Raw genomic sequence first — 55826 nt, 5'->3', positions numbered from 1 at the left:
TGCTGCGGTTTGCGCTGGAAATTGGCGCGCCAGCTGGCCAGATCGGCAAATTCGCCGACGCTGCTGGCCACGATCACATCGCCGCTGACCAGACCGTTGGCTGCGGCACGACCGCCGCGCTTGACCTCGCTGACCATGACGCCGGTAATCCCGGACTGGCGCAGCGACTCGGGCAGATCCACGAAGATGGCGCCGCCCAGACGTGGGTCGAGCATGTCGCCGGTGACCGCGCGATCCTGCTCTTTCAAGGTGGCGGTGAGCTTGAGCGGTTTACCGTCGCGACGAATCTCCAGCCGCACCGCACTACCCACCGCCTGCAGACCTTCATAGTTGTGCAGCGCCTCTGCGCTGTCCACGCGTTGGTCGTTGGCGGCCACCACGACATCGCCCGGCTGTACGCCTGCAGCGGCGGCAGCGGACCCTGGCAGCACGCGCGTCACCAGGGCGCCGCGCAACGAATCCACGCCCAGGCCCTGCAGCATCTGCTGGGTGAGGTTCTGGGTCTCCAGTCCCAGCGTGCCGCGCACCACCACGCCCTTGGTCACCAATTGCTCCACCACATTGCGCGCCAGGTTGGACGGAATCGCCAAGCCCAGGCCGATATTGCCGGCCATGCTGCCTTGTGGATTGAAGCTGGCGGTATTGATGCCCACCAGCTGGCCCTGCAGATTGACCAGCGCGCCGCCGGAATTGCCCGGATTGATCGAGGCATCGGTCTGGATGAAGTTCTGATAGCCCAGTCCGCGAATACCGCTGCGGCCCACCGCCGAGACGATGCCGGAGGTGACCGTCTGGGTGAAGCCGAACGGGTTGCCGATCGCCACCACGAAGTCGCCCACGCGCAGCGCATTGCTGTCGGCCAGTTTGATGTCGGTAAGGTTATCGGCCTTGATGCGGATCAGCGCGATATCGGTATCGGCATCGGAACCGATGAAATCGGCCTTGACCGTGCGCCCGTCGCCGAGCGTGACCTGCACATCGTCGGCATTTTCGATGACGTGGTGATTGGTCAGTACATAGCCTTTTTGCGCATCGATGATCACGCCCGAACCCAGCGACTCGTTGATGCGGTCCTGCGGCACCTGCGGAAACAGCCGGCGCAGGATCGGGTCGTTGAAGAACGGGTTGCGCACGCGCACCACCTGCTTGGTATTGACGCTCACCACTGCCGGCATTGCCTGTTGCAGCATCGGCGCCAGCGACGGCACCGGTTGCCCGGCGACGGCAGCCGGCAACGCGGCGGCTGCGGGCAAGGTAAAGGCGGTGGCGGCACCGGCCGGTGTGGCCTCGGCGCGGTTGTCCATCCAGGCATTGATGCCGGTGGCGGCAAATCCGCCGAAGGCAGCGGCCAGGGAAAGGGTCAGCAAGGTGGGCAGCGGGCGCATGCAACGGGTCCGGGTTACACGGTGGAAGAGGAATAGGGCGTCTGACTGCGTAAATCAAGCTGAACGAGAGTGCCAGCGGACAATTTAACGCTTGGTGAAAGCGCCGCCGATCCCTTCCCGTCGCTGCGTTGACAGTCGCTTGAGCCCGGCGTAGCGTCCGCTTGATCCGATGCCTGTTCAGCATACGCATGCCGCTGCGCATCGCCCGCGTTTTCAGCACTGGTGCCCTTAAGGAGGGTCTATGAGCAACGGCAATGGTGTAACGGCAACCCTGTCCGACGCTGTCGATAGCGTCAAGAGCAGCGCCACCGAACTGGGCGAGCCCATCGCCAGCACCACCGGCGACGCGGTGGCCAGCGTGCAGGACGCGGCCGGCACGGCGGTGGCACAGGTCAAGACCCGCGTCGCCAAGGCGCGCAAGGCCGTGGTCAAGATCGAACGGCGCGTCGTCGAAAAGGCTGGCGATGCAGCCACCACGGTCAAGCGCAGCGTGGCCAAGACCAAGCGCTCGCTGGTGTCGAGCAAGGAGGCCGCCAAGGACAAGTTGACCGCCACCAAGGACGCCGCCAAGCAGAAGCTCGCATCCACCAAGGATGCAGCCAAGCAGAAGCTGAGCAGCACCACCGATGCCGCTAAAAAGAAGCTGGCCGACACCAAGGCCAGCACCAAGCAGAAGCTGGAAACCGCCAAGGCCAATGCCAAGGCCGAAGCGGCAACGCTGAGTGCCAAGACCGCTGCCAAGAGCGCAGCGCGCAAGAGCGCGGTGGCCACGCTGGGCGCGCGCGCGGCAGCAAAGAAGGCTGCCGCCAAGTCGGCCCCGGTCAAGAAGCCGGTCGCCAAGGCCATCGTCAAGCCCGCCGCCAAGAAGGCACCGGTGGCCAAGCAGACCGCCACCAGACAGGTCGCAGTGAAAGAGGCCCCGCCCAAGAAGGCGGTGACCAAGACCACCCTGAAGAAAGCCGCCAAGGTCACCAAGACCCCGGCCACGCGCGCAGTGGCCAAGACCACCGCTGCCCGCAAGGCCGTCGGCAAGAAAGTGGCCAAACGCGTGACGCGCTGATACTGCAGCACCAAGATGGCATTGCACGCTGGCAAGGCGTCGGCAGTGCAAACTGACAAAGGCCGCCGCTGTTCGTACAGCGGCGGCCTTTGTCGTAGTTTGGTCGTCAACGAGGCGATCGCTTTCTTGTTGCGCTCATGTGATCGGCCACGTGATTGGATCTGACATCTGAATCAGATTGGGCATCTCGTCCGTATCAATTGCCAGATGCGGGATATGGAGCCCCTCTCCCCACGGAGTGAGAAGGCACGGCCTGCGCGCCGTGGCGCGCGTGCCTTGGAGCGCCCGTGCCGCAAGCGAGAGTTGGCGTGAGGCGCCGGCCAAGCCCGCGTGTCGTTCCGGAGCCGCGAGGCTTCGCCCGCACCCTCATCCGCCCCTGCGGGGCACCTTCTCCCGGTGGGAGAAGAAAACTAGAAGCCATCGCTTCCGATAATCCGATTCCCGATTCCCGATTCCCGATTCCCAGCTACTTCATACCCTCGACCAACTGCTCGGCGCCCTTGCGAATACCTGCCTTTGCCGCGTCGTAGGCACCCAGGCTGGCCTTGATGTTCATTGCGCTCGGATACTGTTTTTCGACATAGGCGGCGAGCAGGCGGTTGCTCTGCGCGTCGAAGATTTCCACCGCGTAGCTGGCCGAGCCGGAGAATGCGCCCTCCTTGCCGCGTGCGGCCTGCACCGCGTTATAGGAACCGCCGCCCAGATCCACCTTCATGAAAGTGCCCAGCACTCGCTTGCTGGGTTTGGCACCGGTCAGGCTGATGCGCACGCGCAAGGTGTCGCGATCGGCCACCGTGGCGCGCTGCCAACGCCGCCCGATCGCATTGCCGAATTGCTGCTGCATGTAATCGGCCAGCATGCGTTTGTCCTGCTCGGGAACGTCTTCGAACTGCGCGTCCGGACCGCGATAGATGGTGACCGGCTCGACCAGTGCGGCGCGGTAGCGCGTCCAATCCACCTCGCTCTGATAGGCGTACGGCATGCGGTCACCACGGCTGCCATCATGCGGGCGCAGATAGCTCGAAGACGGCAACTGACTGTAGGGCATCGGGCGCGTACTGGCACAACCGATCAGCGTCACGCCGACAATCAGCAGCGCGCAGCAACGGACAGGGAAATGGGGCGACATGGGCAAATACCTGGAAAGTGGAGCAGATGGGGGCAATCGCGCGCGACCGAGGCCGCGCGCTCAATGCATCAGATAACTGGCCACCGCCAGCGCGGACACCATCGCGGCGGCAGTGAGCAACGCACCGCTTTTGGCCAACTGCCGCAGCCGGCGCGCCTGACGTGCGCTGCGGATGTCAGGCAGCCCGCTCCAGATGTCGCGATTGCGCGTGCCGGTGCGGCCACAGCGGAAGTCCAGTAGGGGCACGTCGGCCACAGGAGCAGGGGCAACGCTGTCGTTGGCAGCCGTAGGTGGTGCCAGCAGCAAAACGGCGGCGGAGGGAGGAAGCGGGATGGAACGGATCGAGTGAAACATCACCATGCATCCTGGATGCGTGCGGTGAGTGCACTGTAGGCAGCGGATGTTGGAAACTTATTGGGTTGGGCGATGGACGATTGCCGCGCGCCGTGTGCGTTCAGCCGGTGTGGCGCATGCCCTCGTTGGCGAACACCACGCGCACGCACAGGCCGCCGCCCTCGTGGCCTTCGCAGGTTTCGATGGTGGCTTGGTGCAGGCGCGCGATACCGGCAACCAGCGACAGCCCGATCCCGCTGCCCTGCACCTGGCTGCCGGCAATCCGGTAGAAACGTTCGAAGATGGACGCGTGGGCACTTTCCGGCACGCCGGGGCCGTCATCGCTGACCTGGACGAACGGATGCAGCGCATCGGCGCGCAGGCAATAGCCGCAACTCACTTCCACCATGCCGTAGGGCCGACCATAGCGGATGGCGTTGTCGACCAGATTGCGGATCAGGATGCCCACCGCATCCACATCGCAACGCAGCAGGCACGGCGATGCCTCCACCTGCAGATTGATGTGGCGGGCATCGGCCTGCACGCTGAATTCGTCCAGCACATGCGAGATCAGTTCGCCCATGTCCATCTGCTGGTACGTCGCCGAACTGATGCCTGCATCCAGCCGCGCCAGATCCAGCAGTTGCTCGGCCAGGCGGTTGCTGCGGCGCGCGGTTTCCAGCAGCTGCTGCAGCGCCGCGTCTTTGGCTTCCAGCGTAGGTGCGCGCAGCGCGACCTCGGCGTAGGCATGCAGCGCGGACAGCGGCGTGCGCAGTTCATGCGCGGCGTCAGCCACGAAATCGCGTTCGGCCTGCACGGTTTTTTCCACGCGGGCCAGCAGGGAATTGAAGGAGCCGATCAGCGGACGAATCTCGTCCGGCACCTGCGCCAGCGGCACCGGTTCGGTCTCCAGCCCGGTGCGTTGCGCGATGGCGCCGGAAATGGCGCGCAGCGGTGCGAGCGAGGTGCGTACCGCCCACCACACCAGCACACCCAGGACGCCCAGTTGCAAGGTGTTGAGCACCATCGCAATCAAGGTCTGCTTGAAACTCATCCGCGAGGAGACATTGCCGATCGGGGTATGCACGTCGACCGCAGCCGGCGGTTCCGGTGGCGTATCGAAGCGGTGCTCCAGCGCGTCGGGCAAGGCGCTGATCAGCTGGTCGCCGAACATGTTGAGCTCCTGCTCGAACACGCTGTGCTGGCCCTGGGTGACCAGGGCGACCAGGATCCACAGGGAGGTGGACCAGCTCAACAACACGATCGCGGCCAGCGCCGCCAGCATGCGCGCCTGCAGCGATTTCATTCGGGCGCCTTGCCGACCATGTAGCCCTGGCCATACACCGTGGAGATCAGCTCATCGCCCAGCTTGCGTCTCAGCTGGTGCACGTACACCGCAATCATGTTGCTGCCGCCTTCGGACGGACCGCCGTAGACGCCTTCTTCCAGTTGATCCTTGGTGACCACACGCCCAGCGCGCTCCATCAGTGCCAGCAGCAGGCGATATTCGTGCGAGCTCAATGCCACCCACTTGCCGTCCCGGGTGACCTTGCGGTTGCTCGGGTCCACGCAGACATCGCCCTGCGCGAGCAACGGCACCACGCGGCCCTGGCTGCGTCGGGTGATCGCACGCAATCGCGCCATCAGCTCGTCAAACTGGAACGGCTTGACCAGGTAGTCGTCGGCGCCGGCATCCAGGCCGCGGATGCGGTCGGTCAGCTGGCCGCGCGCAGTCAACGCGATCACCGGCGTGGCGTCGTAATGGCCGCGCATGAAGCGGATCACCGTCAGCCCGGACTCGCCCGGAAGGCCGATATCCAGCAGTACTGCGGTGTAGCGGTGGTCCACCAGCACGGTCTTGGCGGCGTTGGCGCTGCCGACGTGGTCGATAGTCCAAGACTGCTGGCGGACGCCATCGCAGATCGCGTTGGCCAGCATGGTGTCGTCTTCGACAAGCAGCAGGTGCATAGGTGTTCCGCCGGGCTCAGGGCCAGTCCGAGATCCGCAGCACTGTCGGAGATGGTCGTTAGGCAAATATTAGTGCATGGCCCGACAGTCCGTTGCAGCGCCGCTCATCGCGCAGGGTCCAGCCAGGCGGCGCACACGCTAGCGCTGCAGGATGGCGCGCAACGCCGCTTCCAGGCGGACGTACTGAAAGCGGAAGCCGGCATCCAGGGCGCGTTGCGGCAGCACGCGCTGGCTGATCAGCAGCAGCTCGGCCATTTCGCCGAAACCCAGGCGCAGCAGGCGGGCTGGTAGCGCCAGCAGCGCCGGGCGATGCAGCACGTGGGCCAGGGTGCGCGCGAACTCGGTATTGGTGACCGGGGTCGGCGCGGTGGCGTTGTAGGCACCGGCTTGGCCCTGTTCCAGCAACCACAGCAGCAACGCCACCATGTCGGCCCGATGGATCCAGCTCATCCAGTGCCGGCCATCGCCGAACGGGCCGCCGCCGCCAAAGCGAAACGCCGGCAGCATACGGGCCAGGGCGCCGCCGTCGCGATCGAGCACGATGCCGGTGCGGACCCAACTCACGCGCGGGCCGAGCGCGGCGATCCTGGTCGCTTCGGCCTCCCAGTCACGGCACAACTGTGCAGAGAAATCGTCGCCGGCGCGGTCTGCCTCGGTCAGGATGCTGTCGCCACGCTCGCCGTAATAGCCCACCGCCGAGCCGGAAATCAGCACCGACGGGCGCTGTTCGGCCGGCTGCTGCGCGATCCAGGCGTGCAGCTGGCCGGTCATGCCCAAGCGCGACGCGCGGAAGCGCTGCTTGCGCGCATCGGTCCAGCGGCCGGCAGCCAGCGGCTCGCCCGCCAGATTGATGACCGCATCGGCCTGCACGCCGTCCAGCGTGTCCACCACAGTCATGCCGGGCAGGCGACGCGCTGCGCGCCGCAGGTCGCGGGTCAGCACGCAGACCTGGTGCCCGGCCTGCACGAGTGCCGGACACAAGGCCTGGCCGATGAAGCCGGTGCCACCGGTGATGAGCAACTGCATGGGCATTCCTGCGCAGAATCGATGCGGCACGATAGGCCAGCGCCGCCTGCTGCGAAGTGAAGTCACTACTGCACGTGCTGTGTTGGCCGCGTGTGGCAACAGGATGGCGAACGGACGTAGGGCGCGCCGGACCGACAAGCCCCAAACGCAAACGCGCCGGGCAGGCCGGCGCGTCGGATGGGTGCCGATGCAACAGGCTCAGCGCGAGGAGGATACCGCGTGGGCACGCTCGAAGTGCGCCGACACCACGCGCCGGCTTTCTTCCAGATGCTGTTTGACCGGCGCGCTTTCGGCGGCGGGCAGCAGTTCGGCATCGATGATCTTGATGGTGTCGCCGTGATCGCTGACCATCGTGCGCAGGAAGGCATTGCGGTATGCGTCCTTGCCATCGGGCAAGGTCAATGTCTTTGCCAATGCATCCACTGCCGCCTTGCCCTTGGCGCGCATTGCATCGGCACGGGGGCTGCCGGTGGCACCCAGCGCCTTGCTCTTTTCCAGGTCGGCTTCGTGGTCGTGCAGCAACTGCTTGGCAAACGTGTCGGTCGCACCGCCAAGATCCTGCGCAATGGCTTGCTTGGCCAGCGCGATTTCGTTTTCATCCAGCGCCGCCAGCACGCCGAGCACGGCGGCGTCGCCCTTGGCCAATTCGGCCGCACCGGTTCCGCTAACCGGTGCGGCAGTGGGCTTGGGCGATACTGCTGGCGCAGTACGCGATGCATCGCCGCCGGGTCGATCGCAAGCGGTAAGGGAAAGCACGGCAAGGAGCGATGTCGCGACAAGAAGGGATTTCATGGAGATCCTAAAAAATGCGGCCAACGTAGCCGACAGTGGAATGCAAAGGAGCCGCTACGCGGCTCCGGTGATGCGAGGATCGGCGCCTACCGATCAAGCCATCTGCGGCTGGATGACAGGGCCAAGGCCAAACGGCCTGGTCGGCGCGCGCGCCGTGTCCTGTGCGGTGCGGCACACACGCGCCATGCGTGCAGTGCGCTCGCGAATCAGCGCATGTTCGCTGGTCGGGGCACTGCCCAGCAGGCTGGCAATATGGAAGCCAAGGATGTCCTCCGCGCGGTCGCCTTGGTCGCTGACGATGTGCGGAACCAGCCGCTCCAATCGCTCCAGCTCCTGCTGCACTTGATACGGGGTTTTCATGGTGCTCTCCAATAAGTAACGGTCCTGCTCGATATTTGCCTGCTCAGCTATTACGTGTACCCAGCCGCTGCCAGCAATCGGTGGCCAATTGCTCGTAGTTGGACTGTGTGCTCGATGAGATGAAGTGATGCTCCAGGCGGTCGCGAAACAGGCGCAAACGTTCCTGATCGCTCGACCGCGGCGCCTGCAGGTAGATGTCGCAGGCCATTTTCACCACCGGAGACAATTCGCTGAACTTGCCTGCACCCAGGTTGCCCTGCGCGTGTCGCGCCTGCCAATGCGCGATCTCGGCTTGTACATCGATGACGGATGGGTCTCTGCTCATGACTTCGCGTAGTCCGGGTTAAACAATTTGACATGCAGGGTAACTGTGGCTGTGTCAACGAATGATCATCGAACCCGACCATTCAACGAACGGTCGCAGTGTGCGCTTAACTGGTCAGCTTGCGGCTGCGCCTCTACACACTGTGTATGCACTCCACGGCGCGCGCAGGAGGGCTTCGATCGAATCCGCATCGATATGTTGAGCAGCGGTCAGCAATCGATTGCATTACCCGAACCACCGGCAATTCAGGCCTATGCGTTGCCAGTGCGGACCAGCGGATGGCTGCGTTGAAGCTGGAGAAGCATGCGTGCAACGCCGCAATTTACGGAAGATTCTGAATCGTTCCACACCCGTGTAACGTCTGATGCTTAGGATGCGGGATGACGTTATGGAGATGAGTACTCAGGATGCAGGACAGCGAAATCCGTCGTAAGGCGCAACCCGCAAGCGGTACCCCCGAAGCACGCGTGTGGTGGCATGCCCTGGTCGAACTACGTGGGGGACGTGTCGCCATCAGTTTGATCGTCGTCCTCGTGATTGTGTTTGCGTTCTATTTGACGCTGAAATAAGCCGTTTTTTTTCGGTGCCGGCGTGACGCCTTATGGCACCCACAGGCGTCTCGGCTGTTTGGGCAAGCCGGCAACGGCACGCGGCTTGATGCTGCGAGGGGAGGCGCGATGGCCTACAAGCAGTACTGCCGAGTCGTGGGGCACGTCACTCGGCCGCTGCCCGAGCACGGCCACGAGCGTGTCACGCACGCCTGGGTCTGCGGCGAAATTGCACGGTTGCTAGACGTGCACGGGGCGGGCCAAGCCAGTGATCGTACCGCCACAAGGCATGCTGGTGCGGGGGCCGTGTTTCATGTGCCCGATGAGACCTTAACGACGGAACAGGCGCATGGACTGGGTATCGACGATGCTGCGGACGTGCTGGGAGGCATCGTGCCGCATGCCTTCCTGGCAACAAAGGTGATCGGCCATCCGCTGATTGCCGACCACGCAACCACCATCGCCGGTTGGAACCAGACGCTTGCCACCGCGCTGAAGCCGGCCACATTGGCCGGCTATACGGTGTTTTCGCGCATGGATGCCCTGCATGCGTTGGAGATCCTGCTACCCGATGGCGGCGTGCGACTCAAGTTGCCGACCGGCGTTGGGGGCAATGGTCAATGGCGTATCGCCGGCGCAGCGCAACTCGCACAGCTGCTGGACAGCCTGCCGGAGGACTACCTGGGGACGCATGGCGCGGTACTGGAGCGCAACATCCTGCGACCCGTGACACACAGCGTGGGTGAGCTATGCGTCGCCGGCATTCAGATCGCCTACTACGGGACGCAATGCAACGTGCGCAATGCGCAGGATGAACAGGTCTACGGCGGCTCATCGCTGCATGTGTATCGCGGATCGCTCGAGGCACTGGCCATGACTGCATTGCCGTCCCTGCAACAGCGCGTGATCGAGCAAGCCTGCAGATACGATCGATTCATCACCGCCGCCTATCCTGAAGTACACATCTCGCGGCGCAATTACGATGTGGTCAGTGGCAGCGATGGGCAGGTCGGTTCGGTCTGCGGGGTGCTGGAGCAATCCTGGCGCGTTGGCGGCGCGACACCGGCCGAGCTCGCCGCGATCTCCAGCTTTCAGGATGACGCCAACCTGCAATGGGTGCGTGCATCCACGCATGAGATCTATCAGGGCGAACCGCCCGCGGATGCGCAGATCTACTACCGTGCAGAGCGCGCCGGGCCGGGTCCGCGCTTCAAATACAGGAGGGTATCCACCACCTAATGGAAGCCAAACTTTCCAGCATCCAGATTCCGGTCGACCGGGACGAACTCAGCGGTACCTTGCTGACGCCCACCGGCATTCCGGCAGTGTTGTTCGTGCACGGCTGGGGCGGCAACCAACACCACAGCCTGGTGCGCGCGCGCGAAGCGGTGGGCTTGGGCTGCATCTGCATGACCTTCGATCTGCGCGGTCACGAAGGCTACGCATCGATGCGCCGGAGCGTGACACGCGCGCAGAACCTGGACGACATCAAGGCCGCCTACGATCAGCTTGCCGGCCTGCCGTATGTCGATCCGCAGTCGATCGCAGTGGTCGGGCTCAGTTACGGCGGCTACCTGTCGGCATTGCTGACGCGCGAACGTCCGGTGGAATGGCTGGCGTTGCGCTCGCCCGCGCTCTACAAGGACGAGCACTGGGATCGCCCCAAGGTGAGCCTCAACGCGGATCCGGAACTGATGGACTATCGGCAACGCGTACTGACCCCCGACGACAACATCGCCCTGGCCGCCTGTGCCGATTACAGGGGCGATGTGCTGTTGGTGGAGGCGCAACACGATGTGATCGTGCCGCATCCGGTATTGCGCAACTACGCCGATGCCTTCGTCAGTGCGCGTTCGCTGAGTGCGCGTGTGATTGCCGGTGCCGATCACGCATTGAGCGTCAAGGAGCACCAGCAGGAGTACACGCGCATGCTGATCGACTGGCTGACCGAGATGGTGGTGGGTCGGCGTATCGCCCTGGCCAAGGAAGTGGTGGCTGCGCGCAAGCAGAGGCTCAAGCAGCAACAGGGCGATATGACGTCGGCGCCGGGGCAGAATGCACGCGAATTCCGTGGCGATATCCGTGCAGTGGAAAACAGCTCCAGCTGAGTCGTGTGCACACTGCGCCGCAGTGTGTCTGGCGCTGCTTTCGACAAAAAATAACGGGCCCATCGGCCCGTTATTTTTCTTAAACCTCAGAGTGGCTTGCGCCAGGCTATTGCACTCTAGACGCGCGGGTCGGTCGGGTTGCGCCGCGCGGTCTCGTCGTGACGCTCGGAATCGAACGCCTCGCGTACCGCATGCTTGGCCTTTTCCCAGCTCAGACGCGAGTTGGACTTGAAACGGTCCCAGCCATCGCCCAAGTCACGCTCCAGATGGTCGTCCCACTGGCGGCCGGCATGTAGCTGACGTGCCTGCATGCCATAACGGTAGGCGGGGCGATAGTCGTCGTAGGAATACTCGGCATCACGATAGTCCGCGCTGTCGAAGCGGCCTTCATAGTGCGTGTCGCCCTCGCGGTAGACGCTGTGCGTGCGATCAGCGCGCTCCCAGGCGTCGCGGGCGGCGAGTCGCGCCTCGTCCCACTCCAGCCGCGATTCGCCGCGATTGCGTGGCCATTCGCCGGCCAGGGTCGCTTCGGTTTCCTCCCAGGTGCTGGTCGGACGCGTTTCGCGCGCCTGCAGGCCAAAACCGTAGACGGTGGCGTAATCGCGATCGTAATCGGTGCCTTGCTTGTAGTAAGGACGGTTCTGATGTTCCTGGCGCCAGTATTCGGCCTCCACGGTCGGGTCCAGCCGCTCGGCCACGCCCTTGCCGGCTGCAGCGCCTGCCACTACGCCAACGGCAGCACCGATCAAGGTGCCCAGCGGACCGAACACGGTGCCGGCCAGTGCGCCCGCGGCAGCGCCGCCTGCGATACCACCTACACCCACACCCACCGGATGCGAACCGGGTGCACCGGAGATCGGGTCACGATTCAGATCCTGCGCTTCGGCCTTGCGTTCCTGCTTGTCGAGAGGGGTGTCGTGGTTGCTCATGTCGTCTCCGGGGTAGCTGTAGGTGCGTCTGTCGAGCAGATCGCGAACGTGGCGCCACCTTGGCCAGACAGGAGTGAAACGCGTGTGCTTGGATGTGAGTGTCGTCGCGACAAGACTGAACTGTGCATGCGCCGTCATAGATGAGGCTGCTGGTGCCAGCGTGCAAAGACGCGCGCGAGCAAGGGCGTACGACAGGTCGCTGGATTGGCCAGTGGCATTACGTCACTGGCGCCATGGAGAGTGGCTACCAGCCCATCAGCCGGTAACACCAAGATTGTTTTCTACAACGCTAGGCTCTTGAACGGCACTACGGACAACGGCTGCAAGGTTATGGACGCACTCACAGTGCTTGCATGCGACTTGATCCCTGCGCTGGCAGCAAGACCGCATCGCGCAACGACCGAACATCACCGATGAAAGCGCAACAGACAGGTCGCTTCCGAGGTCAAGCCATCGTTACCCGCCGTGCGTGCCCAACGTGCGTGCGCCGGTCAGTATCATGCGCAGCATCTGCGAGATCTGCTCGATCAACTCGGGGTCTTTTTCCGGCGGCGAGTCCATCGCCACCGCGCCCATCGCAAACACCAGCCGGGTGATCGCCTTGGACACCAGCGCCGGTGCATGCAGCTTGGCGTTGTCGGCGGCGGCCAGGCGGATCAGGTCCACCCGCAGCTCGTCTTCGAAATAGCTGAGTTCGCGCTCCACTGCCTGCTTGAACGCATCCGAGCCCACCGCCCCCTCGCGCAGCAGCACGTGCAGCAATTTGTCGTCGGCGCGCAGCTGTTCCATGAAGGCTTCGACCGACACGCGGATGACGCTGCGGTCGGTGGAGGTGGCGCGCTGGCGGGCCTGGCCGATGATGGTACGCAACGAACGCCCGGCCAGATCGATCAAGGCCACCGCCAGCTCGTCCATGTCGCGGAACTGGCGATAGAAGCTGTTCGGCGCGATGCCGGCTTCGCGTGCCACTTCACGCAGGCTCAGCGTGGACAGGCTGCGGTGCGGTCCGATCAGCGACAGCGCCGCAGCGATCAGATCCTCGCGTGAAATCGCCGGCTTGCGTGACGGCGGCGCGTCGTGGGAAGGCAGTGCGATGGAGGTCATGGGACGGCAGCCGGGCGTGGGCCTGAATCATAGCCCCTCTGGTCGATATACAACTGTATACACGGCTGTGCATGCATGCGTATAGTGCGATCCATGAACCTGGCATCTCCTCCCAAGTCCAAGTCACCGTTGCCGACACGTCTGGCGCGCCGGCTGGTGTCGCCGCAGTTGTTCGATTTCTGGGCGACCCGGCTCAATCCCTTGTGGACGCTGGAACGGCCGATGGCCCGCCTGGTCGCGCGTACGGCGGCCAGCAGCAATGCGGTGACCCTGGTGTTGCGGCCCAATGGCCACTGGCGGGGCCTGCAGGCCGGTCAGCACGTCAGCCTGGGCGTGGAGATCGAAGGCCGCCGCCTGCTCCGCAGCTACAGCCCGACCGTGCTGGCCGATGGCCGCCTGGCGATTACCGTCAAGGCGATCGAAGGTGGGCTGGTCAGCCGCTACCTTGCCGGCGCTGCGCCGATCGGAACGGTGGTGTCGCTGGATCCGGCCTTCGGCGACATGCTGTTGCCGACCGCCCCGACGCCGCTGTTGCTGCTGGCTGCCGGCTCGGGCATCACCCCGATGCGCGCGTTGCTGCAGGCCGCCGCGCAAGCCGGCATGCCGATGGACGTGGACCTGCTGTACTGGGTGCGCCAGCGCGACGAAGCCTGCTTCGTCGATGAATTCGAGGCAATGGCCGCCGCATATCCGCGCTTGCGCGTACGGTTGCTGGCCACCCGCGAAGGCACCGCGCCGGCTGCACGCATCGATACCTATCCGTTGGAGCAGATCGCCGATCTTTCCGCCCGTCACGTCATGGTCTGCGGCCCGGGCGGTTTCGTGCAGGCTGCGCGTGCGCGCCTGCAGGGCCGCGTGGCCGCGTTCCAGGCCGAAGCCTTCAGCGTGCCGACGCTGGAAGACGGCGAAGCCGGTGACGTGCAGGTCCAGCTGTCACGCAGCGGCCGTACGCTCAGCCTGCCGCGCGGCCAGTCGCTGCTTGAAGGGCTGGAAGCGCAAGGCCTGCGTCCGAAACACGGCTGCCGCATGGGCATTTGCAATAGCTGCGCCTGCGCGCGCCAGTCCGGGACCACACGCCACCTGTTGACCGGTGAGCGCAGCAACGAACCCACCGCACAGGTCCGCCTGTGCATCAGTGCCCCGAGCACTGACCTGATCCTGGATCTGTAAGGAATCTTCATGAGCCGAGTCCACAACCGTGCCCTGTCCGCTGCCGAACTGCAGTCCTTCGGCGACGAACTCGATGCCATCCGCGCCCGCGTCCAGGCCCAGGTCGGCGCCGCCGACGCGCGTTACATCCGCCGCATCGTGGCGGCGGTGCGCTGGACCGGCGTGGCCGGTCGCGCGCTGCTGTTCCTGGGCGCCTTCGTGCACAGCGTGCTGATCCCGGCGTGGATCGCCGGCGTGGTGCTGCTGACCCTGTCCAAGATCCTGGAGAACATGGAGCTGGGCCACAACGTCATGCACGGCCAGTACGACTGGATGGGTGACCCGCAGCTCAACGGCAACACCTACGAGTGGGACATCGTCGCCACCGGCGACAACTGGCGCAAGACGCACAACTTCAAGCACCACACCTACACCAACGTGCGCGGCATGGACGACGACATCGGCTACGGCCTGCTGCGCATCTTCCCCGAGCAGCGCTGGCGCCCGTTCTACCTGCTACAGCCGTTCGTGGCGGTGTTCTTCGCGCTGCTGTTCGAGTGGGGCGTGGCGATCCAGGACCTGCGCCTGGGCCGCTGGTTCGCCGGCAAGATGAAGGCGGCCGAATTGCGCGCCTCGTTCCTGCCGGTCGGCCGCAAGATGGGCCGCCAGATGCTCAAGGACTACATCGTGTTCCCGCTGCTTGCCGGCCCCTTCTTCCTGACCGTGCTGCTGGGCAACCTGGCCGCCAACGTGCTGCGCAGCATCTGGACCTTCGTGATCATCTTCTGCGGCCACTTCACCGCCGATGCGGAAGTGTTCCCGAAGGAGTCGATCCGCAACGAGTCGCGCGGCCACTGGTATCTGCGTCAGCTGCGGGGTTCCTCGAACCTCACCGGCGGCAAGCTGATGAACGTGCTGTCGGGCAATCTGAGCCACCAGATCGAGCATCACTTCTACCCGGACCTGCCGGCCAATCGCTACGCGCAGATTGCGGTCGAGGTGAAGCAGATCTGTGCGCGTTACGGCCAGCACTACAACACCGGCTCGCTGCCGCGCCAGTTCGGCCAGGTGATGTGGCGGATCGTGCGGCACGCGTTCCCGAGCCGGCCCAAGCCGGTACGCCGACAACGCGAAGGCGCCCTGCAGAGCGCCTGATCGAAAGGGCCGCCATTGGCGGCCTTTTTTTGGGGTGCAGTCAGTCCCTGCCGGATCGCCACACGAGATTGCGCCTTGCCGGGTGCTCAGCATCGGTGCTTGCGGCAGGGGGGAACTCAAAGCGGTAGCGCCAGCTCGGGCAACACGCTTTCGGGCAATTTGAGCTTGCGTGCGGGTGAGATCAGCACCTGCGCTGCGATTCGAGAATGCCGTGCGCGCACAACGTTTATTACGGTGCCCGGATCGTCGTGGCTGTTGGTCGACTGCGCGTTCTGACAGCCCCGGTCAGCAGGGTGCCGTACTGGCGCTGGTCATTGCGCGGCGCCGCGCATCAGCGCGTGGTAGGCGATGAAGCCGGTAGCCGGCAGCGCGCGCGAGAACAGCCAGCCCTGGGCCAGATCCACGCCGTGTGCACGCAGATAGTCCAGTTGCTCCTGTCGTTCCACGCCTTCGGCAATGGTGCGTAACTGCAGCGTCTTGGCCATGTCGATGATGTGCGAGGTCACCGCGCTGGTGGCCGAGTGGGTGCCGATGGTGTCCACGAAGGACTTGTCGATCTTCAGCGCATCCAGGGGCAACCCCTGCAGGTACTGCAGGCTCGAATAGCCCGTGCCAAAGTCGTCGATTGACACCGTGTGGCCGGCACCGCGCAGGTGGATGATGGTGGCGCGTGCCGCTTCGATGTCCATCAGGCTGCGTTCGGTCGCTTCCACCCACAACTGCCCGCTGTCCACGCTGGTGCCGTGCAGCGCCTGGGCAAGCACGGTCTGCACACGGCCGCTCTTGATGTCTTCGGCGGAGACATTGATAGCCACGTGCAGGGAGGGTTCGGTCGCCAGGGTCGGGCCGAGGTCGCGGATGACTTCAGCCACCACCAGATCGGTGATCGGCAGGATCAAGCCGCTTTCTTCGGCCAGCGGAATGAAGGCATCGGGCGGGATAAGCACGCCATCGGGTTGCTGCCAGCGCACCAGCGCCTCGGCACCGACGCAGGCGCCGGTGTCGAGTGCGATGATCGGCTGGTAATGCACGACGAACTCATTGCGCTGGACTGCAATTTCAAGCCGTGCCAGCGGCGACAATCGCCGCCGCGATATCCAGATCACCAGGCTGACCAACAGCAGGGCCAGCGCAGTGCCGACCGGTACCACTTGCAGCCGTGCGGCCGCCAGCGGCCCGCGTAGATACGCTATGGGCTCGGTGACGACCGCGGCCCAGTCGCCGCGGCGGTCGCGGCCGGACAGTGCTTGGGCATCTGCGCCGGTGCCGGATGCATCGGCCGGCGGTGCGATCAGCAACTGCTCGGCGGCGGTGCCGGTACTGCTCAGTATCTGTCCGTCCGGCGTGCCGATCGCCAACTGCAGGCCGGGCGGCAGGTTGATGTCGGTCAGTGTGTCCGGATTGATCAGGACGTTGTAGTCCCGCAGCTGCAAGGCCATCAGCAGATGCTGCGGATTGGCCAGCGGGCGCAGCCGGGTGGTGACGGCAATGCCGCGCTTGACCACGAAATCGGCCGTGGTGTGTGCAACGGCCTCCGGTGATGGCCCCCACGAGGTGCAGCGCAACCGGCCCTGCTGGATGTATCCCAGTTCGACGATGTAATGACTGGCCAGCACCAGTGCGCGCATCTGCGCCAGATGCGATGGGGAGCAGGGCGGCAGCTGCGATGCGGCCATGCTCAATAGCGCGCCATGCGCCTCGTCGAAGGCGGTATCGGTGCGCCGGATCGACAGTGCCGCGAGCTGCGCGAGTTTGCTTTCCTCGCGGTCCAGCGCCAGCCGCCATGCCAAGTAGTAGGACAGGCTGATCGGAAGTGCTGCGCATAGCAGCACAAGCAATACGGTCACACTGATGATGCGTTGACGCTTCACCTCACCACCCGCATCTGCGTGGAGGCGAGCTTACGCACAACAGCCCGAGCAGCGCATCGCTGGCGCGCAGCGCCCTATGAACGGCGCGGCGCACCTGCGCCGCATCCGGAGGTGCCGCGCGAAGACGGTTGAGACAGTGACGGTGGACGGGTGAGGTTGCACGACGCGAATGTACGACAGACACATGGGTTGCGCGCGTCCGGGGAGCGAAGCGGATGTGATTTTCTGCAGATGACAGTGGCGGGGACGTGGCAATCGGCCTCGTCAATGGATTCACGCGCCCGCACAAGGCGGCGCGCTAGGGTCGGGCCGTCTGTGCTCCCACGCGGGAGCCGCGGCGCCACCCGGCTCCGTGCAAGGCACTCTCCCTGGAGGAATCACCATGACAACGCAGAAAGAACGCGTCGGCGGCACCGATGCAGTGCCGATCTTCAAGATGCAGGAAACCACCCGCGATGGCGAGCTGACCAAGTATGTGGTCGGGGACACCGGGGTCGCCTTCGACAGCCTGGAGGGCGCGCAGGCTGCGGCCAAGGATCTGGGCGCTCTCAACGGTTGAGTCGGCCTGCAATCCGGTCGCCAGTCCTCCACTACCAGATAGGCCAGGGCTGGTCGTCGAGGGCGCGATGCCCTCACCGCCTGCGGGACACGCCGCGCATCGTCCGTGGAAGCTCCGTGGCGGCATCCATGCCGTAAAAGGTCCGGCAACTGGTAAGGCGCCGCACCAGCAAGTTGTCGGCTGCCCACCATTGCAGGACCTTGTGCGGCATGGATGCCGCACAAGGTCCTGCAAGGACGTACTTGCGCCGTGTCCCGCGACGGTAGGCGGGCGGCAAGGGCACTGCGACCAAGCCACAGCTCAGCCGCTCTAGCGTTGGTCTAGCTCTACAGCTGATCGATCGTTGCAACCAGTTCCCTAGAGATACAAGACCTTCGCTGGTCGAAGGTGCGGGTCCTCGCCGGAGTGGTGCAGCCTGCCTCGTCGGCTCGGCACAAAAATCAGGGAAGTGGCTGCTCCGTCAGTCGCCCGGTGTGCGGGGTGTGGATCAACGGGGCCAGATCGAAGCCCTGTTCGCGCGCATGCGCCAGATAGGCCTGGGTGATGTTTTCGTCCAGCTGCGGCAGCCTTGCCAGCAGCCACAGGTACTTTCGGTCGGGGCCGCCGACCAGCGCGGCGGTGTAGTCCGCATCGATGCGCATCACCCAGTAATCGCCTTTGGTGAAAGGAATCCAGCGCAGGCCTTCGGGCAGGAAGGTGACCTCCAGTCGCGCGTTGCTGTCATCGATGGCGCGCGCCTGCCCGATTGCTTCTTTGAACTCGCCCTCGGCGGCCAGGCAGCGGTTCTGTACCCGCACCGTGCCATCGTCCTGCAGCGAATAGTGCGCCGACACATCAGTGCAATCGGCATCTTCGAAGCGAATCGGCAGCCGTGCGATTTCGTACCAGGTGCCCAGATAGCGATTCAGGTCCAGGGATGGGACGGTGACTAGGTTGGGAAGTCGGCTCATGGCGGCCTCTGCGCAGTGGTGTGGCGGACGTTGTACGTGCATCGCCATGAAATGGATGTTGCGACGCTGAAGAGAGCGTGTGGACGTACTGGCAAAAATGCTGTGCTGCCCGATAGCGGCAAGCGCACGCGTTTTGCCGCCAAGCCAGTAGCGGACAGCCGGCGATGGATGAAGCGGGTGACCGCACGGTGTCCCGAACTCCTTAGCGTCCTAACGGAACGGCGCGGCATCGTTGTACGGCGGACGAATGCCATCGCGTCGACGCGCTTGGATCAGGCGCTGCTATGCCGCGCTTGCCGTACCCATGGCACGATCCAGTTTGCGGTAGCCGATGGCCTCGGTCAGATGCCCGGTGGCAATGGCTGCACTGTCGTCGAGATCGGCAATGGTGCGGGCCACGCGCAGGATGCGATGCATCGAGCGCGCGGACAGTTGCAGGTGTTCGATGGCGCGTTCCAGCAGCACCTGATCACCGCCCTGCAGGCGACAGTGGTGATCGGTCTGAGCCTGATCCAGTTGTGCATTGGGTGCACCGGCACGCGCGAGTTGCCGGTGGCGTGCGGCGACTACGCGCGTACGCATGCTGACGCTGTTTTCGCCGACTTCACCGCTGCGCAAGGCTTGCGGGGGCAGTCGCGGTACTTCGACATGCAGATCGATCCGGTCCAGCAACGGGCCGGAGATGCGGCTGCGATAGCGGCGGATGCTGTCGCTGCTGCAGCGGCAACGCCCGCTGCCATCGCCGGCCCATCCGCACGGGCATGGGTTCATGGCAGCAACCAGCTGGAAGCGTGCCGGGAAATCCAGGCTGCGCGCTGCGCGCGAGATCGTCACCAGGCCCGACTCCAAGGGCTCGCGCAACACTTCCAAGGTCTGCCGCTGCCACTCTGGGAGCTCGTCCAGGAACAGTACGCCGTTGTGGGCCAGCGAGATCTCGCCGGGGCGTGGATGCGTACCTCCACCGACCAAGGCGACCGCACTGGCGGTGTGATGCGGGGCTCGGTAGGGCCGCTGTCGCCAGCGTGCCAGATCCAGCCCGCGGCCGCTGACCGAGGTAATGGCAGCGGTTTCCAGTGCCTCGGCTTCGCTGGATTCCGGCAACAGGCCGGGCAGGCGAGAGGCCAGCAGGGTCTTGCCGCAGCCCGGGCTGCCGACCAACAACAAATGGTGAGCACCGGCGGCGGCGATCTCCAATGCGCGACGTGCGTGCGGCTGGCCACGGACATCGGCCATGTCCGGCAGCGCACGCGCGCCGAGCGCCGGGATCGCCATTTCGGCAGCAGGCGCGCGTTGGCTGCCATTGAGCGCGGCGCAGACTTCCAGCAGCGTACGCGCGGTGAAGGCTTCGACGTGTCCGGCGATGGCCGCTTCGGCGCCATTGGCCAGCGGTACGATCAGCCGTCGCCCGGCTTGCGCGGCAGCCAGGGCGGCCGGCAACACGCCATCGACGCCGCGCAACTCGCCGGTCAGTGCAAGCTCGCCGAGAAATTCGTAATCGGCCAGGGTTTGGCGATCGATCTGCCCGCTGGCGGCCAGGATGCCGAGGGCGATCGGCAGGTCGAAGCGGCCGCCTTCCTTCGGCAAGTCGGCCGGGGCCAGGTTGATGGTGATGCGCCGGGCGGGAAATTCGAATTGTGCGCACAGCAGCGCCGCACGCACGCGTTCGCGCGATTCGCGCACCGCGGCCTCGGGCAGGCCCACGATCTGGGTGGAGGGAAGCCCGCCGGAGAGATGCACTTCCACCCGAACCTCAGGCGCATGCACCCCCACGCGGGCACGGCTGTGCACCAGCGCCAGACTCATGGTGGAAGGCCCTGATCAGGGAGTGACAGGTGGCGCTGCGGGCGGCGTCGCGGGCGCGCGGGCTTCCAGCGCGGCCACGGCCTGTTCCAGCGCGTCGAGTTTTTCGCGCGTGCGCAGCAGCACCGCGCGCTGCACGTCGAACTCTTCGCGGGTGACCAGGTCCAGCTTGCCCAGGCCGGCCTGCAGCGCGCCCTTGAAGGTGCTTTGCAATTCTTCGCGCGATTGGCGCAGGCCCGGCGGCACCAGGTCGCTGAGGCGGCGGGCGAGGTCGTCGAGCTGGTTGAAATCGATCATGAGTGTTCTCCGCAGGTCCGTAGGGAGCCTAATGCAGGCCGGGACACGCGGGACATCGGCAAGGCAGTCGGCAGGCGGTAAGGATAGTCCCATTCGGCTGTCGGCCGCGGCGACGGCAGTACGCTGCGGGGTGAGTGTTACGGCCTTCCACGGTATGCTGCGCGCCCTGTCATGCCCCTGGATCTGCACCGATGAAAATGATCATGGCCATCGTCAAACCGTTCAAGCTCGACGATGTGCGCGAAGCGCTCGCCGGCTGCGGGGTGGCTGGCATCACGGTGACCGAGGTCAAGGGCTTCGGGCGCCAGAAGGGGCATACCGAGCTGTATCGCGGTGCGGAATACGTGGTCGATTTCCTGCCCAAGGTGAAGATCGAAGTGGCGGTGACCGACGACCAGGCCGAGCGCGTGGTCGAAGCCATCGTGACCGCGGCCGGGACCGGAAAGATCGGCGACGGCAAGGTGTTCGTCTACGACCTGGGCAGTGTGGTGCGGATCCGTACCGGCGAGTTGGACAGCGACGCGCTGTAAGGCGTCAGCGGGCAGCGCCTTCGGTCGACATTGCGCCGTTGGTGCCTGGGCGATCGGCCGATTGCTGAGATGTCGCAGCTATCGCACAAGCCATCGGAAGATTGCCGCGACGCGGCGCCATGGCGTCCACAGTTGCATCGTCGGTCACTCGCCACTCGTGGGCAGGCGGCATCTGGCTGTCGATGCGTCTGCGAAACGGTGCGCCGGAGCTCAACTTCATCCGAGCAGCTGGTCCGCTACAGGACCCGAGCGGTGCCACGCCACGCAGCGCGCTCATACCATTTCAATACCGAAGATCGGATCCGCCACCTGAGGCAGCGTTGGCATTCACGTGATGCCCGTGATCCAGCTCCTAGCTGGCGGTTTGGTTCAAAATCTTTCGAGACCGGTCCTGCTTGTCCCCACGGGACGACTTGCCTACTCTATCACCTAATACCATTTCAATACCGGAGTTAGGGGATGAAGCGACGCGATAGGAAATCGGGCTTGCGCCCGCTCTCGCTCTGGCTGGCAGCGGGCCTGGCAGCGGCGACAGTCCCCGCACTGGCGCAGCCGGTCACCCAGCCGGCGATCTTCCCCGCGCCGGTTTCGATCACGCTGGAGGGCGGCACCGTCACGCTGGGTCAGTCAGTGGTGCTGGTAGCGGCGCCGGGTGCGGATCCGGAATCGGTCGCGCTGGTACGCCGCATCCTCGGTACGGCCGGCGTCACCAGGATCGCCACCGCAGCGCGTCTGCCGGCAACACTCGACCGGCCGCACATCGTGCTCGGCACCGGCGAGGCGGCAGTGGTGCGCGATGCGCTGAGCCGCAGCAAGGCGGTGCAGGACACCCACAAGGAGGGCTATACGCTCGCCAGCGTGGCACTCGGCACCGGCAGCCTGATCACGCTAGCCGGTCACGACAACGACGGGCTGTTCCATGCGGCGCAGACGCTGCGCCAGCTGGTCGAGCGCCCGGCCATTCCGACCCTGGCGATCCAGGATCATCCGGCGATGCCGATCCGCGGCACCATCGAAGGCTTCTACGGCGCGCCATGGTCGATGGCCGACCGCAGCAAGCACATCGAGTTTCTCGCCCGCAGCAAGGCCAATACCTTCATCTACAGCCCCAAGGACGACCCGTACGCACGCGACCGCTGGCGCGACGCATATCCGGCCGCGACGCTGAAGGCGCTGGGCAAGCTGGCGGCCACCGCCAAGCGCAACCATGTCGACTTCGTCTATGCGATTTCGCCGGGGCCGACGGTGTGCTTCTCCGATCCGGCCGACGCCAAGGCGCTGCTGCGCAAGTTCGATGCCTTCCGCGCGCTGGGTGTGCGCAGCTTCTACGTGGCGCTGGACGATATCGAATACACCAAGTGGAACTGCGAGCGCGACAAGGCCACCTTCGGCGATTCCGGTGCGCAGGCGGCCGGTATCGCGCAGTCGCATCTGCTCAACCTGGTGCAGGCCGATCTGGTCGCCCGCCACGATGCAGCCTCGGAACTGATCATGGTGCCGACCGAGTATTACGACGCCAAGGAAAGCCCGTACAAGCAAGCGCTGCGCAAACATCTGGACCCGAAGATCGTGGTGCAGTGGACCGGCACCGACGTGGTGCCGCCAGCCATTTCCATTCCCGATGCACGCGCGGCGACCAAGGCGTTCGGCCGCAAGACGCTGCTGTGGGACAACTACCCGGTCAACGATTTCGAAACCTCGGCCGGGCGCCTGCTGATGGCGCCGTATGCGCGGCGCGAGGCCGGCCTGTCGGCGGAGTTGTCCGGCATCGTCTCCAACCCGATGAATCAGGAAGTGCCCAGCCGGGTCGCAGTGATGGGGCTGACCGCCTTCGCCTGGAACGACACCGGCTACGACGCCGAGCGCACCTGGCATGCGGCCGCACGCGACCTGGCCGGTGGCGACGCGCAGTTGACCGCCGCGCTGCTGACCTTCTTCGATACCCAGCATCTGGCGCCCACCTTCGGCAGCCAGCCGTGGCAGGAACAGGCGCCGCGGCTGAAGGCCGTGCTCGACCAGGTGCGCGAGACGATTGCGCTGGGCGATGCGGCAGCGCGCAGCCAGGCCATCGCCGAGCTTGCGCGTACGGCCGATGCATTCGCGGCCGCGCCGCAGACCATTCGCGCAGGCGTGGCCGACAAGGGCTTTGCGGAGCAATCGCGGCCCTGGCTGGAGGCGATGGAAGGCTGGGGCCGCGCGCTGCAGCAGACCGCGGCCGGCCTGGATGCCGCCAATCGCGGTGACGCGCAGGCGTCAATTGCGTTTGCCGATGCCAAGCGGATCGCCGCCGCCGCCGCAGCGATTACCTCGATTCCCGGCGCCACGCGCTTCGGTGGCCCGGTCAAGATCGCCGATGGCGTGCTGGACCGCTTCGTCGCCGACGCGCCGCAACTGATCGCCTACCGCGAGCCGGCGGCAGCCAAAGCGGCAAGCGCGCATTGAGGAACCGGGGCGGCGACCGGACGACGGGCTAGCCGCCTGGAGGGCGCCGCCGGTGCGCGGCATCGGCATGTACCCCTGTCCACTGCTGTTCCTCCGCGCCGTTGCGCGGCACCCTGGCGACTGCTCGCCAGGGCGATCGGCGCACCGTTGGCGTGGCATCGAGATGGTCAGGCTTGCAGCCCGGCGGGTGTGGCCTGTGGCCCACGACGCCGGATCAGCATGCGGGACGCAGATCGATATGCGTTGTTGCGCAGATGCCGGCGCTGGTGCTGGATGCAGGGCGCGGTTGCACGTCACCGGCCAGGCATCACGGCGGGTGCGCGCTGCCTCGGCGGCGGGTCTGCGGCCTGCCGGTCAGCGGGCTTCAGTTGGCACTGGTTGGCTGCGCATCGCGCTTGAGGTGCCGATACAGCCGCTTCCAGCTGCCGCGGATGGTGCGTACCCAGCGCGGCTCGGCGCTGCGTGCGGCCTCGTGGGCGGTCGGCGCGATCCCGGCCAGACGCTGGCGCATCTTCTGGAAATTGGCCACGTCGCTGCGCTGCAGTTGACGCGCCAGCAGGCCGCGCCGCAACCAGCGCGGGAAGCGCCAGGCCGAGGTGAAGTCGATCAATACCGGCACGCCGGCACTGATCACCACATTGGTGCCGTGCAGATCGTTGTGGGTGATGCCGACGGCGTGCAGGCGGCGCAGCGCCTGCTGCAGCTGCTGGAACACCTCCTGGCCGACCACCGCGCTGGCGCTGAGGGTGTCGCCCGGAATGAACTCCATGCCCAGCGCCAGCCCGCCCAGCGTGCCGAGCAGGGCCGGCGCATGCCGCCAGCCGTGCAGCCGAGCCAGCATCTTGGCCTCGTGCCGCACCATCAGCCGCGCGATCGGCGCCAGCAGCGTACGGCGGTAGCGGCTGTAGTCCTTGACCACCGCCAGTTGCCCATCCAGATGCGCGCGATAGACGTTGGGCTCGAGCAACCGGGTGCCCTGCTTGAGCAGCACGGGCGTGACGATTTGCAGGCTGGAGGTGTCCAGCGGCTGGTAATGCATGACAAGTCTCCGGACCTTGGCGGCGCGGAGCGATCACGCGTCTGGCAGGGTTCACGATGATCGCGAGGGATCGGTCCGGCGGATTTTAGAACTTGCGAGTACTGAAATTACATTTGTTTAACAAATGAAATGTTCCGGACATGGAACAGCCTTGCTATTCAAGCGGTTGAAGCACTCGGGTTTTGCAAAATCACCGGATCGGACGGCATGCGGGAGCGCTCTGCCGATGCACTGGACGGCCACACGCGGCACCACGGCCGCGGTGCGATCTCGCTCGATCGCAATGGGAGCTGGCGATCGGCTCGCGGCGGATCGGTAGTGGCGGAACATGTCGAAGCTCACCCCGGCAGAGTGCGGTTGGACATGCGTGTCGCCGCTTCTTGACAGGCAATGAGACTCCAGACACTGTGCGCGCTGCGGTCAGGGGGCTGCATCACGCGCGCGTCGCGCACATCCACGCCGGTGTGCCACGGCCGGTGCCTTGGGCATTGCAGTGATGCGGGGACGCCCCCGGAGAGATGACAGCAACTGCGCCACTTCCAGACGCCGTCGGGTTCGCCCGCGCGCGCACGGATGCGGGAACGATGGGGGACCACTCATGGGGAATACGATGAAAAGGACTGCAATACTGCTATTGGCCTGCACGGCGCTTGGCGTCACGGCACAGGCTTCAGCGCAATCGCTGTCGCGCGGCTGGGACAGCTACCGGCAGCAGCAAAAGCAGCCGCAGGCCGGTACGCAGGAGGCCCCTGCGCCGGCAGCGCCGCAGTCGCGTCCGTCGCAAGCCGGCGGCGCGCCGACCGCCGTCGGTGGAAGCGGACGTGCAGGTGTGGTCGACCAGACCGGCGGATTTGCCACCGTCACGGCGCAGACGCCTGCGGTAGATGCGCCGCCTGCGCCGGCGTACGCAGCAGCGCCAGTACCAGCAACGGGCACTGCGCGGACCGAGCAATCGCGTATCGACAGCGGCGCGTTTATCAGCGTGCAGCGTGGTAGGGGCGAGGTGTTCAGTGGCTACAAGCAGGACATGCTTGGCCTCAGTGCCGGCTATCGCTGGCGTGCCGGCTCGGTGACGTTGATCGGGCTCGAGGGATCGGTTGGGCGCCTGGACCGCGGAGACTCGACCGACGATGTCTTTATTCCAGCAGTGAAGTTTGGTGGCATCGGCGGTACGGCCCGCTTCAACTTTGGTGACACTCCACTGTTTGCTGTGGTGCGTATTGGCTCATGGTATGCGGAGGTCGCAGAAATGAGTGATGAAATCTACGGTGGCTACGCGAGCCTCGGCCTGGGCGTCGATATCGGCAAGCACGCGAGTGTGAGCGCGATGTACACCAACTACATTTACGCCAACGATTACTATGACTACGCCGAAGACACCACCATCAATCGTGCCGAAGTACTGAACGCGGCACTCGAAGTCCGCTTCTAATGTAAGCGAACGATCCAGGAACGGCGGGCGGCAGCGTCCGCCCTTCTGCGTCAGATGTAGTTCAACAGCGACTTGGCAGACGGCAATTCTGTTTGAGGCCGCACCTTGTAGCCGCGCCGCATACGGTCATTGGCGTTGCACGGGCATCCATGCGGGTTGTTGTAGTGTCACGGTCAACGCATTGACTCAGCCGTTGGCGAGGGCAGATGGACGCATTGGCGCAGTTTTTGACGGACGAGCAGGACCCAACGGCAGTGGGCAGGATCCTGCCCAAGGTCACCGAGTTGCTGACTCGCGACGAGCAGGTCGAGTACATCGCCGTGCAGAAGAAGATGGTGATGAACCTGTCACCTGACGCGGTGGTGCTGACCAACCGCAGGTTCATTGTGGTCTACCCGAAACTGTTCGGCATGACGTTTCGCGATTTCCCCTGGCGCGAGGTGCTCGATGTGCACATGAGCGAACAGATGCTCGGGGCCACCATCATGTGCCGCACCACGCAGGGCGCGTACGCATCCATCGATAGCCTTCCAAAAAAGCAGGCGCGGCGCGTGTATGCCTATGCGCAGCAGGTGGAAGAATCCGCCTACGAAAAACGCCAGCAGCTGGAATTCGACAAGTTGCGCGCGTCGGCCGGCGGTGTGGTGGTGCACGCTCCTGCAGCGCAGGGTGCGGTGCCTTCGGCTCCGCCGATCGCGGTGGCCGTCACCGATGATCCGATGCAGGTGCTGAGCAAGCTCAAGCAGCTATTGGATGCGGGTTTGGTCACGCAGGAAGAATTCGACGCCAAAAAAGCCGAGGTGTTGGCACGGCTGTAAGGCTGCTGACAGATTCAGCAGGTAGCCGTCAGCTGGCGGGGATTGCGCGGCCCAAGAATGCCTGACAAGACGTAGCGAGCAGTCGTAAGCCGTGCGGACGGTGCGCCTAGAGCCGGAGCGTACGGCGTCGTGCATGCCGATTCCGAGCACCGGCCGTGCCAAGCGGTGCACGCAGTGGATCGGGAAGTCGCTTCAAGCGGCGGTCTGCGGTGCTCTGCGCTTGCCGCAGCATGCGCGCAGACCGCTACGCCGGTCGTGGGGTGCCAGGCTACGGCAGTTAAGACCGGCACGTGATCGTCGTCGGGCGGGCGCAGTCGCTGCGCGGAGGCGCTTGCCGCATGGACATGGCGGCTGCTCCGCGCCTGTCATGTCCATCTGGCGACCGTTCACCTTGTGCCGCTGGCAGTCTTACTCGCCCAGCGCCTTGGCCACGAACGGCGGCGCGACCAGCACGCCGGTGTGCAGGTGGGCGGTGTAGTACAGCGTCTCGAAGCCCTTGGCCTGCGCGGCGTCCTGGCGGAAGGCGAACTCGGCGTTGGCCTGCTTGCTGGCCATGGTCACGCTCCACCAGCCGGTGGGGTAGCACGGCTGCGGGAAGGGCAGGGTCTTGAACGACTGGAAGCCGGCCTTGCCCATTTCGGTGCGCATTTCCTTGATCAGTTCCAGCAGCGCCAGCGGCGACTCAGACTGCTGCACCAGGATGCCGTCGTCCTTCAATGCCTTGAAGCAGCTTTCGTAGAAGGCCTTGTTGAACAGCCCTTCGGCCGGGCCGACCGGGTCGGTGGAGTCGACGATCACAATATCCACGCTGCCGGCCGGGCAGTTGGCCATGTAGGCCACGCCGTCGTCGAACAGCAGCTCGGCACGCGCATCGTGGTTGGAATCGCACAGCTCGGGGAAGTACTTCTCCGACATGCGGGTGACCTGCTCGTCGATGTCGCACTGGGTGGCGCTTTCCACGCCCGGGTGCTTGAGCACCTCGCGCAGGGTGCCGCAGTCGCCGCCGCCGATGATCACCACGCGCTTGGGCGCGGCATGGGTGAACAGCGCCGGGTGGCTGATCATCTCGTGATAGAAGAAATTGTCGCGGCTGGTCAGCATCACCGCGCCGTCGATCAGCATCAGCTTGCCCCAGTCGGTGGTCTGGTAGATTTCGATCTTCTGGAACGGGGACTGCACCTCGTCCAGCTTGCCGCTGATGCGGAAGCCGATCGCCGAGCCGGTGGGCTGGAAGTGTTCGATGTACCAGTTGTCGTTGGCGCTCATGCAAAGTCCTAAAAGATGGGGGCTGTTCCTTCTCCCACGCGGGAGAAGGTGGCGCTTGGCGCCGGATGACGGCCGGACGCAGCCGCGTGCAAGCAAGCTGCCGACGGCCATGCCGAACCCTCGCCAACCCCGCTCCAACCGGGAGAGGGGCGTGAAGTCGGCGCGGATTGTAACGGACCCTGCGCGTGCCAGGCGTTACACTTCACGCCCTTTTTGTCCCAGCCGAGTCAGCGAAATGAGCGATTGGTCCCTCGACCAAGCCCGCAAGACCTATTCGATCCCGCATTGGGCCGACGGGTATTTCGATGTGAACGACGCCGGACATGTGGTGGTCACGCCGACCAGCGACGGTCCGTCGGTGTCGTTGCCCGAGGTGGTGGACGCCGCGCGCGCGGCCGGCGCCAAGCTGCCGCTGCTGGTGCGTTTCCCGGACATCCTGGGCCAGCGCCTGGGCAAGTTGCAGGCGGCGTTCGCGCAGGCGCAGTCCGAATGGGATTACGCCGGCGGCTACACAGCCGTGTACCCGATCAAGGTCAACCAGCATCGTGGCGTGGCCGGCACCCTGGCGTCGCACCATGGCGAGGGTTTCGGCCTGGAAGCGGGCAGCAAGCCGGAGCTGATGGCGGTGCTGGCGCTGTCGCGCCCGGGTGGGCTGATCGTCTGCAACGGCTACAAGGACCGCGAATACATCCGCCTGGCGCTGATCGGCCGCAAGCTCGGCCTGCAGACCTTCATCGTCATCGAAAAACCCTCCGAGCTGAAGCTGGTGCTGGAAGAGGCGCGCGCACTGGACGTCAAGCCGGGTCTGGGCGTGCGCATGCGCCTGGCTTCGCTTGGCGCGGGCAAGTGGCAGAACAGCGGTGGCGACAAGGCCAAGTTCGGGCTGTCGCCGCGCCAGGTGCTGGACCTGTGGAAGACGCTGCGCGATACCGAGTACGCCGACAGCCTGAACCTGCTGCACTTCCATATGGGCTCGCAGATCTCCAACGTGCGCGACATCGCCAACGGCATGCGCGAGGCCACGCGCTACTTCGTGGAGCTGTCGCGGCTGGGCGCGCGGATCAGCCACGTGGATGTCGGCGGCGGTCTGGGCATCGATTACGAAGGCACGCGCTCGCGCAGCTATTGCTCGATCAACTACGGCCTGCATTCCTACGCCAGCAACATCGTGCAGCCCCTGGCCAGCGCCTGCGAAGAGCACGGCCTGACTCCGCCGCGCATCGTCACCGAATGCGGCCGCGCGATGACCGCCCACCACGCGGTGTTGATCGCCAACGTGTCCGAAGTGGAGCAGGCGCCGGAAGGCCGCGTGCCCGACGCGCATGACGACGAGCCGGCAGCGATCCGCCACCTGCGCGAGATCCATGACGAGCTCGATGTGCGCCCGGCGGTGGAACTGTTCCAGGAGGCGCAGCACTTCCATGCCGAAGGCCTGAGTGCCTACGCATTGGGCCAGATCGACCTGACCCACCGCGCGCGTATCGACGACCTGTTCTATGCGATCGCTCACGGCGTACGTGCACGCCTGAGCTTCGACGAAAAGAGCCATCGCCCGGTGCTGGACGAGCTCAACGAGCGGCTGGTGGACAAGTATTTCGTCAATTTCAGCGTGTTCGAGTCGATTCCGGATGTGTGGGCGATCGATCAGGTGTTCCCGATCGTGCCGATCGAACGCTTGAACGAAGCGCCGCAGCGGCGCGGCATCATCGCCGACATGACCTGCGATTCCGACGGCATGGTCAAGACCTACGTCGAGAACGAAAGCCTGGACAGCTCGATGCCGCTGCATGCGTTGAATCCGGGGCAGAGCTATCGCATCGGCTTCTTCCTGGTCGGTGCCTACCAGGAAATCCTGGGCGATATCCATAACCTGTTCGGCGATACCGATGCGGTGGAAGTGGCCGTGGACGGCGACGGCTACCGCATCGCGCAGCAGCGCCGCGGCGATACCACCGATGTGATGCTGGACTACGTGGGCTATCAGCTGGACACGCTACGTGCGACCTATGCCGAGCGCATCGCCGCCGCGCAGCTATCGCCCGAGCGCGCACAGGAATTGAGCGACGCACTGGAAGCAGGGTTGACCGGTTACACCTACCTGTCCGACGAACCGTTGGGCTGAGGCCCCGCGTCCACGCCAAGACGACCTCGTCTTCTGCCTCGCCCGCGGCTGCCGGGCCCTTGCGGCTCACGGTCGAACTCAACACCCGCCTGCAACCGTTGCACCACGGCGAGCTCTTCGAGGATCCGCTGGCCGGGATCATGGCTGGGCATGGCCTGGGCGAGATCCTGGGGGGGGGGGCACCGAGGTCAGTCCGATCGGCGAGGTCGGGCGCGGCGATATCGGGGTCGCGCTGGCGTCCGGCGACCCGGCCTCAATCGAGGCCCTGACCGGGGTGCTCGACCGCCGGGCCGCGACCGGGGTTCGCGGCCGGTGTTCGACGACGGCCGCGCGCTGCTGGCGTTCGGGGCGTCCGAGGCGATGGCAGCCTATCTCAACGACACCGACCTTCCGGATGCGGTGTACGCCGAGTGCGACGTGAACCACGTCTACGCGGAACTGGATTGGCTGGTCGAAGGCCAGGGCAGGGTGATGAGCTGCTGGCAGGGTCCGTCGGAGACCGCGCTGTACCTGCATGGGCGATCGTTCGAGGCGATGCGCGAGGCGACCGCAGATTTTCTCGCGAGCTGTCCGCTGTGCGCGAAGGCGCGCTTGGTGCAGACGGCCTGACGCCGGGTTCGCCGTCCCCCTTCGAAGGGGGGGCAGCCGATTTGAAGGGCACCGCCGCCCTCGTCCGCTGTGGCGGGCCCTGGCCCGTCGCGGCCTGGATGCAGCAGCTCCGGCCCGCGGCGTTGCGCCAGATCTGCGGGTAAGATCGCTGGTGCCCCCTCGCGACCCTGCTGATCGTGTCCCCCCCACAACGCCTTCCCGGTCTCGACCTGCTGCGCAGCATCGCCATCGTCTGGGTGATGCTGTTCCATACCTATCTCATCGGCGACCTGGCCCCGGGCTGGACCTGGCTGTCGCGCTACGGCTGGATGGGCGTGGACCTGTTCTTCGTGCTGAGCGGCTTCCTGATCGGTACCCAGGTACTGACACCGCTGGCGCGCGGCGAACGCCTGCGCTTCGGCGACTTCTACCTGCGGCGCGCGTTGCGCATCCTGCCGGCGTTCTGGGTCATGCTGGCGCTGTACCTGTGGTGGCCGGCGATCCGCGAGGTGCCGCGGATGGAGCCGTGGTGGAAGTTCGTGTTCTTCCTGTTCAACGTCACCGCGGACTACCGCAATCCGGCGTTCTCGCAGATCTGGTCGCTGTGCGTGGAGGAGCACTTCTACCTGGTGTTCCCGCTGCTGGCGGTCGCCTGCGCCGGACGCCTGAGCGCGCGCGGCTTCGTGCGGCTGTGCCTGGCGCTCGTGGCCGCCGGCATGCTGCTGCGCTGCAGCGTCTGGATCCACGATGCGGCGGCGCAGGCGCGCGGGGCGATGGAACGCAACTGGTTCGTCGAGGACATCTACTACCCGACCTGGAACCGGCTCGACGGCCTGCTGGCCGGCATCATGCTCGCCGCCTTCAAGGTCCACCGGCCCCTGCACTGGGCGCGCCTGCAGCGGCATGCCGACGCCTGCGTGCTGGCGGGGCTTACGCTGCTGGCCGTTGCGCTGTGGCTGTTCCGCGAACGCACCGGGCTGAGCGGCAACGTGCTGGGTTGGCCCGTGCTGTCGGCGGCCCTGGCGCTGCTGGTGTTCGCCGCGGCCGGCAGGTCCAGCGTGATCGGCCGCCGCGCGCTGCCCGGCGTGGGCTGGATCGCGGCCGCCTCGTACAGCCTGTACCTGGTGCACAAGGCGGTGTTCCGCCTGGTCGAGCGCACCGCCGGGGACGCGCTTCAGGGCCATCCGCTGCTGGCGTTCTGCGCCTATGCGCTGGCGACCCTGCTGGCCGGGGCATTGCTGCACTACGCCGTGGAGCGGCCGTGCCTGCGCCTGCGCGGGCGGCTGCTGCGTGCGGCCCCGGGGCCGCGACGCGTGCCCCTGGACCGGGCCGCCGGTTAGCGGCGACGTGGGCGTTGCCGAGCGCCGGCGCGGGTGGAAGCGGCGATGCCGGCCCGGGCACCTGCCCCCGGGCTCAGCCCCGAGGGCTTGCGCAGGACCAGGGCTTTGCCTGGCGACACCGGGGCCGCGACTTCCACTGCAGCCCCACCTGCCGGCGCGCGTCAGCGGCCGGCAACGGTCGGCGTGTCAGGCGGGCCGGCGAGCGACCTGGAAGCCGGCGAACGACTGGCTCACCGGCATCAGCTCCAGCCGGTTGATGTTGAGGTGTGGCGGCAGCGTGGCGACGTGGAAGATCTGCTCGGCGATGTCTTCGGCGGTCATCGGCTCGGCGCCGCCGTAGAGCGTGTCCGAGGCCTGCTGGTTGCCACCGGTGCGCACCAGGGTGAACTCGGTCTCGGCCATGCCCGGCTCGATCGAGGTGACGCGCACGCCGGTGCCATGCAGGTCCGAGCGCAGCCCCAGCGAGAACTGGCGTACGAACGCCTTGGTGCCGCCGTAGACGTTGCCGCCGGTATACGGGTAGGTGGCCGCGACCGAGCTGATGTTGAGGATGGCGCCGCGGCGCTCGATCAGGGTGGGCAGCAGCCGGTGCGTCAGCGTCACCAGTGCGGTCACGTTGGTGTCGATCATCTGCCGCCACTGCGCCAGGTCGGCCTGCTGCGCCGGGGCGGTGCCCAGCGCCAGGCCGGCGTTGTTGACCAGCACATCGATGTCGGCGAAGTCGGCCGGCAGCGCGTCGATCGCCGCCGACAAGGCCTGCGCATCGCGCATGTCGAAGGCGGCGGTATGCACCTGACCGGCGGGCAGTTCGGCAGCCAAGGCATCCAGGCGCTCGGCGCGGCGACCGGTGGCGATGACTTTCCAGCCGGCGGCGGCAAAACGGCGCACGGCAGCGCTGCCGAATCCGGAAGTGGCACCGGTGATCAGAACAGTCTTGGACATGGGGATAACTCCTGCGAACAAGGGGATGAGGCGAAGGGGTCAGGGTGTGGTGGCAGGACCAGGTGTGTTGGCCTGGGCGCGAAGCGCGCGCAACCCTGCCTCACTGAGCGGCTCGCGCGTCACTACGCGGCCGTGTCGCACCTGCAGGAGCAAATACGGTGCTTCTGCGGCGCCGGGTGCGGTGTCGCCGGTGCTCGCGGCGGTTGGCAGGGCGATCACCAGCTCGCCATCGATCCAATCCGCGGCCACCGGGGCGGTCCGTCCGGGAAACAGCACATCGAGGGGCAATGCCGGCGGCGCGGTGTCGCAGGCGCCGATGACGACGCGATCCAGCAATACCTGCGCCTGCTCCACGCGCCAATCGGCCCGATAGCCACGCCAGTTTGCACTGCAACTGCCCAGCGCCTGCCGCGCACGCGTCACGAAACGTTGCCAGGTGGCCTGGTCGTCCAGCACCGGCGCCAACGGCTCGGCCAGCAGTGCCGCGTCCTGCCCGTCGATCCGGATGCGGTCGGGGATCTGCTCGGTGGCGTGCACCGCGCCGATCAGTCCCCACCACAACCACAGGCCGGCGGCGCGCTGCAGCACTGCGGCTACTGCGCCTTGATCGCAATGGCGGGCAAGCCGCTACCGGTCAGTTTCTGCTTGGCTTCGGCCAGTTCGCCGGCGCTGCCGTACGGCCCCATGCGCACGCGGTAAACGGTTTTGCCGCTGATGTCGGCCGATTCGACGCGTGCGGCCAGGCCCATCATCGCCAGCTTGGCCTTGGTCGATTCGGCATCCCCGGAGGCGCCGAACGAGCCGGCCTGCAGGATGTAGCGGGTGTTGTCCGTCACTGCGGCGGGGGATGCCGGCGTGGCAGCTGCTGCTGCCGCAGTCGGCTTCGGCGCAGCCGTTGCAGCTGGCGTGGTGAGCGCCGCAGTGCTGGCCGGCGCCGGCGTGGCGGCCGGACGCGTTGGGGCGGCCTCCGCCAACGGCTTCGGCGCGCTGGCTGCAGTTCCGTTCAACGGAACCGGCACGCTGGCCGCCGGCGTGGCTGCCGCCACGCTCGCAGCCGGCGCAGGCGCGACCGGCTTGCCTTCCAGCGCTGCGCGCGCACGTGCGGCTTCTTCGGCGCGCGCACTGGCTGCCAGTTCGGCATCGGACATCTGCACTTCCTTGCCGGGCAGCAAGGTATAGAAGTCGTACTGGGTTTGCGCATCGCCGGGCTTGGCTTGCGGTTTGGGCGGTTGCGCGCTGGGCTTGGGGAGCTCGGCCGGCGTATCCACGTCGGCATCGGCCACCGGTTCGGGCTGCGCGTCGGGGTTGGCGCGCGGGCCTACGCGCAGGAAGCCGTCGCCGTCCTTCTTGAACAGGTTGGGCGCGGCCAGAAAGATCACTGCCGCAATCGCAGCGCCCGCCACCAACCACACCCAACCAGGGGTGCCATTGCTGGTATTGCGTCGCGCCTGACTCTTACCGCGTCGTGCTGCCATCTACCACTTCTCCGAATCACGTCGTTGCGGGCCATGCGGCCCGGCTTACATCTTTTCTGGGGCGCTGACGCCAAGCAGTTCCAGGCCGTTGGCGAGTACCTGCTGCGTGGCGACGGCGAGGGTGAGCTTGGCGTCGCGCTCTGCGGCATCGTCCACCAGCAGTTTGGTGTTGTGATACCACGTGTGGAAGGCGTGCGCCAATTCACGCAGGTATTGCGCGATCTGGTACGGCTCCAGCGTCTGCCCGGCGATTTCCACCACCTCCGCATAGCGCGACAGCTCGACCATGACGTTGAGCGAGTGCTCGTCGTCCAGGCGCGCCAGCTCGGCCAGTCCATGCGCCTGCTCGTACTTGTAGCCCTTCTCCTGCGCCTGCCGCAGCACGCTGCAGACGCGGGCATGCGCGTACTGCACGTAGAACACCGGGTTGTCGTTGCTCTGCTGACGCGCCAGGTCGATGTCGAAGGTGAGCTGCGAGTCGGGCTTGCGCGCGATCAGGAACCAGCGCACCGCATCGGCGCTGGTTTCTTCGATCAGATCGCGCAGGGTGACGTAGCTGCCGGCACGCTTGGACAGTTTCACTTCCTCGCCGCCGCGCATCACCGTGACCATCTGGTGCAGCACGTACTCCGGCCAGCCTTGCGGGATGCCCAGTTCCAGCGCCTGCAGGCCGGCGCGCACGCGCGTCAGCGAGCCGTGGTGATCGGCCCCCAGTTCGGTGATCGCGCGCTCGTAGCCGCGCTGCCACTTGGTCAGGTGATAGGCCACGTCCGGCACGAAGTAGGTGTAGGTGCCGTCGGACTTGCGCATCACCCGGTCCTTGTCGTCGCCGAAGTCGGTGGACTTCAACCACAACGCGCCGCCTTCCTCGTAGGTATGGCCGGAGGCGATCAGCTTCTGCACCGCCTCTTCGACCTTGCCGTCCTTGTACAGCGAGCTTTCGAGGAAATAGATATCGAAATCGACGCGGAACGCGGCCAGGTCGTGGTTCTGCTCGTTGCGCAGATAGGCCACGGCAAAGCGACGGATCGCGTCGAAATCGGCAGGGTCCTTGCCTCCGGTGACCAGATGGCCTTCCAGGTCGACGGTGTCGCCGGCCAGGTAGGCGTTGGCCACATCGGCGATGTAGTCGCCGCGGTAGCCATTCTCCGGCCAGCCGTCGCTGTCGGGGATGAGCCCTTGCGCGCGCGCCTGCACCGACAAGGCCAGGTTCTCGATCTGCACGCCGGCATCGTTGTAGTAGAACTCGCGCTTGACGTTCCAGCCGTTGGCATCGAGCACGCGCGCCAGGCTGTCGCCGATCGCCGCTGCGCGGCCGTGGCCGACGTGCAGCGGGCCGGTCGGGTTGGCCGAGACGTATTCCACGCCCACCGAGCGGCCATTGCCGGCCAGCCCGCGACCGTAGTCGTGGCCCTGCTTGAGCACATGCGCCACTTCGCGTTGGTAGGCGGTGGGGGCGAGATGGAAGTTGATGAAGCCCGGGCCGGCGATCTCCACCCTGGCCACGTCGTCGCTGGCCGGCAATGCGGCGACCAGCGCCTGGGCCAGCGCGCGCGGATTGCTGCGCGCCGGCTTGGCCAGCAGCATCGCGGCATTGGTGGCGAAGTCGCCGTGCTCGCGCGTCTTGGGTCGCTCGACCACGAAATCCGGCGGCAGGGTGTCGGCAGGCAGGGTGCCGTTGGCGCGCAAGGCTTCAATGCCTTGGCCGATCAATGCGCGGAGTTGGGCTTTCACGTGGGATCTGCTTGGAACGAAACCACCGATTTTACCCGACCGCGCGCCCCGCGGTCGGGCCGATGGTTCAGGTCACCACCTTGTCATCCCAGCCAGCCGCGCTCGGCCAGCGAGACCGGACGCCCGTCGCCGATCACGAAGTGGTCCAGCAGGCGGATATCCACCAGCTCCAAGGCATCCAGCAGACGCCGGGTGACCGCGTGGTCGGCCTCGGACGGTTCCCGATTGCCAGACGGATGGTTGTGCCCGACGATCACCGCCGCGGCATTGTGCAGTAGCGCCCGCCGCACCACTTCGCGTGGATGGATGTCGGCCCCGTCGATGGTGCCGGTGAACAGTTCCTCGAAGGCGATGGCGTGATGGCGGGTATCCAGGTACAGCGCCGCGAACACTTCGTAGGAGCGGGCACGCAGCCGTTGCGAAAAGTAACGGCCGACGCTGGGCGGGTCGCTGAGCGCGTCGCCGCGTTCCAGTGCGCTCAGCAGGTGGCGGTGCGACAGCTCCAGCGCCGCACTGAGCTTGCAGGCCGAGGCCGGACCCAGGCCGGGCAGGCGCGCCAGGGCGGGTGCCGTGCGATCCAGCAGTACGCGCAGCGGGCCGTGGCGAAGCAGCAGGTCGCGCCCGGTCTGGACGGCGTCCTGGCCGCGCAGGCCGGAGCCGACAAAGATCGCCAACAGCTCGGCATCGGACAGGGCAGGGGCCCCGCGCGCCAGAAGTTTCTCGCGCGGGCGTTCGTGGGTGGGCCAGTCGTGAATGTGCATATGGCGAGATTGCCGGTGCTCATCGCTCACGCCTATCAGACCGGACGGGGGCATCGGCTAATCTAGTTGTCCTTGTAACCGTAGGACGACTCCGACGTGATCGGCTCCACTCAGGCCCGCCCCTTGGACGGACAGCGCTTGCTGCTGTGCGTCGGCGGAGGCATTGCCGCTTACAAATCGCTCGAACTGGTCCGTCGCCTGCGCGACGCCGGTGCGCAGGTGCAGGTCGCCATGACCGGCGGCGCGCAACAATTCGTTACCCCGCTCAGCTTCCAGGCGCTGTCCGGGCAGCCCACCCGCACCACGTTGTGGGACAGTGCCGCCGAGCAGGCGATGGGACATATCGAACTGGCGCGCTGGGCCGATCAGGTGATCGTCGCCCCGGCCACGGCCGACCTGCTGGCGCGTCTGGCGCATGGTCTGGCCGATGACCTGGTCAGCACGCTGTGCCTGGCCACCACTGCGCCGCTGACCGTGGCCCCGGCAATGAACCACCGCATGTGGCTGCACCCGGCCACGCAGGCGAATATGGCGAGCCTGTCGGCACGCGGCGTGCGCGTGGTCGGTCCCGATGACGGCCCGCTGGCCGAAGGCGAGTCCGGCCCCGGTCGGCTGGCCGAGCCGGCGGCGATCATCGCCGCCCTGGTCGGCGGTGCCGGTGCTGTCAGTGCCATGCTGCTCGCCTCCAAGAGTGCTGCTGCGCCTGCGTTCGTGCCCAGCAGCGCGCAACTGGACGGCCTGCGCATCGTAATCAGTGCAGGCCCCACCTTCGAGGACCTGGACCCGGTGCGCTACGTGGGCAACCGTAGCAGCGGCAAGATGGGCTATGCCCTGGCCGCTGCCGCCGCCAGCCAGGGTGCCGACGTGGTGCTGGTCAGCGGTCCGGTGCACCAGACCACTCCGGCCGGCGTCCGGCGGATCGACGTGCGCTCGGCTGCGCAGATGCGCGATGCGGTGCTGGACGCGTTCCCGGCCGACATCTACATCGGTGCCGCTGCAGTGGCCGACTACACCCCCAAGCGGGTGGTCGCGCAGAAGATCAAGAAGACCGGCGAGACGCTGACCCTGGAACTGGTGCGCACGCCGGACATCCTGGCCGAGGTCGCCGCGCAGACCGGCGCGCTGAAGCTGGTGGTCGGTTTTGCCGCCGAAACGCACGACGTGGAGCATTACGCGCGTGGCAAGCTGGCCGCCAAACGGCTGGACCTGATCATCGCCAACCAGGTGGGGATCGAAGGCGGCGGCTTCGAAAGCGACAACAACGCCGCCACCGCCTATTGGCAGGGCGGCGAGCGCGTCTTCCCCAGCAGCAGCAAGACCGAACTGGCCGACCAGCTGTTGGCCCTGATCGCGGAGAGATTGCAGGCATGAGCACCCCGACCCAGTCCCTGCAGGTGAAGCTGCTCGACCCGCGCTTCGGCGACCTGTGGCCGCTGCCGGCCTACGCCACCGACGCCAGCGCAGGCATGGACCTGCGCGCCGCGCTGGAAGCGCCAATGACGCTGGAGCCCGGCGATGCGGCGCTGATTCCCAGCGGCATTGCGATCCATCTGGCCGACCCGCAGCTGTGCGCAGTGATCCTGCCGCGCTCGGGCCTGGGCCATCGCCACGGCATCGTGCTCGGCAATGGCACCGGGCTCATCGATGCCGATTACCAGGGGCCGCTGCTGATCAGCACCTGGAATCGCGGCCGTGAGGCCTTCACCATCGAGCCGGGCGACCGCATCGCACAGTTGGTGATCCTGCCGATCGTGCGCGTGGGCTTGCAAGTGGTGGATACTTTCGTCGACAGCGCGCGGGGAGCGGGTGGATTCGGCCACACCGGCGTGCGCTGACGGGGGGCGTCACATGAGCAAGGCGAACGAGCGCAGGCAGTCGATGTCCAGCGTGCGTACGAGTGGTCCGGTGTTGGGGGCGGCGTTATTGCTGCTGGCCGCCTGGTTCGGCTGGAGCAGCTACGCGCAATGGCGCCAGGATGCGGTTGCGCAGGACTTGGAACGGGCGCGCGACCGCGCCGTGCAGGACGTCAGCCAGGCCATGACCCAACAGGCCAGCCAGCTCGATGCCATGCTCAAGCAGCCGCAGGTCATCGCCGCGCTGGCCAATGGCGACGCGCTGGCCGCCGCCTCGATCATCCGCGAGCGCTTCAAGGGCGCCGAGGATGTGCAGGTCTTGTCCGGCGATCTCACCGCCGCCTACGACAATCCCGGGGACTTCGGCTACGCGCGGCTGAGCCTGCTCGAGTCGGCACTCTTGGCCGAGCGTGCGCAGGTGCACGTGGTGCGCGATGTCAAGCAGGTCCGTCTCGGTGTGGCGGCAGCAGTACGACTGGGCGCACAGCCAGCGGTGGCGTATGCGCGCCTGCCGCTGTTGCGCCTGACCGGCCCGCTGGATGCGATCGCAGTGCCCGGCAGCGCGTACCTGGCCTTGCGCCAGGGCAGCTACAACGTCGCCCAGCAAGGCGATGCGGTGCTGGCCGATGCTGCCGAAACCCTGGCCAGGCCATTGGGTGACAGCGGCCTGCGTGTGGCCGCCGCGGTGCCGCAACGCGATGACGGCCCGTTGGGTCTGGGCGCCGTTGGCTGCGCCATCGTGGCCGCGCTGCTGCTCGTCATCGCGGTGCTGTTGGTACTGGCCAGCCGTGGCCGCGTCGCCTTGCCGCGCCGCCGCGTGGCCGGCGAGTCGATCGCCGACGAACCGACCTTCAGCCAGAGCCTGCAGCACGACGCCAGTGTCGCCAGCCAAGCGCGCGCGCTGGACACAGATGCGCCGGCCGCGCCGTCGGCGCTGGTGCCGGCCGTGCAGGTCGCCACCGAGATGTTCCGCGCTTACGACATCCGTGGCGTGGTCGGCAAGGACCTCAACCCCGGCGTCGCCGCGTTGATCGGCCAGGCCATCGGCAGCGTGATGCAGGCGCAGGGCCTGCGCGAGGTGGTGGTCGGCCGCGATGGACGGCTGTCGGGCCCGGAACTTGCCAACGGCCTGATCGACGGCCTGCGCCGCGCCGGCTGCCAGGTGATCGATATCGGCCTGGCGCCCACCCCGGTGGTGTACTTCGGGGCCTACGAACTGCGCGCCGGCAGCTGCGTGGCGGTCACCGGCAGCCACAATCCGCCCGACTACAACGGCTTCAAGATCGTGATCGGTGGCGAGACCCTGTCGGGGGCGGCGATCGCCGAACTGCACCAGCGCATCAACGAAGGCCGCCTGCACACCGCGGCAGCGCCTGGCGATGTGGAACAGCGCGACATCAGCGATGCCTACATCCAGCGCATCGCCGACGACGTGCAGCTGGACCGCCCGATCAAGGTGGTGGTGGATGCCGGCAACGGCGTGGCCGGCGATATCGCGCCGCGCCTGCTGGAAGCCATCGGCGCCGAGGTCATTCCGTTGTACTGCGAGATCGACGGCACCTTCCCCAATCATCATCCCGACCCGAGCGAGCCGCACAACCTCGACGATCTGGTGAAGATGGTGCAGCGCTTCGATGCCGATATCGGCGTGGCCTTCGATGGCGATGCCGATCGTCTGGGCGTGGTCACCAAGCAAGGCGCGATGGTGTTCCCGGACCGTTTGCTGATGCTGTTCGCCGCCGATGTGCTGCAGCGCAATCCCGGCGCGTTGGTGATCTACGACGTCAAGTGCACCGGCAAACTGTCCGACTACGTGCTGCGCAATGGCGGCAGCCCGTTGATGTGGAAGACCGGGCATTCGCTGATCAAGGCCAAGATGCGCGAGACCGACGCCGAACTGGCTGGCGAGATGAGCGGGCACTTCTTCTTCAAGGAGCGCTGGTACGGTTTCGATGATGGTATCTATGCGGCCGCACGCCTGCTGGAAATCCTGGCCCAGCGCGAGCAGACCCCGTCCGAGGTGTTGGACGCCTTGCCCGAAAGCGTGTCCACGCCGGAAATCAAGGTGCCGGTAGACGGCGATGCGCATGCACTGGTCGCGCGCTTTGTCGAACGTGCGCAGGCTGGCGAGGAATCGCCGTTCGAATCGGCCCGGCTGTCGACGATCGACGGGCTGCGCGCGGACTTCGCCGACGGTTGGGGTCTGGTGCGTGCTTCCAACACCACGCCGATCCTGGTGCTGCGCTTCGAGGCCGACACCGAAGCCGCATTGCAGCGGATTCGCGGGTTGTTCCGCAGCCAGTTGCAGGCCCTGCTGCCGGACCATCCGCTGGAGTTTTGATCGACCGGTGCGCACCGGTCGACTGCTCTGCCGGCATGCCGGCAGAGCAGATCGTGGCGCCGTAGTTGCCGCCCACACCGTGTTCGACGCTGGCAGAGAGACGATCATCGCAACGTGCAGCCCGCCGTGACCGAGGTTAGACGTCGCCCGAACAGACGCCGCTTGGACAGATATCGCGCGAAGCTGACAGGCGACGACGCGCATCTGTACGTCTGACTCGCGCCGGTCAGACGCCAGTGATCACGTCACCTGCCTTCCAGACCCGGCATGCGTGCGCGATCATCCGGCACAGGAATCGCGGCGCCGTGTGCAGCGTTGTCGTGCAACAGCCAGACCGCATCCCAGTAAGGATATCCACCGATCTGCGCGGCCAGCCCTGCACGTAGTGGCAACGCCACCAGCGAGCGCGCGAACTGTCGATGGTCGTCATCCAGCGCAAGCGCTGACGCCTGCATCTGCGGCTGCCACACCGTCCCGCCACGGCCGCGCGCGCGATTGATCGCCTCGGCCGCCGCTTGTCGCGCAACGGCAGCCAGTTGCAGCAGCGCGGCCTTTCCCGGTGCCTGCAACAGCGCACACCAACTGTCCGGCAGCAGCACCCAGCACAGCAACTGCGCACCCTGCCAACGACCGGCCGCTGCGAGGCTGGCCGCGGCTGCCCGCGCGCAACGCCAGTCGGCAAACAGGGGTACCTGCTGATGCGTGTATAGCCGCAGGTGCCAATGCACCGCAATCGGCGCCGACTCGGACAACGGACGATGGAGGAGCGCGCTGGACATAGGCACAGCATGCCGATGAGCAAACAGCCGCGGCGTCGGCCACGCGCCTCATCCCGGGTCGGTGACCATCGCATCGCGACGTACGGAAAAACGCATCGTCCCCCAGCTATCGGGCGCCTGGCGTTATCCACCGCAAAACAGAGCCGTGCAGCCTGCTCCATCAGCTCAGCTACGCAGCCAGCATCGCCTCAAAGCCCGGAAACGTGGAGCAGGAGTGCCGCACTTGCGACTCCCCAATCCCGACTCCCCAATCGCCGCTCAATGCACCGCCCGATCCCGCTTCCAGCCGCGATGCTTCACATCCAGATACAGGCTGTAGAACGCGGTAAACGCCGGAAACAGGTTTTGCAGTACGCCCACCGAATCCTGCTTGGCCGAGAACACGAAGTAGCTCAGCGTCATCAGGCTGCCGACCACGCTCATGTACCAGAACATGCGCGGGATCACCGGCTTGCCGGCGCGCTTGGAGGCGACAAACTGCACCAGCCAGCGGCCCCCGAACATCAGTGCGCCCACATAGCCGATCAGCTTCCAGCCGGTGACATGCAGGCCGGTCCAGTACAGCCAGGTCAGCGGTTGGTCCAGCCAATGCAGTTCCATCAGCGCTCCTGCACCACGGTGCGCTTGCTGCGGGTGATCAACCACGCCACGCCGCGCAGGTCGCGGATGCCGACCAGCGCGCGATTGAGGTTGTTGTACTTGGACACGCCGGCGGTGCGATGACGGTGATGCACCGGCACGCTCACCGTGCGCCAGCCGGCGCGCTGCATCAACGCCGGCAGATAGCGATGCATATGATCGAAGTAGGGCAGATCCAGAAACGCCTCGCGCTCGAACAGCTTGATGCCGCAGCCGGTATCGGGGGTGTTGTCGTGCAGCATGCGCGCACGGATCGCATTGGCCCACTTGCTGGCCCAGCGCTTGGACCCCGAATCCTGGCGATTGACCCGCCAGCCGGCGAACAGCTTCACCTGCGCCTCGGCGCTGGCGCGTGCGGTCAGCAGTTTGGGAATGTCGGCCGGATCGTTCTGGCCGTCGCCATCGAGCGTGGCGATCCAGCTCGCGCGGGCGGCCTTGACGCCGTTGCGTACCGCCGTGCTCTGGCCGCTCTGGGTCACGTGGTGCAGCACGCGCAGTTCCGGCGTGGTGCTCTTCAGGCCTTGCAGCACCGCCAGGGTGTCGTCGCGGGAGTGGTCGTCGACATAGACGATCTCGAACGCCACCAGCCCGCGCAAGGCGGCGACGATTTCGCCGACCAGCGCGGCGACGTTATCGCGCTCATTGAACACCGGGACGACAACGGAAAGCTGAGGGTGGCTCATGGATTCGTGGTGGCCAGATGAAGGCGGAGCGAAAAGATCGCGCATTGTGCCCTGACTGTCTGAGTCAGGCATGAAGCGAACGTGTGCCCTAGGCGCGATCGCCAAAATAACTGCGGCACCAGTCCACCACCTGCGGCAGGCCGCGCTCGACCGGGGTGGCCGGCTCGAAGCCAAAGGCGGCGCGCGCGCGCTGCGTATCGGCCATGGTGCGGACCATGTCGCCCGGCTGCATCGGCCGGTAGACCTTCTCGGCCGGGCGCCCGGCCGCCTGGGCGATCACGTCGATGAAGTACTCCAGCTCCACCGGGGTGTGGTTGCCCAGGTTGAACACCCGGTGCGGCACCGGCTCGCTGCCGGGCGTGTCCAGCGCGCCCAGCACGCCGGCCACGATGTCGTCGACGAAGGTGAAATCGCGCTGCATCCTGCCGTGGTTGAAGACCTCGATCGGCCGCCCCGCCAGCACCGCGCGGCTGAAGATCAGCGGCGCCATGTCTGGCCGGCCCCACGGCCCGTACACGGTGAAAAACCGTAGCCCGGTCGCGCGCAGGCCGTACAGCTGCGCATAGGTATAGCCCATCAATTCGTTGGCGGCCTTGGTCGCCGCATACAGCGAGCGCGGCTGGTCCACGCGCTGGTCCTCGGAAAACGGCGGGGTGGCCGAATCGCCGTATACCGAACTGCTCGACGCATACACCAGATGCTGCACGCCGCGGTGCCGGCACAGTTCGAGCATGTTGACGAAGCCGACCAGGTTGCTGTCGACGTAGGCGGACGGATTTTCCAGCGAGTAACGCACCCCGGCCTGCGCGGCCAGGTGCACCACGCGCGTGGGCCGGATCTCGTCGAACAGCGCAGCCAGGCCGTCGCGGTCGGTCAGATCCAGTGTGCGGATATCGATACCCGGGCACAGCGCCGCCACCCGGTCGCGCTTGAGCTGCGGGTCGTAATAGCTGTTGTAGTTGTCCAGGCCCACCACCGACTCACCGCGCGCAGCCAGCGCGCGGCAGGTGTAGGCCCCGATGAAACCGGCGGCGCCGGTGACGAGAATGGTCATTGCAGTGGTCCTGGAGATATCGGAAGCCGGCGAGCAGGCAGGCGGCGCTCAGAACAGTCCGAAGCGCTTTTGGCGACGTCGACGCGATCAAACGCCATGATGTCCCCCAATCCCTTTCGCCACGTCCAGAGGTATGGCGTCGGAGACGATTTTGTGCGGAACTGCCAAGATCGGCCCCAGATGCTGCTCGATATGTGCGCTGATCTGCTCGATGCAGTCACCGCCGTGTGCCGGCTCGAATTGCTTTTCCTGCGCATGCAGCAGCAGCGTGCTGCCGCCCGGGCTGATCTGGTCGTCTTCACTGCTCATGGGTTGCTCCGGTTGATGGCAGCGCCTGATCACGTGCGCGCACTCACCCCAGACTGAGCGGTGCTTCGCTGGCCAGCGTTGCCTTGCGTTCGGCGCTGAACGCCCACCATGGCCGCGGCGCCTCGCCTTGCATGAAGCGCGTGATCGACAGGAACACGTCGATCACGCAGGGGTCGTGCAGCACGCCGGTGCGCAGGCACAGCTGCGCATACATGTCGTAGGCATCGCGACCGCGCAACTGCGCGGCAACCCGGATGCCGATCCGCTGCAGATCCTTTTCGCAGGCCGGCCCCACGTTCGGCAGGTCGGTCAGACGCAGCAGGTGCTTGCGATCGACCTTGGCGGGATTCATTGCCGGGGATGCTCCTGGTGCGTGCACACAGGCTCAGCTGCGCTGCAGGCGCAGGCGTTCGAGCACGCCGTCCAGCGTGTCCAGGTCGGTGTAGTGGATCACCAGCTTGCCCTTGCCGCCGCGGCCGTGGTTGAACACCACCTTGGTGCCCAGCGATTCGGACAGTTCGGTTTCCAGCGAGGCGATATCGGCCTGCGGCGCGGCGGCGGCCGGCTTGCCCTTGCGCAATGCGCCGGGCACCTTGCCGGCGGCGAACTGCTGCGCACGGTGTTCGACCTCGCGTACCGACCAGCCCTGGTCGGCCGCTTCCTGCGCCAGCTTGCTGGCCAGCTCCGGCGCCAGGGTGAGCAGCGCACGCGCATGGCCCATTTCCAGACGGCGGGTTTCCAGCAGCACGCGGATCGCCACCGGCAATTCCAGCAGCCGCAGCAGGTTGGACACCGACGCACGCGAGCGGCCCACCGCACCGGCGGCCTCGGCGTGGGTCAGCGAAAATTCGTCGATCAGGCGCTGCAGCGCCTGCGCTTCTTCCAGCGGGTTGAGGTCTTCGCGCTGGATGTTCTCGATCAGCGCCATCGCGATGACGGTGCGGTCGTCCAGCTCGCGCACCACCACCGGAACCTCGCTCAGCCCGGCCAGCTGCGAGGCGCGCCAGCGACGCTCGCCGGCCACGATCTCGAACTGCCCCGGCGCCAGCTCGCGCGCCACGATCGGCTGGATCACCCCCTGCGCCTTGATCGACTCCGCCAGCTCGGCCAGCTTGACCTCGTCCATCTCCTTGCGCGGCTGGTACTTGCCCGGCTGCAACTGGGTAACCGGCAACTGGCGCAGGCTGTCGCCCGGCTGCAATGCTTCCTCGCTGTTTGCGCTGGGCGCCGCTGCGGCGGCCGCGCCCTTCGGCCCTAGCAGCGCTTCCAGGCCACGGCCCAGACCGCGCTTCTTTGCGGGGATCGGCTTGTTCATCAGACGGTCTCCACGGGCCGGTAGGCCTTGTTGCGGTCGTTCTGGCGGCGCACGATTTCGCCGGCCAGCCCCAGGTAGGCCACGCCACCGCGCGAGGTGCGGTCGTAACCGACGATGCTCTGGCCATGGCTGGGCGCCTCGGCCAGGCGCACGTTGCGCGGCACGATGGTACGGAACACCTTGTCGCCGAAATGCTCGGTCAGCTCGGCCGACACCGCGTTGGCCAGGTTGTTGCGGATGTCGAACATCGTGCGCAGCACGCCTTCGATTTCCAGCGCCGGATTGAGGTTTGCGCGCAACGCCTCAATGGTTTCCAGCAGCGCGGTCAGTCCTTCCAGCGCGTAATACTCGCACTGCATCGGCACGATGATCGAGTCGGCCGCGGTCAGGGCATTGAGCGTCAGCAGCGACAACGCCGGCGGGCAGTCGATCAGGATGAAGTCGTACTCATCGCGGATCGGCGCCAGGGCGCGCTTGAGCCGCTGCTCGCGCTCGTCCTGATCCATCAGCTGGATCTCGGCAGCGGTCAGGTCGATGTTGCCCGGCAGCAGGTCGAAGCCTTCCGGTGCGGTGACCCGGATTTCGGCGGCGGTGTTTTCGCCCAGCAACAGGTCGCAGGTCGAGGCGGCCACATCGCGCTTGTCGATGCCGCTCCCCATGGTGGCGTTGCCCTGCGAGTCCAGATCCACCAGCAGCACACGCTTGGGCGCGCGCGCCAGGCCGGCCGCCAGATTGACCGCAGTCGTGGTCTTGCCGACGCCGCCTTTCTGGTTGGCAATGGCGATGATCCGGGCCATGCGGGAGAGCCTCGTGGGCAGGGAGTAGGACCGGCCATTATGCGGGCAGGGCGTCGGATCGGGAAATGCCGCACGCGGCGGTGCGCCGCACGGGCCGGAATGACGGCTGCGCCGGTCAGCCGGTGGGCGCCGCGCCGGCCGGCGGCTCCTTCATCGCCCGGTAGCGCTGCAGGATGTCGGCGATCTCGCCGTCCAGCGCCACCCGCTGCTGCTCGAAGCTGGTCTGCAGACGCAATTGCGCCATCAGCTCGCGATGACGTTGCTGGATGTCGGCGGCCAGCTTGTCGGCCACCGCCTGGCCGGCCAGCTCGCGGTCGCCGGCGCTGCGTAGCATGCTGGCCAGCCCTTCGCGCAGGCTGGTCACGTTGAAGCGCGCGGTGTGGATGTTGTTGTCGACGATGGCGATGCGCTCGTTGAAGACCCGGCGCAGGTCGTCCTCGCTCTGGTAGGACATCAACATCGCCTGGTCGGTGCGCTGGCGCATCTGCTCGGCGGCAAGATCGGCCTGGCGTTGCTGCTCGCTGGCTGCGGCGGCGGCGCGCTCGTCGCTGCTCATGGCGCGCTGCACCTCGGCGCTGCGCAGGCCGCTCTTGGCGTTGAATTCGTCACGCGCCTGATTGACCGCCTCCGGCGGCAGCGTATCGCTGCACACCCGGGCGGCGTTCTGGTTCCAGCAATACAGCTTCTTGGCGGCCGGCTTGTCCTGCGCGATGGCAGGCGCGGCGGCCGCGGCTGCCGCAACGGCGGCGAGTAACGCCAAACGGATGTGTCTCGGCATCATTGCACCCCCCTGTCGCCTGCCGTCAGCCCGTGGTGCCGGTGCCGTAGCGGCCACGATAGGCCAGCAGCGGTTCCCGGAAGCCCACAAGGTCGGCGTTTCCTGCCGCAAAAGCAAGCAGGTCGCCCAGATTGGCCACCGCGATCACCGGGATGCCGGCCTCGGCCGCCACCGCCTGCGCAGCCGACCGACGATCCTGCTCGGAAGCGATCTCCTGCCGGTCCAGCGCCACCACGATCCCGGACGGAATGCCGCCGGCACCCCGGATGATGCCCAGCGCCTCGCGGATCGCGGTGCCGGCGGTGATCACGTCGTCGACGATCAGCACCTTGCGCCCCTCAAGCGGCGCGCCGATCAGGCTGCCGCCCTCGCCATGGTCCTTGGCTTCCTTGCGGTTGAACGCCAGCGGCAGATCGCGCCCGCGCCCGGCGTAGGCGCAGGCCAGCGCGGTCGCCAGCGGAATGCCCTTGTAGGCCGGCCCGAACAGCAGATCGAACTCCACCCCGGCCGCATCGATCGCATCGGCGTAGCACTGCGCCAGCTGCGCGGTCTTGGCGCCCGAATCGAAGCGTCCGGCATTGAAGAAATACGGGCTGAGCCGCCCGGACTTGAGCGTGAACTCGCCAAAGCGCAAGGCATCGGCGCCCAGGGCCAGCTGCAGGAAGCGGGTGCGGTGGTCGGTCATGGCAACGGGAGTGGGGAGTGGAGAATCGGGAATGGTAAACGCATCGCGCCTCGGCAACCTTCGCAGCTGCGCTGGGGTAGGCTTTACGATTCCCCATTCCCAACTCCCCATTCCCGGCCCTTATGCGCATCATCAGTTTCAACGCCAACGGCCTGCGCTCGGCCGTCACCAAGGGTTTCTTCGAGTGGTTTGCCGACCAGGACGCCGACGTGCTCTGCGTGCAGGAAACCAAGGCCCAGGAGCATCAGCTGGCCGGCCCCGAGTTCCTGCCCACCGGCTACAAGGCCTGGTTCCGCGACGCCAGCACCAAGAAGGGCTACAGCGGCGTGGCCATCTACAGCAGGCGCGAACCCGATGACGTGCGCACCGCGCTGGGCTGGCCGGAGTTCGACGAGGAGGGCCGCTATGTCGAAGCGCGCTTCGGCAACCTGAGCGTGGTGTCCTTCTATATCCCGTCCGGCTCCTCGGGCGAGTTGCGCCAGGGCTACAAGTTCCAGGTGATGGAATGGCTGCGGCCGATCCTGGAGCAGTGGCTGGCCAGCGGCCGGCAGTACGTGCTGTGCGGCGACTGGAACATCGTGCGCTCGGCGCTGGACATCAAGAACTGGAAATCCAACCAGAAGAATTCCGGCTGCCTGCCGCCCGAGCGCGACTGGCTGAACGGCCTGTGCGCCGATGCGCTGGAAGACGCCAGCGCCGCCAGCGGCCGCGGCTGGGTCGATACCTACCGCGTACTGCATCCCCAGGGCCAGGACTACACCTGGTGGAGCAACCGCGGCGCGGCGCGCACCAACAATGTCGGTTGGCGCATCGACTACCAACTGGTCACCCCCGGCCTGCGCGACAAGGTGAAGGCCTGCTCCATCTACCGCGAGCAGCGCTTCTCCGACCACGCGCCGTACCTCGTGGATTACGCCGAGTGAGTCAGGTCACCAAGCCACGTCGGCGCTGGCAGCAAGTACTGACTAACCTGCGCCAGCGCAAAGTGCTGGCGATGCTGCTGCTGGGCTTCAGTTCCGGTCTGCCGTTGTATCTGGTTGGCAACACGCTCGGCTTCTGGATGCGCAAGCAAGGCATCGAGCTGGACACGATCGGTTTCCTGTCCTGGGTAGGCCTGGCTTACACCATGAAGTTCTTATGGGCACCGATTGTCGACAAGACGGACGTGCCGCTGCTGGGCCGATTGGGACGCCGCCGCGGCTGGATGCTGCTATCGCAGGCGGTCGTGGCGACGGGCCTGGTTGGCATGGCGCTGGTCCAGCCCAAGGGCGGCCAGATACTGGTGATGGGCGTCGCCTGGGAACACTTGGTGGTGTTCGGCGTAATGGCGGTGGTGGTTGCCTTTGCCTCCGCTACCCAGGACATCGTCATCGACGCGTGGCGCATTGAAAGTGCCGACAATAGTGAGCAACTCGGCCTGCTGACCTCTGCGTCGGCACTAGGCTATCGCTCGGCCCTGTTAGTCACCGATGCGCTGATCCTGATCATCGCCGCACGCGTCGGCTGGCAAGTGTCGTATGAAGTCATGGCAGCGCTGATGGTGCTGGGTGTGATCGCCGTAACGATGGCAGGTGAGCCGGCTCGCGAAGTCATCGCCGTACAAACGCAGGCTGCGTCGCTATGGACGCCGCGGGGGCTGTTCGACGCCATCGCCGGGCCCTTTCTCGCCTTCATTCGTGAGCACCGCAGTGGCGCAATCCTGATCCTGGTAGCCATCAGCGTCTATCGCATGGCCGATTTCGTGATGGGGCCGATGGCCAACCCATTCTACGTCGACCTCGGCTTGTCCGAGGATACCGTCGGTGCCATCCGTGGCTCGGTGGGTCTGGTTGCCACGTTCGTCGGCATTGCAGCGGCCGGTCTGGTCTCGGTGCGTTGGGGAGTGCTTGCGACCTTGATGGCTGGTGCAGTATTGGGTCCCTGTTCGAATCTGGCATTTGCATGGCTGGCCTATGTCGGGCCGGACACAAGCAAATTTGCAGTGGCGATGGCAATCGATAACTTCGCCAACGGCTTTGCCGGAACCGCGCTGATCGCCTACATGTCCAGCCTCACGAGTTTTGGCTATACCGCAACTCAGTACGCTTTACTGAGCTCGTTCTATGCCATGCCGGGCAAGGCGCTGAAAGGCTTCTCGGGCTGGTCGGTCCAGGCATTGTCACAGGGACGAACCCTGCTGGAAGGGTATGCCTTGTTCTTCGTCGGGACAGCGCTGGTTGCGATCCCCGTAGTGATCCTGTGCGGGATGCTTATCCTGCAGCAGCGCCGGCACACTGCCGCAGCTTGACGGTTGCAGGTGGCCCAGGCGCTGCGGGATGATCATCCAACGCGCCGGGAACCTTGCGAATAGGGAGTAGGCATGACCGATCTGGTGTTGCGGGACATCGATCCATTGCTGGTGGACAGGATCCGTCGCATCTCCGTCGCACGCGGCTGGACCCAGCACCAGACCGTGATGCATCTGCTCGAACAGGGCCTGTTCGCCAGCGAATACGAAGTCACCGGCGGCCTGCAACACCCGGAAGTCGATGCCCTGGCCGAAGCGATTGCCGCGCTCAAGGCGCTACCGGCAGGAAATGGTCCGTAGCACTGAAAACGGTCGGCCAGCGCTTCGCGTGCGAATCCATTAGGCGCGAGGATGTTACGAATGCGGATGATCGAGCCGATCCAGGCCGCTCACGCCGGATGGATCGCTCCCAGCAACCGCGCCCCGGCCGCCCCGGTTACCGACGGTAGATTGGCTGCACGGCCTGCGAGCAGCTCCGCGGCCAACCACGCAAACCCCATTGCTTCCAGATAGTCCGGATCCAGCCCATGCCGCGCGCTGGATTCCACCACCACGCCCGGCAATCGCGCCGCCAGTCGTGCCATCAACACCGGATTGCGCACCCCGCCACCGCACACCAGCACCCGGCGGGTATCGGGCTGCAGCCGCAGCAACGCGTCGGCGACGCTGGCCGCGGTCAGTTCGAGCAGGGTTGCCTGTACATCGGCCGCGCACAGCGCCACGTCTCCCAGCGACCGCATCGCCTGCATCGCCCAGTCCAGATGGAATTGCTCGCGTCCGGTGCTCTTGGGCGGCGCCAGCGCAAACCACGGGTCGGCCAGCAATGCCTGCAGCAGCGCCGTATCGACTCGCCCGCTGGCGGCAAACGCGCCATCGGCATCGAACGACGTGCCTTGATGCCGCTGGCACCAGCTGTCCAGCAACGCATTGGCCGGGCCGGTATCGAAGCCCCGCACCGCGCCATCGCGCGGGATCAGCGTCAGGTTGCCGATGCCGCCCAGATTGAGCATCGCGCGGTCTTCGTCGCCCGCGCCCAGCATGGCCAGATGGAAGGCCGGCATCAGCGGCGCGCCCTGACCGCCGGCGGCCACATCGCGCCGGCGGAAATCGGCTACCGTGGTGATGCCGGTGTGCTCGGCGATCCGGCTGGCATCGCCGATCTGCCAGGTGAAGGCCGGATCGGCCTTGGGTCGATGCCGAATGGTCTGTCCGTGCGAACCGATTGCGCGAACCTGCGCACGCGCGATGCCGCTGTCGCGGATCAGTTGATTGGCCGCGGACGCAAACGCCAGCCCCACCTGCGCATCCAGTTGCCCGAGCGCATCGATGGCGATCAGCTCGGCGCCCTGGCCCAGCATCACCAGCGTTTCGCGCAGCTGCGGCTCCCAGGCCACCGTCGTGCCGGCAACCAGTTCGCAGCGGCGATGGCTGTCGTCGGCGAAGCGCACCAGCGCGGCATCGATGCCATCGGCGCTGGTGCCCGACATCAGGCCAAGGTAGAGCGGGGATTCCAGGTGTTCCGGAGCAGGCATGCCAGAGCCAGTTGCCAGTGGTCGTGCAGCTTGTGCAGCCAGGGTGGGAGAGTCAACCGGCCCTGCACGCATCGCGGTTGAATGATCGACGATGCGCTCGCCAGGCAAGCGCTCCATTCACGGTGCCGACTGTCGTCTCGGCACCACGGCTTCCACTCGCCGCTGGCAGGAATCCTGCGCCAGCGGCGGCGACGCGTAAGCTAAATACCGCTTCGCGAACCGGTGCACAGCCGTCCGATCGGCGAGCGCCAGGCCGGCGGCGAGTCAGCCGCACCCACTCAACCGCGTGGCTTGCCCTTGGCAGGCTTGCCGGCGTCGGCGTAGATCAACTTCTCCATGCCTTCGATACGCGCCAGCGCCGGCGCCGTCTGCGCGCGGAACGCGGCCAGCTCGGCGCCCTGCAATGGCTCGGGCGGCGGCATGGTCACCGACATCGGGTTGCGCTGCTGCCCGGCGACGCGGAACTCGTAGTGCAGATGCGGGCCGGTCGCCAGGCCGGTCATGCCGACATAGCCGATCACCGTTCCCTGGTTGATGCGCTGGCCGGCCTTGATCTTCCCGAAGCGCGACATGTGCCCGTACAGCGTGCTGAAGTTCTTGCCGTGGTCCAGGACCACCACATTGCCGTAGCCGCGCTGGGTCCCAACGAACACCACCCGCGCGTCACCAGCGGCCATGATCGGCGTGCCCGACGCTGCCGCGTAGTCCACACCCTTGTGCATGCGCATCGTGCCCAGCACCGGATGCTTGCGTGCGCCAAAGGTCGAGCTGATGCGGCTGTAAGCCACCGGCATCCGGATGAAGCTCTTCTTCAACGGCCGGCCGGTGATGTCGAAATACTCGGCCGGCTTGCCGGCACGCTCGAAGCGGAAACCGGTGTAGGTCTTGCCGCCGGTGGTAAAGGTCGCCGCCAGGATGTCGCCGGTATTGATCCGCTCGCCTTCGCGCCAGGTCTCGTCCATCACCACGCTGAAACGATCGCCCGGCTGCAGATCCTTGTCGAAGTCGATGTCGTACTTGAAGATCTCGTCGGTCATGGTCGCCACCGCCGCCGGCGACAACCCCGACTTGCCGGCCGAGGCGTACAGGGAGCTACTGATTTCCCCGCTTGCCACCACCGTGCGCGTGGTCGTGGCCCGCTCGGTGACGTTCTCGCGCACGCTGTCGCCCAGCAGGCGCAACTCCACACGGTGGCTGTCGTCGCGGTCGAAGCGCAATGCGCGCAGCTCGCCCGGCGTGGGCATATCGAAGGCGAGCTCGGCGCCAGGACGCAGCTTGGTCAGCGCCTCCTTGGTGCCCGGATGCGCCAGCACCTGGTACATCACCGTGGTCGGGATTCCCAACTCGCCGAACAAGGTGCTCAGCGTCTGCCCTGATTTGACCTGCAGAATTTCCCAGTCGGTGCTCGGCGCCAGCTGCTTGCGGCTCGGAACCAACGGCGGCAGCGGCAGGGCCAGCGTGGAATGACTGGACAGCGGGGTATCGATGGCATTGGAGAAGCCCGGCACGATCGTGGCCACCAGTGCACCAATGGTCGCGAACAGGCTCGCATGGATCCAATGACGGCGCGTCCATTGGTCGTTGAAGGCCGCCGGAAGATGCGCCTTGAGCTTGCGATGCAGGGCAGTGTCGTGGAGGACGTGGAGGCGCTCGTGAAAGCGCTGCTTGCGTGCACGGCCCTGCTCTGAATTCTGCATCGTTCAAATTCCTCGCTGGCTCGAAGTACGAGCCCAATCGCCGGTACCATAGACAGCCTGTAACAGCGCGTCAAACCATTGAGCCTGTTCGCTTATTTTCATTTGGCGCGGAATTAACCTGCGTTTAACATCGTTCACGTTGTTGACGGCAAAAGCCGCTGGAGTTTGTGGTTGGCCACTCTCGAAGAATCCCTCGCACTCATCGGTCGCGGCACCGAGGAGATCCTCAAGCTCGATCAGCTCGAAGCGCGGCTGAAATCAGGCGTGCCATTGCGGGTGAAGGCGGGGTTCGATCCCACCGCGCCGGATCTGCATCTGGGCCACACCGTCCTGCTCAACAAGATGCGGCAATTCCAGCAGCTCGGGCACCAGGTGATCTTCCTGATCGGTGACTTCACCGGCATGATCGGCGACCCGAGCGGCAAGAACGTCACCCGCAAGCCGCTCAGCCGCGACGATGTGCTGGCCAACGCGCGCACCTACGAGGAGCAGGTCTTCAAGATTCTGGACCGCGAACGCACCGAAGTGCGCTTCAACTCCGAGTGGTTCGGCCAGATGAGCGCGGCGGACATGATCAAGCTGTCCGCGCAGCACACGGTGGCACGCATGCTCGAGCGCGACGACTTCGCCAAGCGCTTCAACGGCCAGCAGCCGATCGCCATCCACGAGTTCCTGTATCCGCTGGTCCAGGGCTACGATTCGGTCGCGTTGAAGGCGGACGTCGAACTGGGCGGTACCGATCAGAAGTTCAACCTGTTGATGGGGCGTGGCCTGCAGGAGCACTACGGCCAAGCGCCGCAGGTCGTGTTGACCATGCCGCTGCTGGAAGGCCTGGACGGCGTGGCCAAGATGTCCAAGTCGCTGGGCAACTACATCGGCATCAACGAGCCGGCCATCGACATCGTCACCAAGACCATGAAGATCGGCGACGAGCTGACCTGGCGCTGGATCGATCTGCTGTCTTTCGACATCAGCGTGGCCGAAGCAGAGCGCCTGAAGGCGCAGGTCGCCTCAGGTGAACTGCACCCGCGCGAGGTCAAATTGCGGCTGGCGCGCGAACTCACCGCGCGTTTCCACGACGCTGCTACTGCAGAGCAGGCCATCGCCGGCTGGCACGCGGTAGTGACAGGGCAGGGCGACACCAGCCTATTGCCGCTGCAGGAGGTCGCTGTACCCGCCGAAGGTCTGCGCATCGCAGGCCTGCTTACCGCAGCCGGCCTGACGCCGAGTAATTCGGAAGCTACGCGCAAGCTCAAGGAGAGGGCGGTCAAGATCGATGGTGAAGTGGTCGAAGATCCAGCGCGCCAATTCGGGCCAGGTTTTGAAGGTGTCATCCAGGTGGGTAAACGCAATTTCGCCCGCGTGGCGCTGATCAGCGGCTGAGCTGCCGCAGGGTTGCTGCACGGCGGCAAGTTCCCCTGTGCGATGACATCTATATAGAGGCGCGCAACGTCTGAATCGGATCGGCGGCTTGCCGTGGTGCACTGTAAGGACATGCCACTGCGGCCGAGAAGAAAATCGTGAAAATTTTTTCACAAAACCCTTCCCAAACTCTTCGGTTGGGCCTATAGTTCGCCTCCCCCGACGCAACGGCCCCGCAAACGCGGAACCAGAGCGGAAAGGGTTCGAAAATTCCCTGATTTAGGGTGTTGACGAAACGAAAAAGCCGGCTATGATGGGCGGCTCGCTACACGGAAAGACGCTACGGCGGATTGAGGTGCAGCGGCGGCAACTTCCTCT

Annotated in this window: 54 protein-coding genes and 1 other RNA gene (1 of these 55 running past the window's edge); 20 read left to right on the top strand and 35 right to left on the bottom strand. The window is 66.0% G+C overall.

The window, feature by feature from the left end; genetic code table 11:
• Window positions 1-1385 carry the 5' portion of a Do family serine endopeptidase gene (locus FHT09_RS11985; RefSeq protein WP_104605803.1) on the bottom strand. It extends 55 nt beyond the left edge of the window, so the window shows 1385 of its 1440 coding nt (coding positions 1-1385); its start codon is at window positions 1383-1385; the stop codon falls past the left edge of the window.
• A gap of 241 nt (window positions 1386-1626) precedes the next feature.
• On the opposite strand from FHT09_RS11985, the gene FHT09_RS11980 reads away from it, so the two are divergent.
• Window positions 1627-2445, top strand: a complete 819-nt coding sequence (locus tag FHT09_RS11980; protein ID WP_104605802.1) for a histidine biosynthesis protein HisIE — start codon at window positions 1627-1629, stop codon at window positions 2443-2445.
• A 466-nt stretch (window positions 2446-2911) separates the two neighbouring features.
• Here the strand turns inward: FHT09_RS11980 and FHT09_RS11975 are convergent, their stop codons facing one another.
• The 8 genes from FHT09_RS11975 to FHT09_RS11940 form a co-directional block, all read right to left on the bottom strand.
• Window positions 2912-3574 (bottom strand): DUF3313 domain-containing protein, encoded by a 663-nt coding sequence (locus tag FHT09_RS11975; RefSeq protein ID WP_104537720.1) that lies wholly within the window; start codon window positions 3572-3574, stop codon window positions 2912-2914.
• A gap of 60 nt (window positions 3575-3634) precedes the next feature.
• The gene (locus FHT09_RS11970; RefSeq protein ID WP_104605863.1) at window positions 3635-3928 is read right to left on the bottom strand and encodes a hypothetical protein; all 294 of its coding nucleotides are present in this window, start codon (window positions 3926-3928) and stop codon (window positions 3635-3637) included.
• 100 nt (window positions 3929-4028) lie between these two features.
• Window positions 4029-5213 carry an ATP-binding protein gene (locus tag FHT09_RS11965; RefSeq protein WP_104605801.1) on the bottom strand — a complete coding sequence of 395 codons (1185 nt, stop codon included), beginning with the start codon at window positions 5211-5213 and terminating at the stop codon, window positions 4029-4031.
• Complete coding sequence (locus tag FHT09_RS11960) at window positions 5210-5875, bottom strand: response regulator transcription factor (protein WP_104537722.1); 666 nt, start codon at window positions 5873-5875, stop codon at window positions 5210-5212. Before FHT09_RS11960 ends, FHT09_RS11965 begins: the two co-directional genes overlap by 4 nt.
• A 138-nt stretch (window positions 5876-6013) precedes the next feature.
• A complete protein-coding gene (locus FHT09_RS11955) occupies window positions 6014-6901 on the bottom strand; it encodes a TIGR01777 family oxidoreductase (protein WP_104605800.1) in 888 nt (295 codons plus the stop codon).
• 198 nt (window positions 6902-7099) lie between these two features.
• Window positions 7100-7693 carry a DUF4142 domain-containing protein gene (locus FHT09_RS11950; protein ID WP_104605799.1) on the bottom strand — a complete coding sequence of 198 codons (594 nt, stop codon included), beginning with the start codon at window positions 7691-7693 and terminating at the stop codon, window positions 7100-7102.
• 93 nt (window positions 7694-7786) lie between these two features.
• The gene (locus FHT09_RS11945; protein WP_181141279.1) at window positions 7787-8053 is read right to left on the bottom strand and encodes a hypothetical protein; all 267 of its coding nucleotides are present in this window, start codon (window positions 8051-8053) and stop codon (window positions 7787-7789) included.
• Between the two features lie 43 nt (window positions 8054-8096).
• Complete coding sequence (locus FHT09_RS11940; RefSeq protein ID WP_016902660.1) at window positions 8097-8378, bottom strand: hypothetical protein; 282 nt, start codon at window positions 8376-8378, stop codon at window positions 8097-8099.
• Window positions 8379-9055: 677 nt separating this feature from the next.
• Between FHT09_RS11940 and FHT09_RS11935 the strand changes: the two genes are divergently transcribed.
• Both FHT09_RS11935 and FHT09_RS11930 read left to right on the top strand, forming a co-directional pair.
• A complete protein-coding gene (locus tag FHT09_RS11935) occupies window positions 9056-10165 on the top strand; it encodes a DUF3182 family protein (protein WP_104605797.1) in 1110 nt (369 codons plus the stop codon).
• Window positions 10165-11034, top strand: a complete 870-nt coding sequence (locus FHT09_RS11930; protein WP_104605796.1) for an alpha/beta fold hydrolase — start codon at window positions 10165-10167, stop codon at window positions 11032-11034. Before FHT09_RS11935 ends, FHT09_RS11930 begins: the two co-directional genes overlap by 1 nt.
• 116 nt (window positions 11035-11150) lie before the next feature.
• On the opposite strand, the gene FHT09_RS11925 is transcribed toward FHT09_RS11930, so the two are convergent.
• Both FHT09_RS11925 and fabR read right to left on the bottom strand, forming a co-directional pair.
• Window positions 11151-11963, bottom strand: a complete 813-nt coding sequence (locus FHT09_RS11925) for a hypothetical protein (RefSeq protein WP_104605795.1) — start codon at window positions 11961-11963, stop codon at window positions 11151-11153.
• A 456-nt stretch (window positions 11964-12419) separates the two neighbouring features.
• Window positions 12420-13067: an HTH-type transcriptional repressor FabR gene (fabR, locus tag FHT09_RS11920; protein WP_010374793.1), complete on the bottom strand. Its 648-nt coding sequence runs from the start codon at window positions 13065-13067 to the stop codon at window positions 12420-12422.
• Between the two features lie 93 nt (window positions 13068-13160).
• On the opposite strand from fabR, the gene FHT09_RS11915 reads away from it, so the two are divergent.
• Entirely contained in the window at window positions 13161-14237 is a 1077-nt protein-coding gene (locus tag FHT09_RS11915) for a ferredoxin reductase (RefSeq protein ID WP_104605794.1), read from the top strand.
• A 9-nt stretch (window positions 14238-14246) separates the two neighbouring features.
• Window positions 14247-15371 (top strand): acyl-CoA desaturase, encoded by a 1125-nt coding sequence (locus FHT09_RS11910; RefSeq protein WP_104605793.1) that lies wholly within the window; start codon window positions 14247-14249, stop codon window positions 15369-15371.
• A 311-nt stretch (window positions 15372-15682) separates the two neighbouring features.
• Here FHT09_RS11910 and FHT09_RS11905 read toward each other — a convergent pair whose 3' ends face one another.
• Window positions 15683-17242: an EAL domain-containing protein gene (locus tag FHT09_RS11905; protein ID WP_104605792.1), complete on the bottom strand. Its 1560-nt coding sequence runs from the start codon at window positions 17240-17242 to the stop codon at window positions 15683-15685.
• Window positions 17243-17624: 382 nt separating this feature from the next.
• Here FHT09_RS11905 and FHT09_RS11900 point away from each other — a divergent pair, with 382 nt between their 5' ends.
• On the top strand, window positions 17625-17801 hold the full coding sequence (locus FHT09_RS11900; protein WP_166776180.1) for a hypothetical protein: 177 nt from the start codon (window positions 17625-17627) through the stop codon (window positions 17799-17801).
• A gap of 440 nt (window positions 17802-18241) precedes the next feature.
• Here FHT09_RS11900 and FHT09_RS11895 read toward each other — a convergent pair whose 3' ends face one another.
• The 3 genes from FHT09_RS11895 to FHT09_RS11885 all read right to left on the bottom strand — a co-directional run bounded on the left by FHT09_RS11895 (window position 18242) and on the right by FHT09_RS11885 (window position 20848).
• Window positions 18242-18751, bottom strand: coding sequence for a lipocalin family protein (locus FHT09_RS11895; RefSeq protein ID WP_166776182.1), 510 nt, complete (start codon window positions 18749-18751; stop codon window positions 18242-18244).
• A 282-nt stretch (window positions 18752-19033) separates the two neighbouring features.
• On the bottom strand, window positions 19034-20554 hold the full coding sequence (locus FHT09_RS11890) for a YifB family Mg chelatase-like AAA ATPase (protein WP_184416973.1): 1521 nt from the start codon (window positions 20552-20554) through the stop codon (window positions 19034-19036).
• Window positions 20555-20569: 15 nt separating this feature from the next.
• Complete coding sequence (locus FHT09_RS11885) at window positions 20570-20848, bottom strand: accessory factor UbiK family protein (RefSeq protein ID WP_104605791.1); 279 nt, start codon at window positions 20846-20848, stop codon at window positions 20570-20572.
• A gap of 191 nt (window positions 20849-21039) precedes the next feature.
• On the opposite strand from FHT09_RS11885, the gene FHT09_RS11880 reads away from it, so the two are divergent.
• Together FHT09_RS11880 and FHT09_RS11875 are read left to right on the top strand one after the other, a co-directional pair.
• Window positions 21040-21378, top strand: coding sequence for a P-II family nitrogen regulator (locus FHT09_RS11880; RefSeq protein ID WP_016904463.1), 339 nt, complete (start codon window positions 21040-21042; stop codon window positions 21376-21378).
• Window positions 21379-21837: 459 nt separating this feature from the next.
• Complete coding sequence (locus tag FHT09_RS11875; protein ID WP_104605790.1) at window positions 21838-23820, top strand: beta-N-acetylglucosaminidase domain-containing protein; 1983 nt, start codon at window positions 21838-21840, stop codon at window positions 23818-23820.
• Between the two features lie 364 nt (window positions 23821-24184).
• Here FHT09_RS11875 and FHT09_RS11870 read toward each other — a convergent pair whose 3' ends face one another.
• Window positions 24185-24859: an RIO1 family regulatory kinase/ATPase gene (locus tag FHT09_RS11870; RefSeq protein ID WP_181141278.1), complete on the bottom strand. Its 675-nt coding sequence runs from the start codon at window positions 24857-24859 to the stop codon at window positions 24185-24187.
• 610 nt (window positions 24860-25469) lie between these two features.
• Here FHT09_RS11870 and FHT09_RS11865 point away from each other — a divergent pair.
• Window positions 25470-26291 carry a hypothetical protein gene (locus FHT09_RS11865; protein WP_104605789.1) on the top strand — a complete coding sequence of 274 codons (822 nt, stop codon included), beginning with the start codon at window positions 25470-25472 and terminating at the stop codon, window positions 26289-26291.
• A 206-nt stretch (window positions 26292-26497) separates the two neighbouring features.
• Window positions 26498-27109 carry a PH domain-containing protein gene (locus FHT09_RS11860; protein ID WP_104537737.1) on the top strand — a complete coding sequence of 204 codons (612 nt, stop codon included), beginning with the start codon at window positions 26498-26500 and terminating at the stop codon, window positions 27107-27109.
• 59 nt (window positions 27110-27168) lie between these two features.
• Here the strand turns inward: FHT09_RS11860 and FHT09_RS11855 are convergent.
• A non-coding RNA gene (locus tag FHT09_RS11855) (sX9 sRNA) lies at window positions 27169-27244 on the bottom strand.
• Window positions 27245-27517: 273 nt separating this feature from the next.
• Entirely contained in the window at window positions 27518-28375 is an 858-nt protein-coding gene (gene speE / locus FHT09_RS11850; RefSeq protein WP_104605788.1) for a polyamine aminopropyltransferase, read from the bottom strand.
• 235 nt (window positions 28376-28610) lie between these two features.
• Between speE and speA the strand changes: the two genes are divergently transcribed.
• From speA to FHT09_RS11835, 3 genes are all read left to right on the top strand, one after another.
• Window positions 28611-30497, top strand: a complete 1887-nt coding sequence (gene speA / locus FHT09_RS11845; RefSeq protein WP_104605787.1) for an arginine decarboxylase — start codon at window positions 28611-28613, stop codon at window positions 30495-30497.
• Window positions 30498-30809: 312 nt separating this feature from the next.
• Window positions 30810-31106 carry a hypothetical protein gene (locus tag FHT09_RS20305; RefSeq protein WP_243849086.1) on the top strand — a complete coding sequence of 99 codons (297 nt, stop codon included), beginning with the start codon at window positions 30810-30812 and terminating at the stop codon, window positions 31104-31106.
• A gap of 176 nt (window positions 31107-31282) precedes the next feature.
• Window positions 31283-32425: an acyltransferase gene (locus FHT09_RS11835; protein ID WP_258077196.1), complete on the top strand. Its 1143-nt coding sequence runs from the start codon at window positions 31283-31285 to the stop codon at window positions 32423-32425.
• Window positions 32426-32611: 186 nt separating this feature from the next.
• Here FHT09_RS11835 and FHT09_RS11830 read toward each other — a convergent pair whose 3' ends face one another.
• From FHT09_RS11830 to radC, 5 genes are all read right to left on the bottom strand, one after another.
• Complete coding sequence (locus FHT09_RS11830; RefSeq protein ID WP_104605785.1) at window positions 32612-33367, bottom strand: SDR family NAD(P)-dependent oxidoreductase; 756 nt, start codon at window positions 33365-33367, stop codon at window positions 32612-32614.
• A gap of 39 nt (window positions 33368-33406) precedes the next feature.
• Window positions 33407-33955: a hypothetical protein gene (locus FHT09_RS11825; RefSeq protein WP_104605784.1), complete on the bottom strand. Its 549-nt coding sequence runs from the start codon at window positions 33953-33955 to the stop codon at window positions 33407-33409.
• A 5-nt stretch (window positions 33956-33960) separates the two neighbouring features.
• Window positions 33961-34842, bottom strand: coding sequence for an SPOR domain-containing protein (locus FHT09_RS11820; protein WP_104605783.1), 882 nt, complete (start codon window positions 34840-34842; stop codon window positions 33961-33963).
• Between the two features lie 45 nt (window positions 34843-34887).
• Window positions 34888-36576 carry an arginine--tRNA ligase gene (argS, locus tag FHT09_RS11815; protein ID WP_104605782.1) on the bottom strand — a complete coding sequence of 563 codons (1689 nt, stop codon included), beginning with the start codon at window positions 36574-36576 and terminating at the stop codon, window positions 34888-34890.
• An 83-nt stretch (window positions 36577-36659) separates the two neighbouring features.
• Entirely contained in the window at window positions 36660-37337 is a 678-nt protein-coding gene (radC, locus tag FHT09_RS11810; RefSeq protein WP_104537746.1) for a DNA repair protein RadC, read from the bottom strand.
• A gap of 96 nt (window positions 37338-37433) precedes the next feature.
• Here radC and coaBC point away from each other — a divergent pair, with 96 nt between their 5' ends.
• The 3 genes from coaBC to FHT09_RS11795 are packed head-to-tail and all read left to right on the top strand — an operon-like array spanning window position 37434 to window position 41531.
• On the top strand, window positions 37434-38708 hold the full coding sequence (gene coaBC / locus FHT09_RS11805; RefSeq protein WP_104605780.1) for a bifunctional phosphopantothenoylcysteine decarboxylase/phosphopantothenate--cysteine ligase CoaBC: 1275 nt from the start codon (window positions 37434-37436) through the stop codon (window positions 38706-38708).
• A complete protein-coding gene (gene dut, locus FHT09_RS11800) occupies window positions 38705-39172 on the top strand; it encodes a dUTP diphosphatase (protein ID WP_016901966.1) in 468 nt (155 codons plus the stop codon). The genes coaBC and dut overlap by 4 nt, the downstream gene beginning before the upstream one ends.
• Before the next feature lie 13 nt (window positions 39173-39185).
• Window positions 39186-41531 carry a phosphomannomutase/phosphoglucomutase gene (locus FHT09_RS11795; protein ID WP_104605778.1) on the top strand — a complete coding sequence of 782 codons (2346 nt, stop codon included), beginning with the start codon at window positions 39186-39188 and terminating at the stop codon, window positions 41529-41531.
• Window positions 41532-41776: 245 nt separating this feature from the next.
• Here the strand turns inward: FHT09_RS11795 and FHT09_RS11790 are convergent, their stop codons facing one another.
• The 10 genes from FHT09_RS11790 to pyrE form a co-directional block, all read right to left on the bottom strand.
• Entirely contained in the window at window positions 41777-42310 is a 534-nt protein-coding gene (locus FHT09_RS11790; protein WP_104605776.1) for a hypothetical protein, read from the bottom strand.
• Between the two features lie 258 nt (window positions 42311-42568).
• Complete coding sequence (locus FHT09_RS11785) at window positions 42569-42910, bottom strand: lipid-A-disaccharide synthase N-terminal domain-containing protein (protein WP_039816706.1); 342 nt, start codon at window positions 42908-42910, stop codon at window positions 42569-42571.
• Window positions 42910-43632: a glycosyltransferase family 2 protein gene (locus tag FHT09_RS11780; RefSeq protein ID WP_047127516.1), complete on the bottom strand. Its 723-nt coding sequence runs from the start codon at window positions 43630-43632 to the stop codon at window positions 42910-42912. Before FHT09_RS11780 ends, FHT09_RS11785 begins: the two co-directional genes overlap by 1 nt.
• An 88-nt stretch (window positions 43633-43720) precedes the next feature.
• Entirely contained in the window at window positions 43721-44686 is a 966-nt protein-coding gene (locus tag FHT09_RS11775) for an SDR family NAD(P)-dependent oxidoreductase (RefSeq protein ID WP_104605774.1), read from the bottom strand.
• Between the two features lie 87 nt (window positions 44687-44773).
• Window positions 44774-44995 (bottom strand): hypothetical protein, encoded by a 222-nt coding sequence (locus FHT09_RS11770; RefSeq protein WP_181141277.1) that lies wholly within the window; start codon window positions 44993-44995, stop codon window positions 44774-44776.
• 43 nt (window positions 44996-45038) lie between these two features.
• Window positions 45039-45347 carry a helix-hairpin-helix domain-containing protein gene (locus tag FHT09_RS11765; RefSeq protein ID WP_104537751.1) on the bottom strand — a complete coding sequence of 103 codons (309 nt, stop codon included), beginning with the start codon at window positions 45345-45347 and terminating at the stop codon, window positions 45039-45041.
• A gap of 33 nt (window positions 45348-45380) precedes the next feature.
• The gene (locus FHT09_RS11760) at window positions 45381-46310 is read right to left on the bottom strand and encodes a ParB/RepB/Spo0J family partition protein (RefSeq protein WP_104537752.1); all 930 of its coding nucleotides are present in this window, start codon (window positions 46308-46310) and stop codon (window positions 45381-45383) included.
• Window positions 46310-47107 (bottom strand): AAA family ATPase, encoded by a 798-nt coding sequence (locus tag FHT09_RS11755; RefSeq protein WP_104537753.1) that lies wholly within the window; start codon window positions 47105-47107, stop codon window positions 46310-46312. The genes FHT09_RS11760 and FHT09_RS11755 overlap by 1 nt, the downstream gene beginning before the upstream one ends.
• A gap of 115 nt (window positions 47108-47222) precedes the next feature.
• On the bottom strand, window positions 47223-47888 hold the full coding sequence (locus tag FHT09_RS11750) for a hypothetical protein (RefSeq protein WP_146096471.1): 666 nt from the start codon (window positions 47886-47888) through the stop codon (window positions 47223-47225).
• Window positions 47889-47910: 22 nt separating this feature from the next.
• Window positions 47911-48570, bottom strand: a complete 660-nt coding sequence (gene pyrE, locus FHT09_RS11745) for an orotate phosphoribosyltransferase (protein ID WP_104537755.1) — start codon at window positions 48568-48570, stop codon at window positions 47911-47913.
• Between the two features lie 122 nt (window positions 48571-48692).
• On the opposite strand from pyrE, the gene FHT09_RS11740 reads away from it, so the two are divergent.
• The 3 genes from FHT09_RS11740 (at window position 48693) to FHT09_RS11730 (ending at window position 51157) form a co-directional block, all read left to right on the top strand.
• Window positions 48693-49493, top strand: coding sequence for an exodeoxyribonuclease III (locus FHT09_RS11740; protein WP_104605770.1), 801 nt, complete (start codon window positions 48693-48695; stop codon window positions 49491-49493).
• Window positions 49490-50857, top strand: a complete 1368-nt coding sequence (locus tag FHT09_RS11735; RefSeq protein ID WP_104537757.1) for an MFS transporter — start codon at window positions 49490-49492, stop codon at window positions 50855-50857. Before FHT09_RS11740 ends, FHT09_RS11735 begins: the two co-directional genes overlap by 4 nt.
• A gap of 72 nt (window positions 50858-50929) precedes the next feature.
• Entirely contained in the window at window positions 50930-51157 is a 228-nt protein-coding gene (locus FHT09_RS11730) for a hypothetical protein (RefSeq protein WP_104537758.1), read from the top strand.
• An 89-nt stretch (window positions 51158-51246) separates the two neighbouring features.
• Here the strand turns inward: FHT09_RS11730 and FHT09_RS11725 are convergent, their stop codons facing one another.
• Window positions 51247-52389 (bottom strand): anhydro-N-acetylmuramic acid kinase, encoded by a 1143-nt coding sequence (locus FHT09_RS11725; RefSeq protein WP_104537759.1) that lies wholly within the window; start codon window positions 52387-52389, stop codon window positions 51247-51249.
• A 278-nt stretch (window positions 52390-52667) separates the two neighbouring features.
• Window positions 52668-54086 carry a M23 family metallopeptidase gene (locus FHT09_RS11720; RefSeq protein ID WP_104537760.1) on the bottom strand — a complete coding sequence of 473 codons (1419 nt, stop codon included), beginning with the start codon at window positions 54084-54086 and terminating at the stop codon, window positions 52668-52670.
• Window positions 54087-54257: 171 nt separating this feature from the next.
• Between FHT09_RS11720 and tyrS the strand changes: the two genes are divergently transcribed.
• Window positions 54258-55469 (top strand): tyrosine--tRNA ligase, encoded by a 1212-nt coding sequence (gene tyrS / locus FHT09_RS11715; protein WP_104605861.1) that lies wholly within the window; start codon window positions 54258-54260, stop codon window positions 55467-55469.
• The last annotated feature ends 357 nt before the right edge of the window (window positions 55470-55826 follow it).

This window comes from Xanthomonas sp. CFBP 8152, assembly GCF_014199025.1.
Taxonomy (GTDB): Bacteria; Pseudomonadota; Gammaproteobacteria; order Xanthomonadales; family Xanthomonadaceae; genus Xanthomonas; species Xanthomonas arboricola_B.
Note: the sequence above shows the minus strand (reverse complement) of the source record. Positions and strands in the feature narration are given on the sequence as shown.

Excerpts from the sequence above, each read along its gene's own strand:
- FHT09_RS11980 (WP_104605802.1), top strand. The coding sequence starts at position 1,627 with ATGAGCAACGGCAATGGTGTAACGGCAACCCTGTCCGACGCTGTCGAT.
- FHT09_RS11975 (WP_104537720.1), bottom strand. The coding sequence starts at position 3,574 with ATGTCGCCCCATTTCCCTGTCCGTTGCTGCGCGCTGCTGATTGTCGGC.
- FHT09_RS11970 (WP_104605863.1), bottom strand. The coding sequence starts at position 3,928 with ATGTTTCACTCGATCCGTTCCATCCCGCTTCCTCCCTCCGCCGCCGTT.
- FHT09_RS11965 (WP_104605801.1), bottom strand. The coding sequence starts at position 5,213 with ATGAAATCGCTGCAGGCGCGCATGCTGGCGGCGCTGGCCGCGATCGTG.
- FHT09_RS11960 (WP_104537722.1), bottom strand. The coding sequence starts at position 5,875 with ATGCACCTGCTGCTTGTCGAAGACGACACCATGCTGGCCAACGCGATC.
- FHT09_RS11955 (WP_104605800.1), bottom strand. The coding sequence starts at position 6,901 with ATGCAGTTGCTCATCACCGGTGGCACCGGCTTCATCGGCCAGGCCTTG.
- FHT09_RS11950 (WP_104605799.1), bottom strand. The coding sequence starts at position 7,693 with ATGAAATCCCTTCTTGTCGCGACATCGCTCCTTGCCGTGCTTTCCCTT.
- FHT09_RS11945 (WP_181141279.1), bottom strand. The coding sequence starts at position 8,053 with ATGAAAACCCCGTATCAAGTGCAGCAGGAGCTGGAGCGATTGGAGCGG.
- FHT09_RS11940 (WP_016902660.1), bottom strand. The coding sequence starts at position 8,378 with ATGAGCAGAGACCCATCCGTCATCGATGTACAAGCCGAGATCGCGCAT.
- FHT09_RS11935 (WP_104605797.1), top strand. The coding sequence starts at position 9,056 with ATGGCCTACAAGCAGTACTGCCGAGTCGTGGGGCACGTCACTCGGCCG.
- FHT09_RS11930 (WP_104605796.1), top strand. The coding sequence starts at position 10,165 with ATGGAAGCCAAACTTTCCAGCATCCAGATTCCGGTCGACCGGGACGAA.
- FHT09_RS11925 (WP_104605795.1), bottom strand. The coding sequence starts at position 11,963 with ATGAGCAACCACGACACCCCTCTCGACAAGCAGGAACGCAAGGCCGAA.
- fabR (WP_010374793.1), bottom strand. The coding sequence starts at position 13,067 with ATGACCTCCATCGCACTGCCTTCCCACGACGCGCCGCCGTCACGCAAG.
- FHT09_RS11915 (WP_104605794.1), top strand. The coding sequence starts at position 13,161 with ATGAACCTGGCATCTCCTCCCAAGTCCAAGTCACCGTTGCCGACACGT.
- FHT09_RS11910 (WP_104605793.1), top strand. The coding sequence starts at position 14,247 with ATGAGCCGAGTCCACAACCGTGCCCTGTCCGCTGCCGAACTGCAGTCC.
- FHT09_RS11900 (WP_166776180.1), top strand. The coding sequence starts at position 17,625 with ATGACAACGCAGAAAGAACGCGTCGGCGGCACCGATGCAGTGCCGATC.
- FHT09_RS11895 (WP_166776182.1), bottom strand. The coding sequence starts at position 18,751 with ATGAGCCGACTTCCCAACCTAGTCACCGTCCCATCCCTGGACCTGAAT.
- FHT09_RS11890 (WP_184416973.1), bottom strand. The coding sequence starts at position 20,554 with ATGAGTCTGGCGCTGGTGCACAGCCGTGCCCGCGTGGGGGTGCATGCG.
- FHT09_RS11885 (WP_104605791.1), bottom strand. The coding sequence starts at position 20,848 with ATGATCGATTTCAACCAGCTCGACGACCTCGCCCGCCGCCTCAGCGAC.
- FHT09_RS11880 (WP_016904463.1), top strand. The coding sequence starts at position 21,040 with ATGAAAATGATCATGGCCATCGTCAAACCGTTCAAGCTCGACGATGTG.
- FHT09_RS11875 (WP_104605790.1), top strand. The coding sequence starts at position 21,838 with ATGAAGCGACGCGATAGGAAATCGGGCTTGCGCCCGCTCTCGCTCTGG.
- FHT09_RS11870 (WP_181141278.1), bottom strand. The coding sequence starts at position 24,859 with ATGCATTACCAGCCGCTGGACACCTCCAGCCTGCAAATCGTCACGCCC.
- FHT09_RS11865 (WP_104605789.1), top strand. The coding sequence starts at position 25,470 with ATGAAAAGGACTGCAATACTGCTATTGGCCTGCACGGCGCTTGGCGTC.
- FHT09_RS11860 (WP_104537737.1), top strand. The coding sequence starts at position 26,498 with ATGGACGCATTGGCGCAGTTTTTGACGGACGAGCAGGACCCAACGGCA.
- speE (WP_104605788.1), bottom strand. The coding sequence starts at position 28,375 with ATGAGCGCCAACGACAACTGGTACATCGAACACTTCCAGCCCACCGGC.
- speA (WP_104605787.1), top strand. The coding sequence starts at position 28,611 with ATGAGCGATTGGTCCCTCGACCAAGCCCGCAAGACCTATTCGATCCCG.
- FHT09_RS11830 (WP_104605785.1), bottom strand. The coding sequence starts at position 33,367 with ATGTCCAAGACTGTTCTGATCACCGGTGCCACTTCCGGATTCGGCAGC.
- FHT09_RS11820 (WP_104605783.1), bottom strand. The coding sequence starts at position 34,842 with ATGGCAGCACGACGCGGTAAGAGTCAGGCGCGACGCAATACCAGCAAT.
- radC (WP_104537746.1), bottom strand. The coding sequence starts at position 37,337 with ATGCACATTCACGACTGGCCCACCCACGAACGCCCGCGCGAGAAACTT.
- dut (WP_016901966.1), top strand. The coding sequence starts at position 38,705 with ATGAGCACCCCGACCCAGTCCCTGCAGGTGAAGCTGCTCGACCCGCGC.
- FHT09_RS11795 (WP_104605778.1), top strand. The coding sequence starts at position 39,186 with ATGAGCAAGGCGAACGAGCGCAGGCAGTCGATGTCCAGCGTGCGTACG.
- FHT09_RS11790 (WP_104605776.1), bottom strand. The coding sequence starts at position 42,310 with ATGTCCAGCGCGCTCCTCCATCGTCCGTTGTCCGAGTCGGCGCCGATT.
- FHT09_RS11785 (WP_039816706.1), bottom strand. The coding sequence starts at position 42,910 with ATGGAACTGCATTGGCTGGACCAACCGCTGACCTGGCTGTACTGGACC.
- FHT09_RS11780 (WP_047127516.1), bottom strand. The coding sequence starts at position 43,632 with ATGAGCCACCCTCAGCTTTCCGTTGTCGTCCCGGTGTTCAATGAGCGC.
- FHT09_RS11775 (WP_104605774.1), bottom strand. The coding sequence starts at position 44,686 with ATGACCATTCTCGTCACCGGCGCCGCCGGTTTCATCGGGGCCTACACC.
- FHT09_RS11770 (WP_181141277.1), bottom strand. The coding sequence starts at position 44,995 with ATGAGCAGTGAAGACGACCAGATCAGCCCGGGCGGCAGCACGCTGCTG.
- FHT09_RS11765 (WP_104537751.1), bottom strand. The coding sequence starts at position 45,347 with ATGAATCCCGCCAAGGTCGATCGCAAGCACCTGCTGCGTCTGACCGAC.
- FHT09_RS11760 (WP_104537752.1), bottom strand. The coding sequence starts at position 46,310 with ATGAACAAGCCGATCCCCGCAAAGAAGCGCGGTCTGGGCCGTGGCCTG.
- FHT09_RS11755 (WP_104537753.1), bottom strand. The coding sequence starts at position 47,107 with ATGGCCCGGATCATCGCCATTGCCAACCAGAAAGGCGGCGTCGGCAAG.
- FHT09_RS11750 (WP_146096471.1), bottom strand. The coding sequence starts at position 47,888 with ATGATGCCGAGACACATCCGTTTGGCGTTACTCGCCGCCGTTGCGGCA.
- pyrE (WP_104537755.1), bottom strand. The coding sequence starts at position 48,570 with ATGACCGACCACCGCACCCGCTTCCTGCAGCTGGCCCTGGGCGCCGAT.
- FHT09_RS11740 (WP_104605770.1), top strand. The coding sequence starts at position 48,693 with ATGCGCATCATCAGTTTCAACGCCAACGGCCTGCGCTCGGCCGTCACC.
- FHT09_RS11730 (WP_104537758.1), top strand. The coding sequence starts at position 50,930 with ATGACCGATCTGGTGTTGCGGGACATCGATCCATTGCTGGTGGACAGG.
- FHT09_RS11725 (WP_104537759.1), bottom strand. The coding sequence starts at position 52,389 with ATGCCTGCTCCGGAACACCTGGAATCCCCGCTCTACCTTGGCCTGATG.
- FHT09_RS11720 (WP_104537760.1), bottom strand. The coding sequence starts at position 54,086 with ATGCAGAATTCAGAGCAGGGCCGTGCACGCAAGCAGCGCTTTCACGAG.